This is a genomic window from Salinivibrio sp. MA607 (assembly GCF_001996245.1).
Classification (GTDB): Bacteria; Pseudomonadota; Gammaproteobacteria; order Enterobacterales; family Vibrionaceae; genus Salinivibrio; species Salinivibrio costicola.
On sequence record NZ_MUFJ01000007.1, the window covers coordinates 1 to 57,671 of the forward strand.

A 57,671-nucleotide genomic window follows, 5' to 3' on the forward strand; every position below is an offset into this window, starting at 1 on the left:
GATATAACTGGATATAACTGTGTCCGCGCCTGTTCTTTTCAGCTCTTGAAGGAGAAAGAAGGTATTACCACCAGTAACATAGATATAGTCATTCTTTTTGAGCGTACTATCTATTTTTTCTTTGGTTGCCGTTGAAATTTCAAGTTCGTCAACAATTAGCCCGCGTTCTTCAAGGGCCTTTTTGCCAGCATCCACATAAAATGTAACATCTTCGACAAGACTCGCCGTAGGTATGAATGTAACAGTTTTTCCTGCGCATTTTTCCTCGGCGAACTCCACGAATAAATCTGCCACATCCACGAAAGATGAAGTTAAAAAAATCTTTTTCATTACATCTCCTTTCTTCCCGAACACTTTTCTAGAAACTTAACGCCACGCTCTGCGGCAATTTCGGAGCGCAGCGGAAAAATTGTCCGCCAGCAGCGCTTTGTTAGCTTACATGGTACGAAGCTAAAATTCCTTGGCGATATCCTTCAGCAAAAGCGGCCTGCACACTTTTATGCCTTCCTGCTCCTGCTTGACTGTCAGGTAAAGTTGAGTAATCGATGCTCAATGTTTGCGCTCTAGCGAGTCCTAATTCATACCCTCGATCATAAGCGCAACCAACACACTTATGACGTCCATTAAATTTACTCTGGTCATTTGGAAGCAATTCAAATTCTTGGTTATACCTATGTTGTTCATTACAAATCATAACAATATTCCCTCAATAAATATTTTAAGATACAGAGCTTATTACGAAATCAAGGATATTGAAGTAATACTTACACCAGCAATCCCTTTTTGATGATATTTCGTAGAGTCTTTCAGTGCCGCGCTAATTAAATTGGAGTCCATTATATTAGGCTCATAATCCAACTCGATCTCAAATTTTTCATTCGAAACACCATTTCCATCTCTACATTCATAATTAATCAAAAATTTCATACACTGGACCTCATTATGTAAGCTAACGCCTGTAGCTGCGGCAAATTAGGAGCCCAGCGAGTAATTTGTCCGACAGCCTACACTTGTTACGTGTTACTAGGTGCCGAATGTCCATATGATATTGCAAGCTTTCGCTGGCTACTTGATAGCGCCGGCCAGATCATATGAACACGATCCAGAGGCATTTGTGCTAGATCCCTCTTATATTTATCTTTTTTCAAGCTTACCTTGAAGAAAGAGGGGCTGTGGTCAATTTTGTTGCTGTTCAAACGCCAAAATACAACAAATGCAAACTTCGGAGTCAGGCACTTGTTTTTCACATAAAAATCTAGAGCGTTTGAGAGTATGTCGTTGTCTTCTGAGGCGGCCAGCTTTCTAAGTGCTTTAATGCAAGACTCAAGCCTCATCTGCTTTTTAAGCTCTTCAAGCTTTTTAGCTGAACCTTTTGCATCTAGCAAAGCGCCATTGTCAAAGACCTGAACCTGGAACTTCAAAATGCAACTCGAGCCGACCCACAAACGTTGGTTGGTATGCCTATTTTTTATTTCAAAGTGGTACCTAAGCTGCTCCTGATCACATAGCTCGCAGTCCTCTTCTGCTATTTCGTGATCTTCCATATTTTCGGTGAAATACCACTCTTTAAATGCTTCAGGAAGTTTTCCTGCCAACGATAGAGGCAACATGTTGTCTGCAACACGTTGAGGATATGAACTCATATTTTCCTCCGATTGGACACGTAACGCCCGCATTTGCGGCTGGTTTGTAGCGCAGCGGAAAACCAGTCCGACAACATGCATTTGTTATATTTCACTGAGAAAATCCGGGACATTAACTGGCTCAATGTCAAAGATGTATTTGATAATGCCTGCTTTTAGGTTCTGCTCAATCCCGCTTCTGAAATCTAAGACACTTGAGATTGCAGCATCATGTTGCAGATGGCGCCTCCAATGAATCTCGTCTTCCCGACCGTGAAAAGAAAGCAACCTAGTTAAAGCCATATGTGCAAACATCCCCGATTCCTCCTCAATTGTATTATGCATCACCACATGAGAATCAGAGTGCGATTGTGTTGTGGTAAGGTCCCATGAATGGAATAGTTGCTGAGCAATCGGAGACAGATCTCTTAACTGCTCTCTTTCCCCGTTAGTGAAGTACACATCATCTATGACCATGTGCCAACTTTCTTGTAGCTCTTCATCTGTTTCGATAGTTTCAATAAGCTTTTCTTTCTTGAAGCTGATATGTACACCCGAATTAACTTGCGGAGTGTATGAGAAGTCGCCAAGAAGTTTACTCATTAAGCTATTTTGCATAGCGTCATTAAAATTGAGATTGAAATTTTTATTGACTTTTGAAAAAACGCCTAAATCTACCAGACTCCAAATACCATACTTTCGCCAAGCAATTAAAACGGGCAGTCCTAATAATTGACCATAAGCCTTTAACTTAGATACGTAATCAGGCTTGAGAGACAATACATTTTTCTCACAAGACTTAACTTCAATTAAAACAGAAATACTTCCTGCGCCACGCACGTTAAAGTTTGCCAGTAAATCCGGAACCTGAAAAGTATATTTAGAAGTGGTTGGATACTGCTGCTGATCTAATTTATGGACTAAATCACATTGCCCTAGCCAGCCGCAGATAATCGAAAACTCGTCTTCTAATGGAAGACCTATATTAAGTCTATGTACTCTATCAGCGATACTGGTAGCGTCAGCCGACCAGCCTAGCTGCTCTAGTGATTCATGAATAAGTCTCTCTAAGTCTGATGGTTTATCTTTCAAACTGGCTCCCTATGTGCATGAAATATAACGCTTGGCTTTGCGGCGTGCCGGAGCGCAGCGTAGGTTCGTCCGCCAACAGCCACTGGTTATGTGATGGTAGCTCACTCTGGCAGCCCCTCAAACTTTGGCACGTCCCCTAACCCCTCGTCCCAAACAGCTTTGCTGGATGAAAAGATATGCGCGGTTGGCGCCATAGAGATTTCAGTATCCAAGCATCCTGCCGGAACGACGAGCAATCCTGGGATCTGAGTACTTGGCAATGCTGAGCCACACAACTTACAAAAGCTTTTGTTATGACGAGTGCCTGGAAGCGTAAAGGACGTCACAGCATCTGCACCCGACCGCCAGGCCAATTTAGCTGACTGTGAGAATAGATTTGCCGCATGAGCCGACCCCGTATCTTTTTGGCAATGCTGACAATGGCACAGGTAAAAGCTATCGAAATCACCTGTTAACTCAAAGCTCACGGTACCACACCGNGCCGGAACGACTAGCAATCCTGGGATCTTAGTACTTGGCAAGGCTGATCCACACAACTTACAAAAGCTTTTTTTATGACGAGTTATGACGAGTGCCTGGAAGCGTAAAGGACGTCACAGCATCTGCACCCGACCGCCAGGCCAATTTAGCTGACTGTGAGAATAGATTTGCCGCATGAGCCGACCCCGTATCTTTTTGGCAATGCTGACAATGGCACAGGTAAAAGCTATCGAAATCACCTGTTAACTCAAAGCTCACGGTACCACACAGACAAGAACCGAAATGATCAGTCATCAGAACTCCTTCTATGGCCTATGGATGAAATACACATAACATTGTATTAGCGCGCACGCTCACTTTCCCAAAACCGTTACATGCGTCTTTTCTTTCTTAACTGCCTGTTATTAAATAATTTTTCACTTTTAATGTCTGTCTCTTCCCGAGAAAGTGTGCATGCCGTCTATCACTGGTAAGGCGTGCACATTATCACTGCACTTATATTTATAATGCATTGATTATATTGTATTTATAGTTTCTTGTACTGAGAAAGCGTGAATGCATGATGACAAAACGTGCATGCCATTGCGGTGCTCGAGGCGATAAGCTGGTTATCTATCCAGTATTTCTCCACGCTACCGCCCGCCGGTTTGCGGCATCCAACAGGCCTTAAAAATGTCGATTGTGGCAGTAGCCTATCAAATACCTTGTTAGCTTTTCATGTCTTAATGTCCAAAATGTTAGCGAGCGCTTATTCTGTGGGTCTGGTAAGGGGGCGTTGGCTTGAGTCTAGGGGCTTGTATAGGGGCGCCTTAAAAATCAGTCGATGGGGCTTTTTGTTGTTTACGTTGAAAAAATCAGCCAAGCGGTCTTTTTTTACCCAACTTTTCTGTGTATTTCACTAAATTTGTCCAACAAAATGTGATTAAGGTTGGTATAATTTTCACCACATTAACCCTCTGCACGCGCTGTCGGACATTTGTGCTGTGAATATAGACGTCAATAACCTCCTGCTTCAAAACGATATTTTACTCCTTTTTGTGGTGCTCGCGCTCGGCCTGGCCGTCGGAAAGATCAAAATTGGTAGTGTGCAACTCGGTGGATCCATCGGCGTGTTGTTCACCGCAATCATTTTTGGTAATGCCGGGTTTACCTTTTCGCCCGACGCACTCAGCATCGGCTTTATGTTGTTTATCTACTGTGTCGGTATCGAGGCAGGGCCGAACTTTTTTGGCGTGTTTTTCCGTGACGGAAAATCTTACCTATTGCTCGCGCTCACCGTGTTGTTAAGCGCTATTGGGTTGACGTTGTTTTTTCAAGATCAGTTGGGGCTGGATACCAGCATTGCCACTGGCATGATGGCAGGCGCACTCACCGCTACTCCGGTGCTCGTGGGCGCGAAAGATGCGCTTAACTCTGGCTTAACCGGCACCGATGGCGAGCAGCTGGGGATGATGATCGATAACCTCAGTGTCGGCTATGCCATGGCCTACCTTACCGGTTTGGTGAGTTTGATTGTGCTTGCCAAGTTAATGCCTAAGCTGCAACGCCATAACCTGGAGCACTCTGCTCAGCAAATTGCAATTGAGCGCGGGTTAGGCAGTGAGTCACAGCGTAAAGTGTATCTGCCTATTATTCGCGCCTATCGGGTTGGCCCAGAGCTGATTGATTGGATTGATGGCCGTAATCTGCGTGAGCTGGGTATTTATCGCCAAACCGGCTGTTATATCGAGCGGATTCGCCGTAATGGCATTTTGGCTAACCCCGATGGCGATGCCATTTTGCAGCAAGGGGACGAGATTGCCTTAGTGGGCTACCCAGACAGCCATGCGCGTCTCGACCCCAGTTTTAGAAACGGTAAAGAAGTGTTTGATCGTGACTTGCTTGATTTGCGCATCGTCGAAGAAGAAATCGTGGTGAAAAACGACAGTGTGGCGCAAAAGAAGCTGTCCGATCTTAGCTTGTCGGAATATGGCTGCTTTTTAAACCGCGTGGTACGCGCGCAAGTCGAGATGCCGATGGACCAAGGCATTATTCTGAATAAAGGCGATGTGTTGCAAATCAGTGGCGAGAAAAGCCGCGTAAAAGGGCTGGCGGATCGGATTGGTTTTATCTCGATTCATAGCCAGATGTCGGATTTGCTCGCGTTTTGTTGCTTCTTTATTCTGGGGCTTGGGTTGGGGATGATCACCCTCACTTTTGGCCAAGTGACCTTTGGGCTGGGTAATGCCGCCGGCTTGCTGCTGGCAGGGATCAGCCTTGGCTTTTTACGCGCCAACCACCCTACCTTCGGCTATGTGCCACAAGGGGCGCTGAATATGGTCAAAGATTTAGGCCTGATGACCTTTATGGCCGGGATTGGTCTGAGTGCCGGTAGCCGGCTATTTGATTACATCGCGGATATGGGCTTTTCGGTGATTTTGGCCAGCATTGTGATTAGCGTGATCCCCGTAATTATTGCTTATCTGGTGGGGGCCTATGTGCTTAAAATGAACCGCGCCTTATTGTTTGGTGCGATTATTGGCGCACGCACCTGTGCCCCGGCGATGGATATGATCAATGAGCACGCGCGCAGTACCATTCCAGCACTGGGCTACGCGGGCACCTATGCGATTGCCAACGTGATCCTGACACTCGCCGGCACCTTAATGATTATTTTGGTGTAAGCCGTCGAAGAGAACGACGTCACGTCAGGCACAATTCAGCCAACAAAACTTATAATCAATGCGTCCAACCATGGGCGCTTTTTTGTTTTAAAGAGGCTTTTATGCAGGTATTGATTATTGAAGATGATTCGATTTTAAGTCATCACCTAAACACCGAGCTCACCGAGCTTGGGCACCATGTTCGCTGTGCCAAGACGGCGAGCGAGGGGCTGTATTTTGCCGATCAATACCCCAACGATATTGCCGTTGTTGATTTGGGCCTACCCGATCAAGATGGGATCAGCTTGATTCGGGACATTCGCGCCAAAGGCTTGCGCCTGCCTATTTTGGTGTTGACCGCACGGGCGAACTGGCAAGACAAAGTCACGGGTCTAGATGCTGGCGCTGATGATTACTTGGTTAAGCCGTTTCAAAAGCCGGAGCTGGTTGCCCGCCTCAATGCCTTGGTGCGCCGAAGTGCTGGCTTTGTCAAACCCACGATTACCGCCGGTGATATTGAGCTCGATTTGTTAGCCAAAGCGGTGACGGTGAACGGCCAGCCACTTGAGTTAACCGCGTTTGAGTATGATTTGTTTGAGTATTTGATGCGTCATAGCCGTGAGGTGATTTCCAAGCAGCGCTTGCTCGATGTGCTATATCACGATCAAGATGGCGATCCGAACACCATTGAGGTGATGATCAGTCGCCTGCGCAAAAAGCTGCTCCAAAGCGGCCATAGCAACCCGATCTCGACCGTGCGAGGTCAAGGATATCTTTTTGAAATTCAAGCTGAGTGAATCATGAAACTAGGCCAATTTACCTTGTGTCGTTGTCGACCAAGATTGCGCACTCGAGTGCTTGCGACGTCTATCGGTATCATACTGGTTTTTTCTATCGCCCTAGCCGCTTTAATTAATAAGCTCTATCAACAAAGCTCGATGGCCGCTTATTCTCGCGATCTGGCCTCACAAGTTCCCATGGTCATGGCGCAACTGAGTAAAGATGGATTGATTCGCGCCGATGAGCTCACGGCGTGGATCCAATCGCTGGATCCCTCTAGCAGCGACTATATGTCCGTTCTTTGTACGCGAGATAAACATACGCTTTGGACCTCCCGCGATGTTCGCGCCTTTGATATCGACGATATTTGCGCGCTGTTGCCTGATCTGACCAAAAAACCGCAGTACCTTTCTATTGCGGGCTTTAACGTGGTTGCTCAACGGCTGTCTTCCGAGAAGCAACCTGGCGACAGTGATAACCGGCTGTTTGTGCTGCGTAACGTGGATACGCAAAAACAACAGTTAGCTGATTTAGAGACAGAGACCTGGTTTTATATCAGTTTGCTGTTTCTTTCGGCCTCTGCCATGGTAATCGCCGCCTGCCATTGGAGTTTTTCTCCGCTGCGCCGATTGGCACGAGAGCTGATTGCGATTACCGAATCACGGCAAAAAACCTTGGACGATGATTATCCTGATGAGCTGCAAGATGTTACCCAAGCGCTTAACCGGATGATCACCCAACGCGAGAAGCAAAAAACGCGCTATCGTCACGCGATGGATGATTTGGCTCACAGTTTAAAAACGCGCTTGTCGGCCACCAACGCCTTGTTAGACGACAATCGCTTATCGCGTGAAGCACTGAACAAACGGATCCTAGAGCAAGTCAGCCAAATGGATGACATGGTGCAGTATCAACTAAAACGTGCGTTGGTGGGGCAATGTGGGTTAWAACGCGAAGATAGCCCACTGTCTGCGCCTATCGATAGCTTGGCCGGGATGTTAGATAAAGCGTATCGCGATAAACCGGTTAAAGTGATCCGCGCATTTGATCAACACGCCTCTTTGCCGATACACCACAGTGATTTGATGGAGTTACTCGGTAACTTGTTAGAAAACGCCTATCGATTCTGCCTTGAGCAAGTGAAAGTGCGCGTAGAGGATCAAGGTGAGGTGTTTCAGCTTATCATTGAAGATGACGGCCCTGGGGTGCCGGAGTGCTATCGAGAGAGCATTTTTCAACGCGGCGTGCGCGCCGATCAACTGAACCCGGGCACCGGAATTGGCTTGGCCGTGTGCGATGAAATTATCGCTAGTTACGATGGTAATATCCACGTCACGGACTCGGTATTACAAGGCGCGGCATTTGTGTTGACTATTCCTAAGCGCTAAACGACAAAACGCAGCCTTAACGGGGCTGCGTTTTTTGTTGCGCGCTATCGCGCGTTTTTGTCGCTGGTGCGTTGGCGATATGGGTCGTTAGGGCTTAGTCGCCATCAGGATCGGCCAGCAAATCGTCTTTGGCTGCCATCATATATTGATACATCGACCAGTACGTTAGGCCTGCTGCGACATACAAAGCAATATACCCTAACCACTCAATCCAAGGGGCGCCATGCCACAACAGCATGGTCAGCGCGAACATTTGCGAGCCGGTTTTAAATTTACCTACCCAAGACACCGCGACACTGGCACGTTTGCCGATTTCGGCCATCCACTCTCGCAATGCAGAAATAATCACTTCGCGCGCAATCATGGTGGCAGCGGGAATCGTGACCCAAATAGACGCGTAGTGCTCGACAATCAACACCATGGCAATCGCCACCATCACTTTATCGGCAACGGGATCGAGAAATGCGCCAAATCGAGTCGATTGTTTTAAACGGCGTGCTAAATAGCCATCTAACCAATCCGTCGCCCCCGCAATGATAAAAATCAGTGCCGCCACAAACGGCGCCCACGCGTAGGGAAGATAATAAGCAACAACAAAGACCGGGATCAGCGCAATGCGCAAAAAGGTCAGAATGGTAGGTATATTTAGACGCATGCTCAGCTTTTTATTTTAGGAGTAACTAGGTTATGGTGCCCCATTGCCGCTAACCTTGCAATGAGGAATGAATTTTCTCTGCCAATGTTGCACTGATGCCTGGCACTTTGGCGATTTCTTCGACACTGGCGTTTTTTAGCTCTTGGAGCCCGCCGAGGTATTTGAGTAGTGCTTGGCGGCGTTTCGGGCCAATCCCGTCGATTTGTGTGAGTACACTCTGTTTGCGTGCTTTGCCTCGCGCGGCGCGGTGTCCGGCAATCGCATGGTCGTGGCTTTCGTCACGAATATGTTGAATCAGGTGCAAGGCTGGCGAGTCGGACGGCAGCGAAAATTCTTCGCCTGAGATCTTAATTAAGGTTTCTAGCCCAGGTCGACGGCTGGTGCCTTTTGCCACACCTAATATCAGCGGGTTAATCGGCCAGTCAGCGATTAGGGGTTCAAGCACTTCCCAGGCGCGGTTAAGCTGCCCTTTGCCGCCGTCAATCACGATAATGTCGGGGATTTTTTCCGGCTCAACTTGCTTACTATACCGACGCGTCAGCACTTGCGCCATCGCCGCATAATCATCACCGCCGGTGATCCCTTCAATATTATAACGGCGGTACTCTTTTTTCAGGGGGCCATCTTGATTGAACACCACACAAGAGGCGACCGTTTTTTCTCCCATGGTGTGGCTAATATCAAAACACTCCATCCGTTTAACCGGCTCCAAGCCCAAGGTTTGTTGTAGCGCCTGATAACGGTGTTGGATGGTCATCCGATGATTGATTTTACTGGTCAAGGCGGTGCGCGCATTGGTGTTGGCCAACTTTAAGAATCGCGCTCTAGCGCCCCTTGGTCGACTTTGTAGCTGGACGTTGCGCCCGGCGATTTCACTCAGGGTCGTCGATAGCCAGCCAAGATCATCGCCAATATCGTCTGAAATCAGAATATGGCTTGGAATGGTGCGCCCTTCTGCTTGCGCCAAATAAAACTGGCTGACAAAGCTTGAAACCACTTCACCTGGCTCGGTCTCGGCAGGCATCTTGGGGAAATGGCTGCGGCTGCCCAGCACTTTGCCTTGGCGCAAAAAGAGCACATGGATACAGGCGACACCATTTTCGACTGCAAAGCCAATCACATCCAGATCATCGTCACTGTCTTGCGAGACAAATTGCTGCTCTTGCACGCGCCGCAACGCTTGAATTTGATCGCGGTACTCGGCGGCCTTTTCAAACTGCAGCTGTTGGCTGGCAGTTTCCATCTTGGCGACCAAGCTGTCGATCACTTCGCGATCTTTGCCTTGTAAAAACATGCGGGCAAAATTAACTTGCTCGGCATACTCTTCATCACTGATCAGCCCAGACACACACGGTCCGGCACAGCGGCCAATTTGATACATTAAACACGGACGGCTGCGGTTGGCATACACCGAGTCTTCACACTGGCGAACAGGAAAGATTTTCTGCAATAAGTGCAGGCTTTTACGCACCGCGTTGGCATCGGGAAACGGGCCAAAATATTCGCCCTTTTTCTTTTTCGCGCCACGATGGATCGCCAGCCGTGGGTGCTCATGGCCACTGAGGTAAATGTACGGGTAGGTTTTATCATCACGCAGCAAGACGTTGTATTTTGGACGATGCTGCTTGATCAGGTTGTGCTCAAGAATTAACGCTTCGGTTTCAGTGTGGGTGACGGTGACTTCCACATCAGCAATGTGACGGACGAGTGCTTTAGTTTTCTCACTCGACACCTGAAGCCGGAAGTAACTGGCTAATCGCTTGCTGAGATCTTTCGCTTTACCCACATAAATGATCTCACCGGTGGCGTTCATCATTCGATAAACGCCTGGCTGGTGAGGCACGGTTTTAAGAAAACTCTTGGCATCAAAGGTGTTTGGCACTGCGCGATCTCGTACTGCTTAACTTCGCTTTAAAGGCTTTCGGTATCTAACATGCCGTGACGAATAGCAAGGTGGGTTAGCTCCACATCACCATTGATATCTAGCTTGCTAAATAAGCGATAGCGATAACTGTTCACCGTCTTTGGACTAAGGTTTAACTGCTCTGAAATATCGGTCACTTTTTGCCCTTTGGTGATCATTAACATGATCTGCAGTTCGCGCTCTGACAGCTCTTTGAAAGGATTATCAGAAGAGGTAGAAAACTGACTCAGCGCCATTTGCTGGGCAATATCAGGTGAAATGTAGCGTTGGCCACTGTTCACCATGCGGATCGCATTCACTACTTCATCAGCCCCTGCGCCCTTGGTGAGATACCCTGCCGCACCGGCTTGCATCACCTTGGTTGGGAACGGATTTTCAGTGTGAATTGTGAGCACAATAATTTTGGCGTCTGGCGAGTAGCGAAGCAACTTACGTGTGGCCTCCAACCCGCCGATACCTGGCATATTCATGTCCATCAGGACAATATCGGCGTGATTTTGCCGGCACCACTTGAGTGCGGCTTCACCGCTGTCGGCTTCCCCTACCACTTTTATGCCACGAACGTCTTCTAAAAGACGTCGAATCCCTGTGCGAACCAGCTCGTGATCATCTACAAGAAAAACATTGATCAAACTTGTATCTCCACTTGGTTTGGTTCGCCAACATGCTGCGTGAACGCAACGGTTGGACTTGTCTTACGCATCTCTTAAGTTTTACCACGGATGAAAAGGCAACAACAGAGCAGATGTGCCGAATCACAAATATTCATACATTAAGCTGATAAAAAACAATCCAAGTGACGAGATCGTCGCCAATACGGCGACAATCTCACCAGTCTCGCGGCTATAACCCAGGTAGCGTGTTGATGATGTGTCAGTAATTTTCCACACCAGATTGACRCGCTTTCCGTGTGTCGTTATGCCAGCACATGGTTACAGCGCCAAACACAGGTACTTCATTTCGAGGTATTCATCCAAGCCCCATTGCGATCCTTCGCGTCCTAACCCAGATTGTTTGACCCCTCCGAACGGTGCTACCGCCGTTGAGATCAAACCGGTATTAATCCCCACCATGCCATATTCCAGCGCCTCGGCAACGCGGTGTACACGGCTGATGTCACGGGCATAAAAATACGACGCTAAACCAAATTCGGTATCGTTGGCCATGGCGATGGCTTCCGCTTCATCGTCGAAAGCGAACAGCGGTGCGACAGGACCAAAGGTCTCTTCTTTCGCAATCCGCATCGCCGAGGTCGCGTGTTTAATCACCGCCGGTTGGATGAAGTTGTCGCCTAAATCGGGGCAGTCACCCCCCAATAAAATCTCACCACCGTGTTGCTGGGCATCGTCCAGGTGTGCTTTCACTTTGTCGATGGCGCCACGATTAATCAACGGACCAATGTCAACGTTGCTGTCAGTACCCTGCCCAACGCGTAATTGGCTCACTGCCTGGGTGAATTTTTCAGCAAATGCGTCATAAATACGCGATTGCACGTAAATGCGATTCACGCACACGCATGTTTGTCCCGCGTTGCGGAATTTAGCGGCAATCGCCCCTTCTACGGCGGCATCAATATCGGCGTCATCAAAGACGATGAATGGAGCGTTACCGCCAAGCTCCAACGACAGCTTTTTAATGCTTGGCGCACATTTTTCCATTAGCTGCGCGCCAATGTCGGTCGAGCCGGTAAAAGAGAGTTTACGCACACGTACATCGGCACATAAGGTATCTGCAATCGGACCCGCCGTCCCGGTGATAATGCTTAGCACGCCAGCAGGTACGCCGGCACGCTGCGCTAATTCACCCAACGCCAACGCTGATAGAGGGGTGTCGCTGGCCGGTTTGACCACCATGGTACAACCGGCAGCAAGCGCGGCCGCTGCTTTACGGGTGATCATGGCGGCGGGGAAATTCCAAGGCGTGATGGCTGCTGTCACACCTATGGGCTGCTTGATCACGGAGATGCGTTTATCGGCCTGCTCGGCAGGAATAGTTGCGCCATTCACACGTTTGGCTTCTTCAGCAAACCATTGCAAAAACGACGCGGCGTATTGGATCTCACCGGCAGATTCTTTCAGCGGTTTGCCCTGCTCCGCGGTCATGATCGCGGCTAAGTCCTCGGTATGCTCGAGCATGAGCTCATACCAGCGATAGAGGATCTCAGCTCGAGCTTTGGCGGTGAGTGCTCGCCACTCGGGCAAGGCGGCGTCGGCAGCATCAATCGCGCGACGTGTTTCCTCCGCCCCCATATTGGGCACCGTTGCCAAGCACTCACCGTTAGCAGGGTTCGTGACTGAACGTGTGGTTTGATGATTGGCATCAACCCATTGGCCATTGATTAAGGCCTGAGATTTGAGTAGCGCCTGATCGTGAAGCTGCATAATGGCTCCTTTTTTGTGTTAAAAGGCTGGAGAGTTCGCTTGAATCTTGATAGCACCTTGCCAGCTCACCTTTGGCACGGCAAGATAATCACTGAGATTAATCAGCATAAGCCTGTAAACGCCCAATGTCTGCTCAAATAGGCAACAGACGAAGCGAAAATAATAATAAGGCTTATCCTTCCGGCGCAAACACAGCTGGCCCTTCAACAGAAAAAGGATGCTCTATGCGTATTTTTAGTCAGTTCGATAGCGGGAATATTCGCGTTCTGAATGATAGCGACATCAATAATATCCAGCTTGCCATTCATCATGACAGTCAATCTGAATTTTATCAGTGGTTCCATTTTCGCTTAGAAGCGGACGTGGATCAGGCTCATACACTCCACATTCAACAGCTCGCTGGGTCGGCCTATCCTGAAGGCTGGAAAGATTACCAAGCCGTTGCCTCATATGACCGCGATACCTGGTTCCGCGTGCCAACCGAGTTTGATGGCGACACCTTGACGATTAAGGTCACGCCGCAACATGGTTCGATGTACTTTGCCTACTTCGCGCCTTATAGCTATGAACGCCATTTGGATCTCATTCATCAGGCGCAGACCTATCCACAGTGCCAGCTCGAAACGCTAGGACAAACCTTGGATGGTCGTGATATTAGTTTGTTGAAAATCCGCGCGGATTTAAGCGAGTCTGCTCAACCGAAAACGCCCATTTGGCTAATTGCGCGCCAGCATCCCGGCGAAAGCATGGCGGAGTGGTTTATGGAAGGTTTACTCGACCGATTGCTTGACGACACCGATACCACTGCACAGGCATTACTAGAAAAAGCTGATTTTTATGTGGTGCCGAACATGAATCCTGATGGCAGTGTGCGCGGCCATCTACGCACTAATGCGGTGGGCGCAAACTTGAACCGCGAGTGGCAGTCGCCCACCCTTGAACGCAGTCCCGAGGTGTATCATGTTCGTGCCCGTATGGAGCAAACTGGGGTAAAAATGTGTTTGGATATCCACGGTGACGAGGCCATCCCATATAACTTTGTCGCCGGCTGTGAGGGCATCCCCTCTTATGATGCGCGCATGGCAGACTTGGAAGACAGATTTAAGCGTACGCTGCTTACCGTGACGCCGGAGTTTCAAGACGAGCACGGCTATGAAAAAGATGCACCAGGCAAAGCGAACTTAACCGTTGGCTCAAATTGGATTGGTGAGCGCTTTAAGTGTTTGTCGTACACGGTCGAAATGCCGTTTAAAGATCATAACAATCATCCCGATCCTGACTTTGGCTGGTCACCCGCGCGCAGCCAAGCATTTGGCCGAGACATGCTCAGCGCAATCCTTGGCGTGGTTGATGGCCTTTAACAAGGCTAGTTAGCAAGCGGTAAGGCAAAAGAAAACGAGCCGGTGACACTGTCATCGGCTTTTTCTATTTAAGTGATTGATTATTTCGACTTGGGCTATCACACAAAGGCGCTTACATTAGGGGTAAATCATTCAACGAGGACGCACAATGACAACTCTTACCTCGCGCTGCCCCCACTGCCAAGCAACCAACCGTATTCCTGAAGCGCGCATTAATGACGCACCTAACTGTGGTAAGTGTCAATCGGCACTGCTCGATGGCAAGCCTATCGAAGGCACTACAGATAACTTTGCCGCTTTATTAAATAGCGACAAGCCGGTTGTCGTCGATTTCTGGGCTACCTGGTGCGGCCCCTGTCAAAGCTTTGCACCCGCTTTTGAAGCAGTGGCAGAGCAGGAATCAGGTCGTGCCCGTTTTGTGAAAATTGATACCGAGGCCCAACAAGCCCTCGCGGCGCAATATCGCATTCGTAGCATTCCGACCCTGATGGTGTTTAAAAACGGCGAACGGGTTGATGTCTTAAATGGTGCTTTGCCACAAAATGCGTTCAGCGACTGGGTCAACCAGCACCTTAGCTAATCACGCGCTATCGGTTTATCGCCGTTTTTCCATCGTGTGATTCTGGCGCAGCGCTAGACTTTAAGCGCTGCGCTATACCTTGAGTGCTGCGCCTTGTTTTACCGCGCGGATCGCCACATTGGTATTGATGTCTTTCACCATGGCGAGCGTTTGCAGCTGACGCATAAAGGCTTCGTAGTGCGGCAGATCGCGACTGACTACTTCCAGTAAATAATCATACGTGCCCGATATCACATGGCCGTTAATCACTTCATCCATTTCCACTAGCGCATGCTCAAAGGTAACAATTGCCTCTTCTCGGTGGTTACTCAGGCTGACATTGACAAAAAATGTCATGTTTAGCCCAATCCGCTGGCGGTTGAGTGTGACCTGGTATGAGGCAATGATCCCATCAGCCTCAAGCTTTTTAATCCGTCTTGCGCACGGCGAAAACGAGAGCCCAACCGCATCGGCTATCTCGGCAACAGTACGGCGCGCATCATCCTGCAATAACGCAAGAATCGCTTTGTCTTTATTGTCCAAACCGCCTCCTTGATGGTTTTTATTAATTTATATCCATAAAAAGATGATAATCGCTAATCCTGGCTTAAATCATCCTTTATTTTGCCACCAATCTCTTCTTTGACGCTGTCACACTTAAATAACGAATCGACAAGGAAGTGATTAATGATGCCTGCACCTTCACAACGTTTATTGGGCATGCTTGCCATGGGCTTGACCGTGACCATCTGGGCAAGCTTATTTATTTCATTACGTCAGGCCAGCCAATCGGTATTAACCAGTGGCGATATTGCCTTATTGCGCTTCTTACCCGCCGCGTTGTTATTTGGTTGGTTGAGTCGTCATCGAGTACGCCATATTGTCACTACCCCCAAACGTTATCTGTTTGCGATTGCATTTGGCGCAGGGTTACCGTTTTATCTGCTGGCTGCCACGGGGATGCAGTTTGCGCCTGTGGCTGACGGAGCCTCATTAATACCTGGGATCTTACCGCTGTTTGTTTCCACCATTGCTTGGACTGTTTATGGCGAATCGCTCTCCATGGGACGACGATTAGGCATTAGTCTGATTGTGCTCGGTATTGGCGCATTTTTATGGCACTCCTTGTTCTTTTCACCTTGGCCTGTCACCCAAGGCCATCTGATTTTGCTCGCAGCCAGTATCAGTTGGGCCTGGTTTACCATTGGCGTACGCGTGACAGGATTAAGTGCTGCGGAAGCCGGTGCGGTATTAGCGATATCGGCTGTATTACTGCTGCCGGTGGGCGCATTGAGTGGGCTTATTTCGTTTAACCTACTCCAAGCGCCATTCGATGAACTTGGTTATCACATTCTTGCTCAAGGCTTGGGCGTGGGGATTATTGCCAACTACAGCTACGCCTTTGCCATTCGCCGGTTAGGAGCTGAAATGAGTGCCGCGATGGGGGCATTTACGCCTGTGGTGGCCGCGTTAATGGCCATACCGGTTTTCGGTGAAACGGTTAGCATACTCACGCTGGCGGCGATGGCGTTGATCGTGCTTGGCGCTGTGTTAGCCAGTGATGTGATCAAATGGCGTCGTGCACAAACAAAAAGCGACCCGCAGGCCGCTTAAACATGTTATCTATCATTCGCCAGCATGATTTGATGCTGGCTTTGGTCGAGCATGAAAAAGCGCCCGTTATAAGTGATCACCACGACGCAAGGCATCAATGCGTTTTTCTAGCGGCGGGTGCGTCATAAACAACTCGCTCAGTGTTTTCTTGCCGTTGATACCGAACGCCATCATCGATCCTTCTAGCTTTGGCTCTTGGCTCACTTTTAAGCGCTCAAGTGCTGCAATCATTTTCTGCTTGCCCACCAGCTGCGCAGATCCGGCATCGGCACGGAATTCACGATGACGGCTAAACCACATGGTGAGGATGCTGGCAAGAATACCAAAGACGATTTCCAACACGGAAGAGATCAGGAAATACATCATCCAGTTGCCGCCGCCTTCGCCTTCTTCGTCACTATTCATGCCACTGACTGCCCCTGCGATCACACGTGAAATAAAGATCACGAAGGTGTTCACGACGCCTTGCATTAAGGTCATGGTGATCATGTCACCATTAGCAATGTGACTGATTTCATGCGCCAGTACCGCTTCGGCTTCATCGCGTGTCATGTTTTGCATTAACCCGGTCGAGACCGCCACGACAGAATCGTTACGCTTAGCACCGGTGGCAAAGGCGTTGATATCGGGTGAGTTATAAATCGCGACCGTTGGCATGCCAATCCCAGCACGTTGTGCTTGTTGGCTCACGGTGTTCATTAGCCAGTGCTCGGTTTCGTTACGTGGATGCTCAATCACTTGCGCGCCGACAGAACGAAGCGCCATCGATTTAGACATCAGTAGCGAAATGATCGAACCACCAAAACCGAAGACGGCCGCCAGCACTAGCAGTCCGGACAAGCTCCCCGGCTGCATGCCAGTCACGGCATAAATAATATTTAGCACAATGCTAAATACAATCAGTACCGCAAAGTTGGTAGCAAGAAATAATCCTATGCGTTTCATTATGTCTCTCCGTCGCTTAAACCCAGTGTTCAGCGCTTGCTTGTTGTATTGGTAAAAATTGTATTGGTGGACGTTGTATTAGTAAAAATTGTAAAAATTGTATTGGTGAAAGCTGTATTGGTGAAAATAGTATGGGCATTCAAGATAAAAACAATCCTTTGATGCATTTTGTTACCAATAAAGTGATGTCGTCATCAAGCTCCGACCAGTTAGTGTGGCACGTTATTCCCATCTAATCTAAACAAAATGTGACCTCACGCCAAGCTATATATTTGTCTTATTTTTCATTGATTTAAAAATAAACAATACAGAAAAAGCCAATAAAAAAGACAAAAAGCCACGACTATAGACTTTGGTCGAGTTGTCTTCGCGCTCGAGTCAGGCTAATTTATACCCAGCTGTTTAAAACTACGATACTCACGAGGCTGTTTCGCAACGCGCAGACACCCTCATCAGACAGTATAAATCACAAACTGTTGCATACTTCATCCTTGCAACGCGTTATCAATGGAGTGAGACCATGGCAGAGCAAGAAAATTACCGCGTCGCGATCGACATCTTAACCTGTCATCTCGGCATGAGCTTCGATGAAGCCTGTTCAGAGCTTGGATTAGCGTCAGATGACGCGTCGGCGGCACGTCAAATGGCAGAGATACAGCAAAGCTTAATGGGCGTGCGAGGCGACCAAAAGTAACGGTCTATCTGCATCAGCTACTGAATAGACAAAGCCAGCATAGTGCTGGCTTTTTTGATCGCTACATTTCCATAAATTGTTTACAACCGCGAAACATCTAAGTGACTCGCGCATTGTGTTGGCGAAGCATCGGCAGCAAACGGCAAGTGCCCGAGATAAGGCGCATCTAAATGGGCGTTTAAATAGCGCACCATCTCGTCACTGTGCTGGGCCTTAGGATCAACCGTGTTTGCGACCCATCCGGCTAATTCAAGCCCGCGGGCACGAATGGCCTCTGCAGTGAGCAAAGCATGGTTTAAACAGCCAAGTTTAATCCCCACCACCATGATCACTGGCAGCTGATGGGCAACTACCCAATCGGCCAGCGTTTCCGTCTCACTCAGTGGCACTTGCCAGCCGCCGGCGCCTTCTACCAATACCGGGCGTGCCTGCTGTTTTAAATGTACTAGCCCATCGCTCAGCATCTGGGTATCAATGGGCGTATTGGCTAACGCGGCCGCCCAATGCGGCGAACATGGCGTTTCTAATAACACTGGGTTGATCGCGGCATACGGCAATGCAATCGCACTGGCGCGCTGCAAAGTGACAGCGTCACTATTTAGTTGGTAATCAGGCGCTAAATCGGCACCAGCGGCAACAGGCTTGTAGCCCACCGCTTGATAGCCCTTTGCGATAAAAGCGTGCAACAGCGCCGCCGTGGTATAGGTTTTTCCCACTTCGGTATCGGTGCCGGTAATAAAGTAACTGTCATGCATGATGGTGAATCACTATGTAGCCAATTTGATAGGTCGCCGGTAAGGTGCCGGCGGCAAGTGCAAAACGCTGATACGCCTTTTCTACCGCGCTAAACTGCGCTCTTGTAGCCAGACCTTGCTGCCCCGCCCCTTGCGGACGATAGGTGGCACCAATGCCTTTTAAGCTTTTCATCACCGTATGGGCATTGGCAAAAGTCAGCTGTTCGCTTTCTTGCAACACGGTCGCGTTCATCAGCCCGGCGCGTTGGGTCGCCTGCTGTAACCCTGATAAAGAGATAAAGCGGTTCACTCGTGACGTGCCGCATGCTTGTTGCCACGCGCTATCGAGTTCACACAAGGATCCGGTGAGCAGTGTCGAAACAAGAATTTTCCCGCCGGGTTTGACGACCCGACTCAGCTCCGCCAATGGCACGTGTAAATCATCACACCATTGCAGCGCTAACGAGCTAAATGCTAGATCGACACTGTTATCAGCCAGCGGCAAATGCTCCGCATCTGCTTGTACGGCTAGCATGGCATCGTCACAGCGCGCTTTTGCCGTCGCAAGCATGGCGGCGCTGAGATCCAGTCCAATCACTGTCTTGGCATGAGTCATCCACTGCTGAGTGAAATAACCGGTGCCACAGCCGACATCTAAGACGGTACCGAGACGGACAGCCTTTTGCTTTTGCTCTGACTCAGCCAATGCTATTAACCGATGACCGACACGGCGCTGCAGCGTCGCACTGTCGTCATAATGGGGCGCGGCTCGGCCAAACGCTTGAGCAATCGCTTGTTTATCGACGACGGTCATGCTGTCACCCCACACGCTTTGTCGCTCGCTAATACCGGCTTAAGCGACTCAATCAATGCGGTGATATCTGTTTTTTGATGCTGCGCAGACAGGCTGATCCGCAGACGTGCGGTGTTAGCAGGCACAGTCGGTGGCCGAATCGCTGCTACTCGGATATGGGCCTTCATCAGAGCGTGATTCACCTGCTGTAATGCTGCCAAATCGCCGATAATCAGCGGCTTGATCGGGCTAGACGTTGCAAGCAGTTGCGGGAAGGGCTGCTTATCTAAAGAATGAGTACTGAAGGAATGCGGTTCGAAAGCAGAGTCGGTTTCTAACCAGTCCTGGAGGCCTTGCGCTAGCTGTTCAGCATGGGCGCTGAGTATTTCTCGCCGCCAGTGCTCTGTTCGTGCCAGCCTAATCGCATCTTCAATGAGTGCCGCTTGCGTGGGTGGCATAGCCGTCGAGTACACATAATGGCGAGCGAACTGGCGTAAATAGTCAATGATGGTGGAAGAAGCCAGCACTGCCGCCCCCGCCACGCCCAGGGCTTTTCCAAACGTCACGATTAAAATATCCGGCCGCGCGCCACGACTGATGCTGCCCTCGCCTTCTTGCCCTAACACGCCAATCCCATGCGCATCATCCAGCGCCCAGAGCGCCCCCGATTGGTTGGCAATCGCGGCAAGACTCTCGGCTGGCGACACATCACCATCCATGCTAAATACCCCTTCCGAGACAATCAGCGATGCGGAAGGCTGGATTTGCTTTGCGAGCAGTTGGCGAAGATGTGCCATGTCGTTATGACGAAAACGCCGCTGCGTGGCAGGGCTCAATAAACCCGCCTCAATCAAGGAGGCATGGTTGAGCTTGTCTTGAAACAAGGCATCGTCTTTGCCTAACAGCGTAAACAGCAACGCCTGATTGGCGGCAAAACCACTATTAAACAGTATCGCTTGCGGGTAACCCAGCCAGTCACACAGCTGATCACAAAGGGATTGATGCGCTGCGGTAAAACCAGATACTACCGGCGAAGCCGTCGCGCCCACGCCCCAGCGTTCAAAGTGCTGCTGCGCCTTTTTGACCAATCGCGGATCTTGCGCGAGGCCTAAGTAATCATTACCGGCAAAGTTGCGCCATGACTCGGCGACGGCATTGTCACCACTTTGCCGCCACAGGCCTTGTTGCTGGCGTACGGTCAGCTCGTCCTGATAACGACGGGTCAGCGCTGATCTTGTATCAGTCATCGTGCTTAGACACTGGCATCGTAGAACAAATCGCCCTCTTGCGGGCGCGATGCCACTCGCTCGGCCACTTGCTCAAGTAAGTCGTGCTCAGTGACTTGATCGGGCTTTTGGCTGACCGCTTCACGATTAATACCCAGCTTTTTAAATAGCTGCATATCCGCGTCTTCGTCAGGGTTTGGTGTGGTCAACAGCTTGCAGCCATAGAATATCGAGTTGGCGCCAGCCATAAAGCACAAGGTTTGCATTTGCTCGTTCATGTCTTCGCGTCCGGCAGACAGCCGTACCGCCGATTTGGGCATCATGATCCGCGCCACCGCGATAATGCGGACAAAATCGAACGGGTCGACGTCATCGACGTTCTCAAGCGGTGTGCCTTTTACTTTGACCAGCATGTTGATTGGCACGCTTTCTGGGTGAGCAGGCATATTGGCCAACTCCATCAGCAAGCCGGCGCGATCGCGGGTACTTTCGCCCAGTCCGATAATCCCGCCTGAGCAGACTTTCATCCCCGCCTCTCGCACGTTGGATAAGGTATCAAGGCGCTCTTGATAGGTCCGCGTGGTAATGACGTTGCCGTAAAACTCAGGCGACGTATCTAAATTATGGTTGTAGTAATCTAAGCCCGCTTCAGAGAGCGTTTGGGCCTGCTCGTTATCCAACATGCCCAGTGTCATACAGGTTTCTAATCCTAGGCTTTTCACTCCTTGGATCATATCGAGCAGGTATGGCATGTCGCGTTGCTTGGGGTTTTTCCAGGCCGCCCCCATGCAAAAACGCGTCGCACCCGAGGCTTTGGCTTTGTGTGCCGCTTCTAGCACCTGTTCGACTTCCATCAGGCGTTCTTTTTCAACATCGGTGCGATACCGCGCACTTTGCGGACAATATTTGCAATCTTCTGGACACGCGCCAGTTTTGATCGATAACAGCGTGCTGACTTGCACTTGATTGGCAGGATGATATTCACGATGCACTTGCTGCGCGTCAAACAGCAAATCCATAAAGGGTTTATCGAACAATGCTTGCACGTCCTGTGCGGTCCAGTTGTGTCTTATTTCCACGCGGTTTTCCCCGTTGTTGTCGTTTTAATGCTTGGCTAGTCTACCCACAGACGCTAACCTGTCAACACAACGATATCACACTAGTTTACATCTGATTTATTTATGAGCATTAACACCCATTTTGACCGTGAACATATCTGGCATCCCTACACCTCAACGCTCGATCCTTTGCCTTGCTTGCCCGTCTCACACGCAAGCGGCGCGGAACTGCATCTTGAAGATGGCACCGTTCTGATTGATGGCATGTCATCATGGTGGGCAGCCATTCACGGCTATAACCACCCTGCTTTAAACGCCGCAGCGCATCAGCAAATCGATAACATGTCGCATGTGATGTTTGGCGGTCTCACCCACCAGCCCGCGGTATCGCTTTGCGAGCGCTTGGTCGCACATTCACCCGCCCCGCTCACGCAAGTGTTTTTGGCCGATTCTGGCTCTGTGTCAGTAGAAGTGGCACTTAAAATGGCGATGCAATATTGGCAGGGGCGCGGCGAGTCACGCGCACAGTTTTTGACCTTGCGTCATGGCTATCATGGCGACACGTTCGCCGCCATGTCGGTGACGGATCCTGATAATTCGATGCACAAACTCTACAAAGGGTTTCTGCCTCAGCATCATTTTGTGCCCTCCCCACAAAGCCGCTTTGACGGTGAATGGAACCCTAACGACATGCAGCCTATGCGCGACGCACTCGCCACCCATCACGGTCAACTGGCCGCGGTGATCTTAGAGCCCATCGTGCAAGGCGCAGGTGGTATGCGCTTTTATCACCCCGAATACCTGCGTCAAGTGCGCGCCTTGTGCGACGAATTTGATGTGCTGCTGATTGTGGATGAAATTGCCACCGGATTTGGCCGAACAGGGAAACTATTTGCCTGCGACCATGCGGGGATCAGCCCAGATATACTCTGCGTCGGTAAAGCACTGACCGGCGGCTACATGACCTTGGCCGCCACGCTAACCACCCGCCATGTGGCCGATACTGTCTGTGGCGGTGATGCAGGCTGTTTTATGCACGGTCCTACCTTTATGGGTAATCCACTCGCCTGTGCCGTGGCCTGCGCCAGCATTGATACCTTGCTAGAAAGTAACTGGCCGCAGACGGTTGCGCACATCGAGCAACAGCTGAAAACTGGCTTAGCCCCCGCTCGCGCATTGGAATGTGTGGCAGACGTGCGTGTGCTTGGCGCAATTGGCGTGATAGAGCTGACCGACCCGGTAAATCTGGCCGATATCCAGCCCTTAATGACCGCCCAAGGCATTTGGGTTCGCCCGTTCGGCAAACTGGTGTATATGATGCCACCCTATTGCATCCGCGACGACCAACTCCACCAACTCACCCAAGGGATGATCACCGCAATTACGCAGTTTTTTGGTGAGTAGATAGGGCGTCAGTCACGATCGGTGCCAAATTTAACCCCGATGTCGGAGGCGCCGTGCAACGGGCGCGCCACTTACATCGAGTCACGAGGGTCACATCGCACTGGCGCTTTTCCGACCTACGCGTACTTTAACGCCGATGGTGACATTGGCGTCGGTGACACAAGCCCCAAGCACAGTGTTGGGTATGTAAATTGCCAACGGGCGCCTGTCAAGATCTAGTTTAATCTTTGCTCTCGATATCAGATATCGTTGAAAGGGGTTCTTCCTGTTATCCGTTCTTGTACGCACTTCACACTTTAGCCAGTGCTAACCTAACGATGACAACAAATCTATCCAAAAATCTGGTCTGTTCAGTAAAATACATCGCCATGGTTCTTGGCTGGCGGACAATGCGGTGGGATATAAACTCGTTAGACTGACCGAGCTCATGGCGTATGAGTTTGGGCAAGTAGAGGGCGATATTGAGGCGCTGAATGAGCGAGACCTTGGTAATGTAATGCCTGATGGGGTGAGCTTTTCACAATTTAAAGAAAAGCTTGATAGCGGTGAATTTGCACTGTTGACTGATATCCCAGTGCGGCCCGCGATGGTACATGACAGCGTGAATAAGCTCTGGTCCCTCTCGTTAGATACTGAAACGACTCTCTCACCACAAACCCGTTCAGCACTTATGGCCAGAGCTAATCAATCTGGCAGTGTGGCCGGCGGCGCTGGTGGTAGCAGTCACAGTGCGCATGCCGTAACCAATATCGAAGAAACATATGTGCCTGAGCCGGTAAAACCTGACCGCTCAAATGAGCCGCCGCCACTTAAATACGAGTACTGTTTTGAGATTGCTAGCTCGGATAAGGTATTTAGCAAAACGGTGGGGTGCAAGTTTCAATTAGCCAAAACACAACAAGAAGGCAACATAGGTGATTGGCAAACCGCACCCACTGAGCATGGTACCAAGTACACCACATATAGTGCATTTGATGAGCCCAAAAAGCTCGTTGCCAAAATAGCATCAGCGTCAATGGGCATCAGCGTGCCTGAGCCCGTACAAGTCAAGCCGATTGGTTCAGGTATCATCCGAGAAGCCTTTATTCCTGTGACACCTTCTGTTCAACTCGGCGAGCGACTCGGTTTACCGACCGAGGGATATTATTACCACTTCAACCAAAAGCGCCTTGTTCAAGAATATAAGCTGTTAGGCAATGGCAAGTGGCAGTTTTATGCCACGCGTTCTACCCATGAAAAACTCAATCATGACCAAGGCCTTAACAAGCACCAGAGTGCTATTTTGGTTTACTGGAAGTTAGGAGGTAAAGACGTCGAGGACCAACACCTCGTCTATCTTAAAGAAGCGATTACCCGTGACGAGCTCGATAATTTAGATGATGAATGGCTAGCAGAAAACGGCGTAAAGCTATCTATCAGCGATTTACTCGCCGCCCCTAAGCAAGCCGTTGCGAATCGAGACGACTCACCGGCAGATACGAATAGCGATAAAACTCGGGACTCAGCGCAACCATTAACCCATACCGTTAAGTTTGATCCGACTACCCGCCAACGTGAATCATGGCCTGCTATTGCCGAACAATACGGCCTGTCCGCTAAGCAGCTGTTGGACTTGAACCCGCAGTATGACGCTGAACCAATGGCATTGGCGGTAGGTGATTTGCTAACTGTGAAGGAGTCGCAACCACAAAACATTGAAAAGAAATCTATTTATGAGCTACCACCTGAGAGCCCTAAGCCATTTAATCACCCTCTGAACACTTACTATGACTATACAGAGCGCTGTTTAGTTGATACTTCAACAGTTGCTATTAATCATAAAAGATTAGTCCAAAAAGAGGTGACCGTTGTTAATATCAAAAAGGTGTCTGATGTTGCAACTGAATTTGAGCTTGGCTTCACTCAAGTAGAAAAAACGCAGCCTCTCGACGACTATTGGCAAAAGCTTTTTTCCTCAGATACAAGTGACGACACCCAAAAGCTTTTGACGAAATACAATACACATTTGAACAATCCTGTCCGTCAAGGGGAAATTGTAGTTGTACTAACCAAAGAGCCATCCACTGAAGCACAGAGAAGTAAGCTGTCGGCTCTTATTGAAGAAGCAACAGCAGCAAGTACAGAGTTAGCAAAATTAACTGAAGAGCAAGTTTCCACCGTTAATCGTCACTTTGAATTGCTAGATTTTCACGCTGACGAAGCCATGAAAAAAGTAGGCAAAGATGGCTTACCAAGTGATTTATATGCTTATGCTTCTATGGGAGTTGGTGCTGTAGCTGTAGGAGTTGAGCAACATTTAAAAAATATCAATAACATACTTTTGGAAATTAACCACCTATACGTCTCTCAGGTGGCGATGGCGAGCCGTGTTGGTGGTATTAACTATGGTTCTTTTGTCGCTGAGCGATCCTCACTATTTCAAAAACTAGATGGAAGCTTTGCTGCATTATCTCGACGTAGCGTTAAAATCCCTGTCTATACACAAATTAAGCGCAATCTCAAACTATCCACGCGCTCTGTCGTTCATCATGCCGATGAAATTATCGCAAAAGGCTTCGTACCTAATTTAGGTAAACGTATAGCAAATGTCGCAATCGGTATTGGAGCTTCCCGTGGCGTCGGCTATGTCGGGCTGTTGCTTGGAGGCGCAAGTGGCGTGAAGAATATTTATGAAGCCTGTTCCGTCGATGGATCAGGGGAATGTGGCAAAGTCACTACTCGTGAAGTAGCCGGGTTTGTAGGTAGTGTCGGTGGAGGAACTGTTGGTGGCAGTATAGCAGGTGCAGGCACTATGTTGGTACTGGGTATTGTTGGAGTAACGTCTGCACCTATATTAGCAATTGCATCTATCGGTTCTTTTGTTGTAGGTGGCTCTGTGGGTGGAATCGCTGGTGCGACTTTAGGCAAGGCTATCGGTGATGGAGTATATTTCTTATATGAGAAAACTATTGAGCTTTCTGAGTATATTGAAGGGGATATAACATGAGTTGGTATGAGATAATTACGATTGTTATAGGAATGGCTTTCGGTGGTTATTTGGTTTTGTGGTCTATCCCTGGAGTAATTATGAGTGCGATGGTTTCATTGGGTAGTATTGAAAGAATTTTATTTATTGACAAGCAATTGGCAAAGAATTTAAGTAAGTATTATGATGATAGAGGGTATATGCGTTGGAAATATCAAATGTCATATGCAATTGGCACTCGACTTTTTGGATACTGGCTTCTTTACCCATTTATAAAGCATAGAGCAACCACCACCTCGAAGAAGTTCAAATTGTTCATGTGGGTTAATTGTATTGGTGTCTGGAGTTTTTTTATCTCACCATGCTTTTCTTTATTAGTAAAATGGCTAGGAGTTATTAGTTGATTCTTAGAGCAATGAAAGGCCATTTATACAATTCACTTTAGACTAGATAATAAATATTAAAGCATCTAATTGATGTTCCATAGAAGATTGGCTTTGATTAACATTTTTGAGGACGCTTATACTACTATTACAGGCATATTTGCTGCATATGTGATCATATGGTCTGTTCCTGCAGTAATTATGAGCGCAATGGTCTCGCTAGGAAGCATTGAAAGAATTGTTTTCATCGATAAGCAGTTAGCCAAGAATCTAGATAAATACTATGATGAAAAAGGCTATATGAGATGGAACTATCAAATGTCCTATTCTATTGGGACTAGATTATTTGGCTACTGGCTAGCCTACCCGTTCATAAGACATCGAGTGACAACTAAATCTAAAAAGTTTAGGTTGTTTATTTGGGTCAACTGCATCGGAATCTGGGGATGGTTTCTTGTTCCTAGCCTATCTCTTATAGAAAAAGCTATGATGTAATAAAGCTAGGATAAACACACACCACCCCGTTGTATATGGGGCGGTATGTTTCTATCTGGGAAAGCGAGCAGTGCGACTTTGTGCGTTACTCGTAGAGGTATCTTTCTTCGGTTTTGTCGGATGAGTAAGCGACCAATTCCCACTCAAAACCGGCTTTGTCATAGAAATACATCCGCTTGCGGTGGGTTTCGTGCGCCATAGAACCATTGGGCTGATACCCTTTTTCAAGTAAGCGTTCGCGGATGGTATCGATGTCATCAATGATCAGGCCAATATGGTTCACGCCTTGAGATTTATAGGTGCTACGTGGCTGTATGCTGGGCTCTGAGCTTGGGTTGGGCTCTTGCAGTGCAAAGTAGCAGTGTTCATTGCCCACGTGTACCCAACGATATCCTTTTGGAGACTGGAGTAGTCTGGGGAAACATTTAAATCATGCTGCGGTGTAGGTGTAGATCCAGTCGTCGTAACAAACACCGCCAATTGCAAAAGCATCAGGATCAATACGGCTAAGTTGAAACCCTACCTTTTCTAGCACGCGCGCCGAAGCAAGGTTACCCGCGGTCACTGTCGCATTGATGGTTCGCGCACCACCACGGTGTATAGCAAAATCGGTGACAGCCTGCAAAGACTCAGTCCCATAACCACGTCCATGATAAGGCGGCAACAGTAAATAGCCGACTTCCGCGACATCCTGCTCAAGCAAAAAGCCGGTGACGCCGATTGGCGTTTGTGTCTCCGTCTCTACGATTACCAAACACAACCAGTGCTTAGTGTCAGGGGACCACGGCGTGAGCCGTTGCTCAAAACGAGTTTCAATCTCATCCAATGGCATAGGGTCAAAACATTGTGCAATGACGGCGTTGTCGGTGTGTAGGCGGTGGAACAACGGCCAGTCCGCTTTGATCATTGGCCGCATGCCCAGGCGTGGAGTTGTCAGCGGAAACAGGCCTTTTTCGAATTGTGACTTTGTCATGATGCCTCACTCGGGGTACTGGCGACGTTGACTTTCGGTGCTGCGAAGCCACGGAAGATATTATGAACGGAGAGCAGCGCAAAGACGCCAACCACCACACCAAGATGCCATGCTTCGCTAACGCCCAAACTCAATAGCGCCATACTGATTAACGCAGAAATGATCATCTGTCCACCACCGGAGAGCGCGGCGACGGTGCCGGCTTGGTTAGAGTAAGGCTGCATCACCTGCGACTGGGAGCACGGCAGCGCAATCCCGTTGCCAAACACCATAAAGAACTGCCCTATCATCAGCAGCAAGGGATCCATGGGGGTAAACCATAGCCATATCGCTGAGATGAGCTGCATCACCGGTGCCATCAACAGCATACGCTTGGTACCCAAACGCGGCCGAATGCGCGACACCAGCGTGCTGCCCAGCAGTAACCCGCAAGTAGGAATAAGCGCCCACAGCGCATATTGATCCGAGGTCATCCCGATGCGCTCTTGCATTAAAAACGGCATCAGCGACACCGTGGTGATCACCAAGGTGAAGTTCAACCAGCTGATACTGGCGAAATAAAGAAAGTATGGCGTTTTTAACAGTGCGCCATAACGACCAAGGATCACTTTTATCTTAGGTAATGGCGATCGCGTATGCATACTCTCTTTAAATAAGAAAAAGAGCACGCACCACACCAAGCTGGTATAAACCATCAATAAAATAAAGATCGCTAACCAACCAAGATTGTGATTCACGAACCCACCGATCACGGGCGCGACAATCGGGGTAAAAGACGCCACCATGATCAAATACGACATCGCCTGTGGCAGTTGGTCGCCGGAATACGAGTCACGGGTAAAGGCTCGCGAGAGGACGGCACAACACCCCGTGCCCATCCCTTGAATACAACGGCCAATCACCAACCCGGTAAAACTGGCGCTAAAGCTCACCATCACGGTTAACCCAACCAGTGAAAGCAAGACACCGGCTAATAGCACGCGGCGGCGTCCGAGTGCATCCGAAATGGGGCCATAGATAAATTGTGACGGGCCAAACCCGAGCAGGTAAGCGGAAATAAGCAGTTGGACATCGTCCATGCTGAGATTGAAGTCACGAGCGATCCAAGGTAATGATGGAAAAACCAATCCCATGCTGAATTGCCCGATACTGACCGTTAAGCATGCCAGCAATACGGGCGACCAATTAAATGGACGAGTAGCCGATTGCATCTCAATTCCTATGCGTTCTGTGTGTTAGGCGAGCGAGGAAACTGTGACTCTAGCGAATGCTACAACCACAAGCTGAGAGGCATGTTAACGCAATAACTCCCTGAATGGTAAACAATGATTAAGAATGTACATCAATGGCCAGCTATCGCTGGCCGGTTTAAAAAACTAGAAAGCCGGTTCGATCGTGCCATCAAAGGTTTTTTGTAGAAACGCACGTGTTGCCTCTGATTGAAATAGCGCCAACAAACGCTGATAGGTCGGATTATCTTTATCCTCTGCCCGCGCTGCCACGACCATCACCGCGAGCGGTGCGTCTTTCGATTCTAAGAAAATACCTTGATCACTTGGATTAAGCCCTGATGACATCACATAGTTCATGGTAATTGCAGCAGCATCGACATCTTGTAGGCTGCGAGGCAATTGTGCCGCTTCTACTTCGACAAAATCGAGCTGCTTGGGATTAGCGGTAACATCTTGTAGCGTCGCTTGAAAGCCAACGTTATCGGCCAAGGTGATCAGCCCTGCGTCTTGCAGTAATAGCAAAGCGCGCCCGGCGTTGGTCGGATCGTTAGGGATCGCAATTTGTGCGCCTTGGGGTAAATCGTCCACGCGCTGTACTTTGTCTGAGTAAATCCCCATCCGCATAAGGATGGAACGCCCAATCGAGACCAATTCACTATCATGGTTTTGATTAAAGTTATCGAGAAACGGCTGATGTTGGTAACTATTTAAATCAAGACTGCCATCTGCCAGACCGGCATTCGGAGAGATGTAATCCGAAAATTCCACCACGTCGACATGAATTCCTTCGGTTTTAGCCTGTTTCGCAACCGCTTCTACGACTTGCGCATGGGGACCGACAGTCGCACCAATCTTTATCGTTTCTGGCTGATCTGAGCAGCCGCTGATAATCAACGCCAGTAACACTGACGCAATCCAAAATCCTGGTCGCTTTAACGTCATTCCGATTCCCTTAGAAAAGTAGATGTTTAGACGTCCAGAATGCCACAGCTTATAATGATGTCAACCTGATTGTGGTAATGCAGTCTCTGTCTTGATCGTATCCAACCCTAGTCGCGTAGTGGCAGGCATGTTGAATCAATAAGGAGGCGTAGATATGACGAAGCTGTTTCCTCTACCCTTGTTCTTACTACCCGGGGGCAGAGCTAATCTGCGCATTTTTGAACCTCGCTATTTGCGCTTGGTCCGCGAATGCTCGGCGAATCAACAGGGATTCGTACTGGCGATGATGCAAGGTAAACGTTTATATCGATATGGCACACTGGTGGACATTGTCGATTTTGAAACACTACCCGATGGTTTATTAGGCATTACCATTGCAGGTCGTCAACGGGTAAAAATTCAATCGACAGAGCAAGAAGCCGACAAGCTCTGGGTGGGCGAGATACAGGCACTGAATGACTGGCCACATGACGAGTTTATTGACCAAGAAGAAAATGAAGAAAAAATGCGTATCGCCGCAGGACTTAAAAATGTCTTCGCCGCCCACCCGGATCATGCTGAGCAATATGAGGCGCCGTATTTCGAAGACTTAACCTGGAGTTGCCAACGCTGGTTAGAAATTTTGCCGCTTTCTAACGCGCAAAAACAATGGTTTATCGCGCAAGAATCGGCAGAAGAGGCGAAGCAATTTATCAGTCAGCTTCTCGAGCAAGAAGTCGAGTGATCCAATTGTTTTAAGCCTCGTATTGGAAGCGAGATGGACGGCTACGACAGATAGGACTCAACTATGACTGCGCCACAAACCATGTATACTGAGACCACCATTTCCAGACGGGACACGCGTGCCAACATGACTGACGTGACGAAGGAAGAGTTGTCTGAATTATTAGCAAAAGTTGCAGAAGACCGCGACCGCATAGCGTTCGAACGTTTGTTCCGATTTTTTGGCCCTAAGATACGCGCTTATGGTTCAAAACATTTAAGAGCCGACGGCCAAGCAATGGAATTAGTACAAGAAACCATGCTAGTGGTATGGCGCAAAGCCCACTTGTATAATTCTGACAAAGGCGCGGCGACGACATGGGTATTCACTATCATGCGCAACTTAAGCTTCGATATGCTCCGCAAGGTGCAATCGAATCGCGAAGACAACTTTAGCGATGATATCTGGCCCATTCTCGAGTCAGGGCAACAGGACAATGAAACAGATTCCGGTGCTCAGTACATGATGGACCAAGAGCTTCTCAGTTTTATTGACGAGTTACCCGCGGTCCAGCAGCAGGTGGTTAGAGGGGTTTATCTCAAGCAACTGACTCATCAAGAGTTGTCAGAACAATTAAATGTGCCATTGGGCACCGTCAAGTCCCGATTGCGTTTAGGTCTAGAAAAGCTTCGCAATCACCTGGAGGTAAAACAATGATTAAGTATCATCCATCGACCGATTTACTGGATGCTTTTGCTGCTGGCAAATTGCCGACTTCGATGGCGATTGCGTTGTCTGCTCATGTTGAACTTTGCCAGGAGTGCCAAGCTTACGTGGCCACTGCAGAAGAAAAGCTTGCATCAGTGGCGTTTGATCAAGAAACAGTCGGCGACGAAGCGTTGATGGTAAATGAGTGGGATCACAATGCTGAAGATGAAATGCTATCCGCCATTTTTGAACAAGCGGCTGCCAACGATGCCGATGCGCTGACGCAATCTGGCGCGGAACAACCTGAAGCGCGCGCAACACAAATTACTGTCGGTGAAAAAACATATGCCTTACCCCGGGCGCTGCAACGATTCGGCGATTCAAATTGGGCATCCTTTGGTAAAGTTCAACGTGCGCGACTTAATCTCGACGAAGGGGCAACGCGAGCCAGTTTTCTTCATATCGATGAAGGCGGTTCAGTGCCTGCGCACACTCATAAGGGCTATGAGTTAACCCTTTTGTTGGACGGTACCTTTGAAGATGAAAGTGGTCAGTATGTGCCAGGTGACTTTATCTTACTCGATAGCCGTCACCATCATACGCCATACACAAAAGAAGGTTGCCTTTGCTATACCATTGCAGATGCCCCTCTCTACTTCACAAAAGGTGTGAGTAAGTTGCTCAATACCGTGGGACATGCGATTTACTAAAAATTTCTGTGCTAGTTGTTATCCTTCGGCGACCGCTATGGTCGCCTTTTTTTATGCTAGATGGCCGCCTAAATCCACGTATTTGCTCGGCTAGACCTAGAATTATCACCATTTATTCTGCAGCGATAACAGAATAATTACACTAAATAAACCTCTCATTAATCATAACTCGCCACTTCAGTCCTACCTAACTAGTTCAAAGTAACAATTTTCCCTTTACATAGGGTGAATTTAACTGGTTTAATTCGTCACTTCTAACGATTCATTAACAGCCATTGATAATAAACACAGTGAAGTGAGAGTCACATGAGTCAAACACAACTCGCCAGTGTCAGTCGAGGTAACTCGCTGGTACTTCAAATACTCATCGGTATTCTTGCCGGTGGTGTTTTAGCCTATCTATCCCCCGAGCTTGCTGGCACAGCCGGATTGCTCGGACAACTTTTTGTCAGCGCATTGAAGGCCGTCGCACCCATTTTGGTTTTCGTTTTAGTGGCAGCGTCCATTGCTAAYCAGAAACAAGGCCAACGGGCCAACATGCGCCCCATTATTGGGCTTTATCTTATCGGCACCCTTGCGGCTTCATTGACCGCGGTGACCATGAGTTTTTTGTTCCCGACTACCCTCGAGTTTGCTGCGACGGATGCTAGCATTACGCCGCCAGAGGGTATTAGCCAGGTATTAAGTACGCTACTTTTCAATATCGTTGACAACCCTGTTAACGCGTTGATGAGTGGTAACTATATTGGTATTTTGGCTTGGGCGATTGGCTTAGGTATTGCTCTTCATCATGCGTCGAACGAAACCAAACGTGTCTTCTCGGATGTATCCGAGGGGGTATCGATGATCGTCCGCTTTGTGATCCGGTTTGCGCCTTTGGGTATTTTTGGCTTAGTGGCAAGCACGTTAGCGAAAAGTGGCTTTGATGCTTTGATGGGGTATTTACACCTTTTGGGGGTGCTACTCGGCAGTATGGCAACCATCGCCTTGGTGGTAAATCCGCTGATTGTGTATATCAAAACGCGTCAAAACCCCTATCCCCTTGTTTTTCGCTGCCTGCGTGAAAGCGGTCTCACCGCTTTCTTCACCCGTAGCTCTGCAGCCAACATTCCAGTGAATATGCAGCTATGCCGCCGCCTTGATTTGGATGAAGATACTTATTCTGTCTCTATCCCACTCGGTGCCACCATCAATATGGGAGGCGCGGCGATCACCATTACCGTATTAACCCTGGCTGCTGTTCATACACTCGGTATCCAAGTGGATATCGCCACGGCTGTGCTGTTGAGTGTGGTGGCCGCGGTATCCGCGTGCGGCGCGTCGGGGGTTGCTGGCGGCTCCCTATTGTTGATCCCACTCGCGTGTAATTTGTTTGGTATTCCACAAGAGATTGCCATGCAAGTGGTTGGGATTGGCTTTACTATCGGTGTTTTACAAGACTCTGCCGAAACAGGCCTGAATAGCTCAACCGACGTAGTATTTACCGCGGCGGCATGCTTGGGTGAAGAGCGTAAAAACAGCTAACCAACGCCCTTAGCCAAGATCAAAAAAAGCAGGTGCACAACACCTGCTTTTTATCATCTTTTAACTGTGAACCAAGATAACGATTAACCCTCCAGCACTTTCATCAGCAAATTACCATCGTACATCGCCTGCTTTACCATCGCCGCTCCAGGCATCGTCGCTTGGGTATAGAAATAGCTTTCTTCCAAGACTAGGTACTTGCTATACAGCGGAATCGTCTGCGTTTTTAAACATTCCATGATCGCAGGATACAACACCGATTTAGCGCGATTGAATTCGCCACCAAATAATATTTTTTCTGGGTTAAATAAATTCACCACAATCGCTATGGCGGTTCCCAAGTGATGCCCCAGCTCGGTGATCACTTGGTGGGCCAAACCATCGCCTGACACCGCTGCATCGCATATAGCCTCTATCGTGAGGGGTTGGTCGTGCAAGCAACTCGGATGCCCTTCATTGAGCAATGTCTCCACCTGCTCATAGATCGCGGACAGGCTTGCGACCGTTTCCAAACAGCCATAATTACCGCAAAAACACCGCTTACCAAAGGGCTTAATTTGAATATGACCTAACTCGCCAACGTTACCGATCCGCCCTTGAAGCACTTTACCCTCGAGCACAATACCGGCCCCAACGCCGCTATGAACCGCGACCAGAACGGCGCTGTCTGCTTCTTTCGCGTTACCAAACAACTTTTCCGCTAGTGCCCAAGAACGGGTGTCGTTCCCCACAAATACCGGTAAACCGGTCTCACGATGTAATACAGGCCCTAGAGGCATATGGTCGACCTCGAAGTGCGGCATTTGAATCACGGTGCCTTGGGCACTATTTACCAAGCCCGGTAGCGAAATCGCAATACTGGTGACACGATCCACCGTTTGTTGGTGCCGAGAGAAAAACGCATTGACATGATCGACCACGGTGGTGAGTAATGCACTTTGCGCCACCACCGTTAATTCATGCCGTTCTTGAATCAAAATTTCACTGCTTAGCGAATGCAGCGCCAGAGTGAGATAACCTCTTCCTAGACGCATGGACAAAAATTGCCAGCCTTCGTTATCCAGCATCAGCCCTACAGCTGGACGCCCGCGCATGCTCGTTTCTTGGATCGGCGCCTCTTTTACAAGGTGAGCGTCCATCAGTTCGCGCACAATTTTGGTGATACTGGCAGGCGCCAGTTGGCTGCGTTTCGAGAGTTCGATCCGCGAAATAGGCTCAAAACGGTCGATTAAATTATAAATCGTGCCCGCATTTTTGCGCTTAATATGATCGATATGTCCCGGCTGCCCAATAATCATGCCCTTTCCTATTACTACGTGGCTGTGGCGATAAACCCTGACACCGCCTATTTAGGTGAATTTTTTTACTTCGCGAACTAATTGTGAAGCAATTGGCCGCTAGCACGTGACATTTGTCACTTTATATCTTTGAAATCGCGTACAAACTCACAAAACCTGTCTAAACAGTAACGCTGTTCATCCTCTAATCGCGGGCTAAAAAACAAGATCTCAAACTTATTCGTTGGCATAATGCGGGGCTCATATTCTATCGCTATTAATCACCATGTACCGAGTCAACGAGATATTTGAAACGATCCAGGGCGAAGGCACCTTCACAGGGGTTCCGTCGGTTTTTGTCCGCTTGCAAGGATGTCCAGTAGGATGTGCCTGGTGCGATACTAAGCAAACCTGGGAAACGGATGATAAGGATCAACAAGATAAGATCTTTATTATTGATAAGTCAGAGGATTCACCGACTTGGTGCTGGCTAGGAGCCGAAGATATCGTCACTGAAATCACGCAACGCTATCACGCTAAGCATATCGTGATTACCGGGGGCGAACCCTGTCTTTATGATTTGGTACCTTTAACGGAAGCCTTGGAAGAGGCTGGATGCCAATGCCAAATTGAAACCAGTGGCACCTATACGGTCTATGCGAGCCAAGCCACCTGGGTAACGGTGTCGCCCAAAATCAATATGCGCGGTAAATTGCCCGTTCTCGCCAGTGCGATGGCGCGAGCCAATGAGATAAAACATCCGGTGGGGACAGAAAAGGACATTACACAATTAGAGACTCTGCTTGAGACCTGCCCAGCCTCTCCTGGTGCAACCATTGCGCTGCAGCCGGTAAGCCAAAAGCCACGTGCAACCAAACTTTGCATCGACACCTGCATTGCGCGCGGCTGGCGTTTATCCGTGCAAACACACAAGTATTTGAATATCGCCTAAGTGACGATGACGAGGACGGTGGCAAGATAAATCGCGCCGTCATGGAGCAAAGCACACGTCGAAAAGCGACAAAAAACGCCGAGTACTGAAGTGACCTCATAAAGCTGGACACTGCTACTCGGCGTTTTTTTATTTCTCTCGACTGCTTCTTATTTACCTCGAGTATTGTTACTCACGTCGAGTTTCGTTACTCACCTCGATAAGTGCAACCTGCGGTACAAGTTTCTTTCACCATGACCTGGCTTAACAGAGGCAGATTCGGTTTTACCTGTTGCCAAATCCAGTGTGCTAGCACTTCACTGGTTGGATTTTCTAGCCCTTCAATGTCATTGAGATAGTAGTGATCCAGGCGCTGATAAATCGGTTTGAAAGCCGCTTTTATTTCGGCAAAGTCGATCACCCACCCCGTATACGGATCAACGTCGCCTTCTACATACAAACGCACCGTAAATGAATGCCCATGTAAACGCCCACATTTATGGCCTTCTGGCACATTCGGTAAATGGTGTGCCGCCTCAAAGGTAAATTCTTTAAACAACTCAGTGGTCATTTTACTTCATTCCAACAACAACAAGAGGCCGCATGCTACTTAAATTCGCTGGCCGACTCAAACGCATTCATCCGACCACACCCGTTAGTCTGTGCGGCCAGAATGCCTCGCAATACGGGTTTCCATCTCATTATTGGGACGATTTACGTCGATGAAATCACACATTTTATATGAGGATACCGCCACAAGTGCGCTCTCGGTTTAACATAGTCGCTACAGGCTATAACTGATAACTCTATAAATTAATAACAAATGGTTGACTCATGCGTATGACCCTTGCGAGCAAAATTCTTCTTGCTCTTTTTCTTGTTTTCGCTCTTGCGCTCGCCACCTCGCTGGCCTATCAGTCGCATCAACAAAAAGCCTTGATGACATCGATTGTCAGCGAGCAAACCTTAGATAAAGCGTCCAACTACTTTGATAGCCTTAATATGCTGATGCTCACCGGCACCATCAGCCAGCGTAATACGTTGCGAGAGAAAATGCTGTCACACAAAGGCATCGACGACGCTCGCGTGATCCGTGGAGAGGCAATAACCCGCTTTTTTGGCCCAGGAAACCCTGAGCAATCTGCCCAGGATGCCATTGACCAACGCGCCCTCAAAGGTGAAACCATTGTCGAAACCTTTGATGCTGATGCGGGAAAAGGATTGGTGGTCGCCCTGCCGATGAAAGCGAGCAGCGATTATCGCGGTACCAATTGTCTGCAATGCCACGTAGCAGAGGAAGGCACCGTACTCGGTGTTATCCGGCTCGAGTATGATCTTGAGCCTTTGTATAGCACTATCGATAGAGAAATGTTAATTACCGCTGGGATCATGGGCAGCATCGCTGTGATTGGATTTTTAATCTCACTCACTGTGATTCGCCGCTGGGTGGTCTCCCCGCTTAAGCGCGTCTCTGCCTTTATGAAACGCACCAGCCATGACAAAAATCTTTCCGAGCGCCTCAACAATACCCGTGACGACGAGATTGGTGAACTGTGCAATAGTTGCGACCAGTTGCTTGATAACTTTGCTGCCAGCCTGCAACAAGTTCAGCGCACCTCAGAAACCCTGTCTGCTGAGGCCATGAATCTGATCCGTGTCTCAAGCCATACCGATCAATTAGCTGATAGCCAACGTCACGAAACCAATGACATGTCTTCAGCCATCGATGATGTGCAGCAGCATCAACACGACATTCAAAATCGTACTCAAGAAGCGGCGCAATTGAGTGAATCTGCCGCAGGCAGTGCCAATCAGGGCAGTGATCTGGCGAATGTCGCGGCCAATGACATTCGTAAGTTGGTGGCTGATATTGGCCAAGTACGCACACAAATATTGGATGTTAATCAACAAAGCCAGCAAGTAACGACGATCCTCAGCGTGATCCGGGAAATTGCCGAGCAAACTAACTTATTGGCGTTGAATGCCGCCATTGAAGCTGCTCGAGCCGGAGAGCAAGGCCGAGGATTTGCGGTGGTTGCCGACGAAGTACGCAACCTTGCCAGTCGTAGCCATGATGCCACTGGTGAAATCCAAACCATCATTGAAAACTTGTGTGCAGGCAGTGAAGCCTCTGCGCAGGCGGTTGAAGCGACCAGTGAAAGTGCTAATCAACGTGCAGAAACCGTGATGGAACTTTCTACCGCTTTGGGTAATATCGCCGACCAAGTTAGAACGGTCAATGACAACGCCAATGACATCAGCAAACAAAGTGATCACCAGGCGCAAATGACCGATGCCTTGCTCGCTCAAGTGGGTCGTATTCAAAGTCACGCCAACGATACCGCAACCAATGCTAATGAGGTGAAAGCGATTAGTGCAAATCTCGAGCAGCTGGTTGAACAACTTGAAGGGTTAATTGGCCAATTTCAGCTCTCAGACACGCTCAAACCTTGAAGCTATACAGGATACAGGTAAACTTGCTAGTCTAACTTGCAAAATCACTGATGCGGTCACACCCCGTTGGCCGCATTACCTAAACGGAGATAGAAGCGAATTATGACATACGCGCCTGTAGTAGACGTCCTGCGCGGCAAGGCGGCAGTCGACACTGAAGTGACTGTGCGTGGATGGGTCCGGTCACGCCGAGATTCCAAAGCCGGTATTTCTTTTCTTGCCATTTACGATGGTTCTTGTTTTGACCCTATTCAGGCCGTGGTCCCTAATGAGCTGGATAATTATCAGCAAGACGTTCTGCGCCTGACCGCAGGCTGCTCCGTTGAGGTCACGGGTAAGGTTGTTGAATCGCCCGGAAAAGGTCAAGCCTATGAGCTTCAGGCAACGGCAGTGAAGGTCGTTGGCTGGGTTGACGATCCAGACACGTATCCAATGGCGAAAACGCGCCATTCGATTGAGTACTTGCGTGAAGTGGCGCATCTCCGCCCACGTTCAAACGTAATTGGTGCCGTTGCACGTGTACGTCATACGCTCTCACAAGCCATTCATCGCTTTTTCCATGAGCAAGGCTATTACTGGATGTCTGCACCGCTGATCACAGCGTCGGATTGTGAAGGTGCGGGGGAAATGTTCCGGGTGTCTACCCTAGACATGGCCAACGTGCCAAAAACCGAACAAGGCGAAGTCGATTACGATCAAGACTTTTTTGGCAAAGAAGCGTTCTTGACCGTATCGGGTCAGTTAAATGCCGAAACTTACGCCTGTGCACTCAGTAAAGTGTATACGTTTGGTCCCACCTTCCGTGCAGAAAACTCCAATACTAGCCGTCACTTGGCTGAGTTCTGGATGGTTGAGCCAGAAGTGGCGTTTGCCGATCTTGATGACTCTGCCGAGCTTGCAGAAGCCATGTTGAAATATGTCTTCAAGGCCGTGTTGGATGAGCGCAAAGATGACATGCAGTTCTTTGAACAGCGGATCAATAAAGATGTCCTGACTCGTTTGGAGAAATTCGTCAACGCCGACTTTGCGCAAGTGGATTACACCGATGCGGTCACTATTTTGCAAAACAGCGGCCAAACTTTTGAATTCCCCGTTGAGTGGGGCATTGATTTAGCCTCTGAGCATGAGCGTTACCTGGCAGAAGAGCACTTTAATGCACCGGTTGTGGTAAAAAACTACCCGAAAGACATTAAAGCGTTCTATATGCGTATGAACGATGACGGTAAGACCGTTGCTGCGATGGACGTACTCGCACCGGGTATCGGCGAAATCATCGGCGGCTCTCAGCGTGAAGAGCGCCTAGATGTGCTCGACCAACGCCTTGAAGAAATGGGGCTAGAAAAAGAAGATTTCTGGTGGTACCGCGATCTTCGCCGTTATGGCACTGTCCCTCACTCTGGTTTCGGTCTGGGCTTCGAACGTCTGGTTTCATACGTGACGGGAATGAGCAACATTCGTGACGTGATCCCATTCCCTCGCTCACCACGCAATGCCAGTTTCTAAATAGATACACTTATCCAAAGGCTGCAGGTTGCAGCCTTTTATTTGCATTTAGCTTTCATTCATCATAACCATGGACGACACCAATGTTTGAGAAAATCTCTGCGGCACCTGCTGATCCTATCCTAGGGCTAACTGAAGAATTTAAAGCGGATCCACGTGAAGATAAGATTAACCTCGGGGTCGGGGTCTATAAAAACGAGCACGGCGAAACGCCCGTTTTAACCTCAGTAAAAAAAGCCGAGGCACTACTACTCGATAAAGAAACCAGCAAATCTTATTTGAGCATTCCAGGCACCGCCGAATATGGCCTTGCCGTTCAGCAATTACTTTTTGGTGAGCATGCGGATGTCATTAAAGACAAACGCGCACAAACCGCACATTCTCCCGGCGGCACCGGCGCCCTTCGCTTAGCAGGTGAATTTATTAAACGCCACCTAGGCGATGTCACCATTTGGATCAGTAACCCAACTTGGGCTAACCATAAAGGCGTGTTTACCGCGGCAGGTTTAACTCTCGCGGAATACAGCTATTATGATCCGGCCAAAAATGACAAAGATTTTTCAGCGATGGTCGCTGATCTCGAGAAAGCGGCAGCGGGCGATGTCGTGCTACTCCACGGCTGCTGTCATAACCCAACCGGTATCGATCCGACCGAGCAAGAATGGCAAACCTTGGCAGATCTCTGCCAACGTAAAGGCTTACTGCCTATGTTTGACTTTGCATATCAAGGCTTTGCCAAAGGCGTAGAAGAAGACGCAGTCGGTCTGCGTATTTTCGCTAACGTCTGCCCAGAGCTGCTGATCGCAAGCTCATTCTCGAAAAACTTTGGCTTATATAACGAACGCGTTGGTGCCTTTACACTGGTCGGCCGTCAAGAGCAAGAAGCGGTCACCGCCTTTAGCCAAGTTAAAAGTATCGCCCGAGTGATTTACTCTAACCCACCTGCCCATGGCGCAGCGGTGGTGACGACGATTCTTAATGACCCAACGCTCAAGGCGGAATGGTTACAAGAATTGGCCACGATGCGAGACCGCATTAAAGCCATGCGCACGGAATTTGTCAAAACACTCAAAGCGCAAGGCGTCTCACGTGATTTTAGCTTTATTGAGCAACAAAACGGTATGTTCTCGTTCTCAGGGCTGAATAAGGATCAAGTGAATGCATTAAAGGCTGATCATGGTGTCTACATTGTCGGTTCCGGTCGGCTTAATGTTGCGGGTATGACGCACACTAACATGGTGCCACTTTGCACTGCGATCGCAAAGGTTTTAGACTAAGCGTCGCTGTCTTAAAAATGAAACAAAGGGCCGCTAGGCCCTTTTTTTGTTAGTGGCATTTATATTTAAACAATTTATTAACAAAACAATTAATAACAAGCCATAGCCGCTACACTAAAACCAACCAGGTTTTTTATGAACTGTGACCAAAAAGATAAACCCTATGAGTAATAATGAAGTTGTATTTGGTGACGATGAACGCCTCGTCTCGACCACTGATAAGCGCGGCGTCATTACTTATTGTAATCCGGAATTCATTCGTATTGCGGGTTATGAAGACAATGAGCTGACCGGGGCACCCCATAATATTATTCGTCATGCCGATATGCCGAAAGCAGCGTTCGCGGATATGTGGCGTAACCTTAAGGCCAATCAACCGTGGCGGGGAATTGTCAAAAACCGCTGTAAAAATGGTGATTATTATTGGGTCGATGCATATGTCACGCCGATTTATGATCGGGGCCAAGTCATGGGCTATCAGTCCGTACGTGTTAAGCCTGATCCCGCCGTGAAGCATCGCGCGGCACAGGTTTACCAAAAGCTCTGTGCGGCAGAAAAAGCAGGGAAATCGCTTAAACACTTTTCGATTGCAGACCTGCCCACAGGTGTAAAACGGGGTTTAATGGCAATCGGTTTAGCCGCCGCGCCCATTTCCCTGATCTTTGATCGCGTGATTTCCGGATGGGATATTGCCGGCGCCATTGCGATGCCATTGATACTGGGGACGATTTTTCGCGATGAGCTTTTTACCCTGCCTACGCTTAGCCGCCGCTTTCAAACGGACTACGACAGTATTAGTCGCTATATTTATTCGGGCACAGGGCTAAGTTCGGTCGTTGATTATAAGGTTAAGCTACTTAATGCCCGAATTCGCACCATTCTGGGTCGTATGCTCGATGCTTCCCTGTCGTTGAACCAGTTTTCGGACGAATTAAGCGCCTTGTCGAAACGCGTCTCCGATGCGATTAACAAGCAAAGCGATCAGATTTCGTCGATTGCTAGCAATATTGACCATGCCTCGGAATCGGCGAATAAGGTATCTGACAATGCGCAACAAAGCGTTGAACTGCTTCAGTCTGTGCAGCAGCAGAGCCAAGAAACTGAATCCTGGTTACAACAGACCGGGGAACAATTAAAAGCGCTTTCCCAGCAATCTGAACACTCGCTCACGGCAACCCAACAGCTATCGGCTACTGCTGAGCGTGTGACCGAATCGATGAGTGAAATCAGTGGCATTGCTGAACAAACCAATTTGCTCGCGTTAAACGCGGCCATTGAAGCAGCACGAGCCGGTGAGCAGGGTCGCGGGTTCGCCGTTGTCGCCGATGAAGTGCGTGCACTTTCCAGCCGCACTCAAAGTGCAACCGAACAAATTCAAGCGTCAATACAAGAGATGCACAACACGATTGCACATTGGCAAACTCAGATCCATGAAAGCCATGAACAAACACAGCAGTGTGTTGATACCACGTCTAACAGTATTTCAAGCTTACATGCTGTCGCGACGGCCATCGAAGATGTGGTGGGAAGAACGAATGAGACGCATCATTCCGCGCAAGCGCAACTAGAGACATTTACTGACATTAGTCGCGACATACATAGCATTGAGTCCGTTTCTCAGCAGAACCTCAATGAAGTAAACGATGTCTCAGAGGCAAGCAGCCAACTTCGCGATAAAGTACGCCAGTTCCATGACATCGCTAGGCAGTTCGAATAATCGCTGAGCGCTTCAAATACTAGCTAAGCAGCGCGAATAAAAGCGCCATCTGGCGCTTTTATTATTGGATGCCGTGCAAGAACTCAGCGCGTGTCGCTGCATTTTTCTTAAACTGGCCCCCTAACGCCGTTGTGGTCGTTTCACTGTTCGCGTCCATCACCCCGCGTGATTTGACGCAATAGTGTGTCGCTTCGATACGTACCGCGACATTGTCGGTCTCTAGCAGCGTTTGTAACGCGACTAAAATTTGACGAGTCAACCGCTCCTGGACCTGCGGACGCTGGGCAAAAAATCGTACAATGCGATTAATCTTAGACAAGCCAACCACTTTATTGTCGGGCAGATACGCCACAGTCGCACGACCGTCAATGGTTACAAGGTGATGCTCACAGGTGCTAGTCACAGAAATATCTTTTACCCGAACCATCTCATCACATCCCATTTTATTATCAATCATGGTTACTTTGGGAAACTGTGAGTAATCGAGTCCGGAAAAAATCTCATCGACATACATTTTGGCAATACGCGCTGGTGTTTCTGCCAAACTATCATCGGTAAGATCCAAGTCGATCGACTGCAGAATTTCACGCATGTGAAACTCGATTTTTTCTTTTCGTTCTTCAGAAGACATCTTTGATGCTGTTGTCATTGGGGTTTCGATCCCACGCGCGAGCAGAGCTTCCTGAACTTTTTTTGCAGCATCGCTTAATGCCATGATGGATTCCTTTTTAGGTATGCCTTAAGCCGTTCTTTTACTTACACACTGTCGTCACTATCAGATCAGTGTTGTCATTAAATAGAAGCATAACGTTAATATGCCAAAAATACACCTCGCGGAGACTGTGGATTTATCCGCTGGCGTCGGATTGCCTAATCTCAGCAGTTCATTTTTGTCAAGCATCGTGAACATCCATTCGATTTACCTTACGCCAGATGCAAACTTGCTTAAGATCACACCCCTTTCTCTATCTCAAACACCATCATATCAATGAAATCAAACTGTCATTTTTGTTTGATATCGTTTGCAGATTGTATCGTATCGTTGACGCATTCGAATCACAGTCGAAAGTTGATATCCAAATCGACCGCAGCACTCTCCTGCTTAGCAATTATGCTGGCAAAAGACACCTCCCTAGTGAGGTTATTTCAATAATAATAAACACGCGATGGTATATCTTGTCCCCTCTACCGGGGACTTTTTTTATCTCCCACCAAAAAAGACATTATCTTGACATAAAGCCAATTTTTTATTGGCATATTTGTTATTAAGTTAACTACGCTTGAATTAACACCCACCGTTAGTGACTAAGGAGTCATTATGAAGAGACACGTATTGATGGCGGTCATGCTTGCTGCTGGCGTCACCGCCTGTAGCAGTAGCAATGATGCGAACAATGCTAAAAACGAGGTCACAACCTCTGGCGTTGCTCAGCAATGGCAACTGACCATGATTGATCAACAGGCTATCAGTGCGGAAGGATCCCCAACGTTAAACGTCAATAAGGATATGGAAGTCAACGGCTATACCGGCTGTAACCGTTACTTTGGTAAGGCGGAACTCGACAACAATCGCTTCAAGATTGATCGTATGGCCAGTACGAGAATGGCTTGCGCGGAAAACGCAATGGCGTTAGAACAAACCATGAGCCAAGTGTTGGGTCAATGGAGCGACGCTAGCGTGCGCAATAACACATTGTTACTCAGTAATGATGCGCACACCTTAGTCTTTACCCCAGTTAACTCATCCAAGGCGACAGATGATCCGTTACTTAAGAGCCCAGCGGTAAATTCACGCTTCAACAAGGGCGAGAAATATTAACTCTATATCTCAAAGATCGATTCCTGATCTTAAAGACCGGCTCGTGAACGTAAAAGCCGATGAGTTATCCTAGAGGGCGGTACTTGTTACCGCTCGCTTTTTCACGACACCACCATCCAATGCCAACCTTTATCGACATCAGCCTTCGCTCGCGTCAAGCCTATTTCGCCATAAGCGCATAGTCTTGAAGCCGTCATTTCTTTTTGCTCAGTCACGGTGACGCCGCCTACAAACACAGCAACCCGACTCTCCGGTTCGTCCTCAAAAGGTATCTGAAGCCGTTTAACCGCGGTGACGCATTCTTCACCTAATCGCGAGGCACCCTCAGTGCGAGGCAATATTGCAATAAATTGACTTCCCGTGTAACGACAGACGAGATCGCCTGGTCGTTTAAGCATCTCATCAATGGCTTGTGCCACTTGGCGGATCAACTGATCACCCGCAACCCGACCGTATTGGCTGTTGTAATTAGATAGGTGCTGGATTTCGACCAGCATTAAGCTCAGGGGTGTTTCATCACGGACCGCGCGCTGGATTTCGCGCTCTAATGCTTGTTCAAATTGGGTTCGGTTATATAACCCCGTCAACCCATCACATTTGGTCATTGATTCTAATCGGCTATTCGCATCTTTGAGCGCATGTGTTTTTTGCTCGACTTGGACTTGAACACTGTACGCCCGTGCCTGCAGGCGATAGAGCAGATAACAAATCACAAAAAAGATGCCACTACCGATCAAAAACGTCCACATTGGCACCCAGCTTTGTCTTTGTTGCATGTAACTGACTGTGGGATAGCCCACCAACTCCCACTCTCGTCCGGCAAATAAAATGGGTTCAGCGGGCTGTTGTGCCAGCGAATCCTTCATTTGTGCCAGTTCAACACGATGGGTATGCAACACTTGGCGATGATTAGGATCGGTGGTATCAATTAGGGTGTAATTGATACCGTCATTGATCACGGTTTTTATCGCAAGATTGACCAGGGTTTCTACATCGATCACTGCCACTAAAAATCCACGCAAATCCTGGGTATCATCCCCTGCTAGTTGTTCGGGATCGACGAGAATCGGCATAATGAGCAAAAAGCCACGCACATCACCATACGCCCGTTCAATGGTCGTAGCAGGCGTAGCCACTGGTACACCAGTATTAAAGCTGGTTTTAAGTGCCTGGCGTGTGATGGATGTTGAGCCCAAATCATAACCCATCACAGCGTCTGATTGATTGTTACCTGAGGTAAATCTAAGGGGAAAATACATATCACGGCGAGAGGCGGGTACTAACTGGCTCTGATCGTTGAGTTCAACAATATTGAAGCTTGTTCGATCAGGCTGAGCCGCTGTCATACCTTGTGTGTAATGCCGGCGTTGATGATGCATGACAATATCGGCCCACTCGATCGATTTGAAACTAGGATGACGCTTTAATACCCCAGAGGTTAGAGGCTGAAAATTGCGGGCGTTTAAGCGATGCCCAGCATCGAAGTGATTCTTAACCGCATAAAGCAGTTCAAGACCCAGGTTGACCTCGCGCGCCAGCGCCATTGCCGCATTATTAACATCCTTGTGCAGCTCTTTACGAATGGCTTCTTGCTCTTTTTGATAGAGTAGATGCGCCGTGAATGCCGCAAACCCTACGCCAATAAGCGCCGTTATGATGATGATACTCCATGCACGCCGAGGCATTATTACTATCCTTACCCTATATTACCTACGCAATAAATATGTTAGCTGCGCGATAAATATGCTAGCTGCGCGATAAACATGTTACCTACGCGATAAACGAGGGGGCGTTATAACCCACTTATCTTGTAAGCGTAGTGGGCAAGACTATAAACGATCAATTTTTTAACACTATCTTGGCATGCAGGCTACATTTACCCCATGACAACTGAGTTGAGACAAGTAACGGCTGCAAACATAAACAAGACACCTGCATTTATACGCCACAATGTGGGCTTAATTCGCTTTATTAAGTGCCAAATTTGCGCAGCGAGAGCCAACAAGCCAAACCCAGCCCCGGCAACAAACGCATTAATCTGGCTAGGTGCGATATCTGAATGACTTAACGCCGCCACGCTTGCGACAAACACCATCAGTCCCATAAACGCCATCACACTTGCCAGTGGTAATAACGTGTCAAAAGCCTGCAAACGTGAACGCGCACGCACTAATAGACCATGCCCCAAGCTTGCACCAAGTAACACCAGCTGTAATACCCCGGCGACAACCAGTAGCCCACCCTCAGCCATCAGTATGGTAATCCATGTAACAACGCCCAATAAATTTGCGACATACAACAAAGGAATGGGACCTGACCGACGTGTTTTGCCCGTTTTTGATCGAAACGCAAATATCCCTAACGTTAAGAAGGGTAAGATGGCGAAAAAACTAGATGGAACCAAGATCAACCAAGCAAAAGTCGGCACCCAAAAAGCATGATGAAAACGCCCTCGCTGGCCGGGGCAAATATCGCCCTTCAAAAGAGCTAACGACAACACGAGTTGTGCCCCCAAAACAGCAGACACGATCGCGGGAACAAGTAACACGTACATAACAAAAATTACCTTACATAAAGCATTAAAAAAGAGTCAACTATTGAACTGATTACATTAAAAAGCGCCATCGATCACATTGAATGCACGAAACAGACTCAAAACCGCCAATAAACTGGCATGTTTGTACACTTATACCAACCTTTATGACAGATAAAAACAACATGACCGCACGACGCGATAATAACAAAGTGGCGCGAGCAGCGGGAACCTTTGCACAAACGGAAAGGACAATGGGTGCAATGATGAGTGAGACCTTAGGGCACATTATTTATAAGCTCCAAATATCATTTTTTGAACTTTGGAGTGCAAAAAAACACGCCAACAGTTTTAATAACACGCGTAGTACCTATCTGCGCAGTCGCTTATGTGTACTGTGTTACGTTTGGGCTGGGCTCACGATCGCTTGGTCTGTCGCTGATTTTCTATTCCTATCGGACACTACCGCCGCCGCCCAACTATCATTGCAACGCTTGCTATTAGGTGGGATGCTAATAACGATTGGTTACGCAGTGAGTCGAGCTAACAATCTAAAATCGGCTAAACTCGGTCTCGTCGCGATGGTGATTGCCACCAACGCCTTTTATTTCTCTGCCAGCCACACCCTTCATTTCCCTACGGAGAACACCGCGTTTTCCTATAGCTACACGCTATTGCCGATCATTCAGATAGTCATGCTCACTATCTTTCCGCTCACCATGCGCGAAAGTTTATCGTTAATGACAATTACTTTAGCTTGCCATCTCTGGGTGGATTCGTTCGGTGGCACCATGACCAGTCCCGACAATATTGCCTCATACTGGTTACAGACAGTGATTGCCTTCATGGTGGTCTGGTCACAGCTTTCGCAATTACATATGATTTTGCGCCTTTATCGCCAGGCGACACTCGATCCGCTCACTGGGATCTATAACCGCCGAATGCTGCTTCAACTGGCAATGCGCGCACTCGCCGTGAGCGAGGAACGACATTCTCCCTTTTCTGTGTTGTTGCTTGATTTGGATAAATTTAAACGCATTAATGACAAATGGGGCCATTACGCTGGCGACGTTGTTTTACAGTCGTTTACACGTACAGTGCAAGAGCGACTAAGAAAATCTGACATCTTTGGTCGTTTTGGTGGCGAAGAGTTTATCGTATTCTTACCTAAATGCAGTGGTGAGGTCACGGCACAAATCGCTAACCGATTACTCGAAGAAGTCGAAAGTATGGATGTGCCAATTGATGAAAGCCGAACGCCGCTCAAGGTGACCGCGTCGATTGGTATCTCCACCTTTCAACCCGGTGACACACTCTCATCATTGATTGAACGAGCGGACAGTGCGCTTTACCAAGCCAAAGCCGAAGGACGAAATTGTGTCCGTGCCTACCAACCGGGTCATCAAACCAGTGTTGATGCACGACATTCAGTGAGCCGCGACAACATTGATATGCCGACCGAAGCATCACTTTGAAGCAGCCGCACGGTGAGTCGACGGCGTTCATGCCATAAGCCCAGCGTACGGCAAGCTCATGGCTCAGTATGATACGAGGCCGTGCTCATGGGGCCGCCGTTTGCTGGTGTATTTTGCGAGCGCGGCTTCGACTCACCACCCGGGATAACCCAAACACCAAACCTAATAAAACCAGTCCCAACGCTAATGCGGCAATGACCACGCCGGACCATGCATAATGCTGCCAAGCCGCGATGAGATAAAAGCCGCCAAGACTGCCACCGACATAATAATGTACCAAATACAAAGCCGTTGCGGTTGCTTTGCCTTGTGCAGCTTGGCGGCTCACCCACCCATAAGCTAAAGAGTGAGTGAAAAAAGCCCCACCGCTAACCACCAACAACCCAATAACTATCCAAGGTATATCATGACTTAATGTCACTAATACGCCTAGCATCGCCACCAAGGTGCCAAAGGCCATGCCTCTGATTGCACCATATTTGAGCACCCACCGGCCACTGAGCCGTGATGTCACCGTACCGGCGAGATAACAAACAAATACCGATGACACCAAGCTTACTGGTAACTGATAAGGAGGCGCTACAAGTCGAAAGGCGGTGACCGAAAATAAGTTAACAAACAATGCAAAATTCACCCCACCAATAAGCATGGCTATCCACAAACTTGGCGTACGTAAATGCGACAAGACCCCACATGAATGGGTGAGCAACGATGTTCTACCTGGGGAGAAATAGCGTTGACGAGGCAGCAATTTTGTCACGATCATCACTCCCGCCAGTGTGAAGGCCGCCATGGCGAGGACCGCACCATGCCAGCCCCACCAATCGGTCATTATACCACCAGCAACGCGACCAGAAATGCCACCCAGTGAATTAGCACTGATGTAACTGCCCACGGCGATCGCTAACGCCTTGGGAGAAAACTCTTCGGCCATGTAAGCGACCGCCACCGCCGCAAATCCACCAAGAGACAAGCCCATCAACGCGCGCAGCAGAACAATCATCCAAAATGATGAGGTACTCGCCATCGCAAGCCCAACAAGCGGCAGCATCCATAAGCTGGTCAGCATCACAGGCCGACGCCCAATACGTTCAGAGAGCACCGCCCAAGGCACTAAGGAAAAGGATAACCCTAGCGTTGCCGCCGCAAGCAACCAGTTCGCACGCGTTTCACTGATCCCATCACTGGCTGCAAACACAGGCAACATCGGTTGGAACAAGTAAAGGTTACAAAAAATCAGAAAAGAGCCGAACGCAAGTGCAAATGCCGTCAGCCGATAACGTGATGAGCCAAGCTCAATCATGACAACCTCACCGTTTAGTCAGATGACCCTATACTAGCAACGGCAATGTGCGTAATAAAATAGATTCACGTTAAGTTAGTTTCATTGTCAGCTATTAGTGCGTCACAATGCCGAACATCACATATTGCCCCTATACTCTATGCAGGAATATCGCTAAAATCGCCGGCCAATTAATCGCCCGCTTTGGCGCATGACTGCAAATCATTTGCTCACACGCGCGGCAGACCAAGAGACAAAGACGTGACACCGACTGCTATATACGACTATACCCCCTACTGGGCCGCTTGCTTCGGGCCTGCGCCTTTTTTGCCAACCAGCCGAGAAGAGATGGATATTCTTGGTTGGGACAGCTGTGACATCATCATTGTCACGGGCGATGCCTATGTCGATCACCCCAGTTTTGGTATGGCCGTGATTGGACGCACCTTAGAAGCACAAGGCTTTCGAGTCGGGATCATTTCGCAACCCAATTGGCAAACTAAAGAAGACTTTATGGCACTCGGTGAGCCTAACCTGTTTTTTGGTGTCACCGCGGGTAACATGGACTCGATGATCAATCGCTACACAGCGGATCGTAAACTGCGCCATGATGATGCTTACACCCCGAATAATGAGGGGGGTAAAAGACCTGATCGTGCTGTCTTGGTGTATTCTCAACGTTGTCGAGAAGCTTACAAACAGACACCCATCGTGCTCGGAGGCATTGAAGCAAGTTTACGCCGCCTGGCTCACTACGATTATTGGTCAGACAAAGTTCGTCGCTCTGTGTTGTGTGATGCAAAAGCCGATATCTTATTATTTGGTAACGCGGAACGTGCATTGATTGACGTTGCACACCGCTTGTCACGCGGAGATTCATTGGCCAATATGACGCGTATCGCGGACACAGCCGTAATGATGAAGTCACCGCCTGAGGGAATGGCAGAAGTAGACTCAACCCGCATCGATAAGCCGGGTAAAGCAATGACGATGCCTAACCCTTATGCCACTGAGACCCAGTGCGAGACCAGCAAAAAAACGGAACCTGACGCGGCGAAACCGATTAGTATTCGCCCTTCTCGCCACGATGCCAAAAACACCTTTGTTCGCTTACCCTCGTTTGAAAAACTCAAAAACGACCGGATTTTATATGCGCATGCCAGTCGAGTGATGCATTTAGAGGCGAATCCCTACTCTGCACGTGCGCTCGCGCAACAGCATGGTGACCAACTGCTTTGGATTAATCCCCCTCCGGTGCCGCTGACCACAGAAGAAATGGATTACGTTTTTGGCTTACCTTACGCCCGCGTGCCACATCCGCAATACGGCCAAGCTAAGATCCCGGCTTACGATATGATTAAAACGTCGGTGAATATCATGCGCGGCTGTTTTGGTGGCTGTTCGTTCTGTTCAATTACCGAGCATGAAGGCCGGATTATTCAAAATCGCTCGCAAGCGTCGATCATTGAAGAGCTTAATGATATCCGCGATAAAGTGCCCGGCTTTACAGGTACCATTTCAGATTTAGGTGGACCGACAGCCAACATGTATCGCTTAGGCTGTGCCGATCCGAAAGCTGAGCGAAACTGTCGTCGCCCGTCCTGCGTTTTCCCAAAAATTTGTGACAAGCTCAATACCGATCACCGTCATACCATCGATCTCTATCGTAAAGCCCGTCAAGTCGAAGGGATTAAGAAGGTGCTGATCGCATCAGGCGTGCGTTACGACCTCGCGATCGAATCTCCAGAATATGTCAAAGAGCTGGTCACGCATCATGTCGGTGGATACCTCAAAATCGCGCCCGAGCACACCGAGAAAAACACCCTCGATCTGATGATGAAGCCTGGCATGGGGGCGTACGATCGATTTAAAGCCTTGTTTGAGAAATACAGTAAAGAAGCGGGGAAAAAGCAGTATTTAATCCCCTACTTTATTGCCGCTCATCCTGGCTGTACCGACGAGGATATGGTGCATCTGGCGTGCTGGCTGAAAGAGAATGACTTTGAGTGCGACCAAGTGCAAAACTTTTACCCATCGCCAATGTGTAACGCCACAGCGATGTATCACTCAGAGACCAATCCACTCAAAAAGGTACGTTATAAAAAACGCGAAGCACTGACCGTCGCTAAAGGAGAGCGCCAACGTCGCTTACATAAAGCCTTATTGCGTTATCACGATCCGGCGAACTGGCCACTGATCCGTGAGGCGTTGGTCTCGATGGGTAAAAAACATTTAATTGGTAACGGCCCGAAATGCTTAGTCCCCACAGAAGATAGCGCAGCGACAACAGGTCGCCAGCGTCGCTCAGGGCGTCACGGCACTCAGCGCTTTGCCACTAAGCATCCAAAGCAGCCCGATATCCGCCAGCCTAACAGGCACAAACCGAAGACACATAAACAAGCGGGTTCCAACGCCAAGCGTAGATAAACGGACTTAAGATTTGTAGTCAAACGTCACTATACGGCTCAAGGCTCAAGGACAAAAGACAAAGAACAGAAAATAGAAAGCAAAACGCCCCAACAATGGGGCGTTTACGATAACGTGTCGGCGTTAGGCCAATATAAGCGATGGTGATTACGGCCTTGGCTAACGGATAAGCTCCATAACGATGACGCCCAATGCCAGCACGCATGCAATGGCCCCAATGACCCAAGCAATTTTTTTCTGCGTGCTCTCTTCCAAGTATTGCGCAGCGGTAATACCGAGTAAAACTAGCAAGATAATAACAACTGTTTTAAGCATTTGTTTGCCTTAGCTTTTAGCTCTTTATTTTACTGTACGCGAAATAACCACAGGTGCAATCCTTTAATTTATACGTTGCCAGAGCACGCAAGATCAGTGCGCGTATGCGCAAGTCGCAATAATACCTGCAGTGGATGCAACAGCGGTGTCTCACTAAATCGCTTCACTTGGCTACGGCACGAATACCCAGTTGCGACAACCCGCTCTTTGGGTAAGTCAGCCAGTTTAGGTGACCAACTTAAATCATAGATGGCTTCTGAGGTATCGCGCTTATCGGCTTCATGGCCATAGGTACCCGCCATGCCACAGCATCCTACAGAGACGGGTTTAAGCTCTGCGCCAAAATGGGCGAATAAATCAACCCACTGTTGCTCTGCATGAGGTAACTGCGTTTTTTCTGTGCAATGACCAAATAAGTACCAAGGCTCGGACGTATGCTCAGCCTTTGCTGGTAGGCTAGGCACCACATTCGTTAACCACTCATGGCTCAGTAGGACGTTAAAATCACCACGATAACGGCCCAGCGCCTCTTGATATTCATCGCGGTAACACAGCACTAAAGCAGGATCGACACCCACCATCGGAATATTCAGCGCCGCTAGCTGATTTAAAAAGCCAGCGGTATTACGCGCGGTTTGGGCAAAACGTCGTAGAAAACCTTTTACGTGTTGTGCTTTACCGTTGGGCTTAAAGGGAATCAGCATCGGCACTTTTCCCAGTCGACGGACCAACTTGATCAAGTCGTGAATCAGTGGCGCTTCATAAAAACTGGTAAACGGGTCTTGCACGATCAACACATAGTTTTCACGCTCTTGCGTGGACAAGGCTTGTAGCCACTCGAGATCAAATTTGAGGGCATGATCGCCTGCCAATGCCTGGGCCAATGTCGGCACCGATAAAGCGGGTGTATCGGTGTAACCAATGAGTTTGGCTGTTAACCCTTGTGCCCACTGGGGTTGGGTTGCGGCATTGACTAACCTAGGCGCTTTAGCCATTAATGGCAGCAAGCTTTCAATATTTGCGACCAGATGATCTTTAATCGGACGCGGATAACGGCTGTAGTACAACTGCATAAACCGGGAACGAAAGCTGGGAACATCGACTTTAATCGGACACTGACTGGCGCACGCTTTACACGCCAGGCAGCCACTCATCGCTTCCATGACCTCATGGCTAAAGTCATCCGCCTCTTTTTGGCGGGTAAAGTAACGCCCGAATTTCGCCATCATTTCACGGACTGAGGGAGATTGCGTCATGAGTGCTTGCTCGACATCCAACGGATCAACGCCCTGCTCCGCGAGCAAACGTAACCACTCGCGCACAATCCCTGCCCGGCCTTTAGGTGAGTGTCGACGGTCATAACTGACTTTCATCGACGGACACATGGGTGACGACGTATCATAGTTAAAGCACAACCCGTTGCCATTGCATTCCATCGCGCCTTTAAAGCTATCTCTGACCTCAACCGGGATCTGGCGGTCATAAAAACCGCGCTTGGTATCATCGACCTGCACCAAAGCATCGTCGCTGTGAATCGGGGTACAAATTTTTCCAGGATTCATCCGGTTTTGCGGATCAAAGGCCGCTTTTACCCGACGCAATTGCCTGAACAGAGTCTCACCAAAAAAGGCAGGACCGTACTCAGAGCGATAGCCTTTACCATGTTCGCCCCACATCAATCCGCCGTATTTCGCCACCAGTGCTACGACCTGATCAGAAATGGTTTTCATCACCCGCTCTTGTTCGGGATCGCACAAGTCAAGCGCGGGGCGCACATGCAATACCCCTGCATCAACATGGCCAAACATGCCATAGTGCAGATGATGGCTATCGAGTAATGCGCGGAACTCACTGATAAAGTCCGCCAAGTTTTCTGGTGGCACACAGGTGTCTTCGGTGAAGGCAACAGGTTTGGCCTTGCCTTTCGTCGCGCCCAGTAATCCAACCGATTTTTTGCGCATGGCATAGATTTTATTAATCGACGCCAGATCACGGCAGATCTGATAACCAATCACGCCTTTTTGCTGTTTCGCTATCAAGCGATCGAGTTGCTCACACAGGGTCGTAATTTGTGCCTCAATATCATCGGCATCATTGCCAGCAAACTCGACCATATTAATGCCGTGCATGACCTTTCCCGGCACATCCTCCAGCAGATCACTGACGGTATGCCACACAATATCATTACGCGCTAAATCAAGGACTTTAGCATCAATGGTTTCAACTGAAAGCGCCTTAGCTTCTACCATCATGGGCGCATTACGCAACGCTGAATCGAAGCTGTCATATTTAATATTTACCAAGGTGCGTACACTTGGAATGGGCGTAATATTGAGCTTGGCTTCGGCGATGAAGGCTAAAGACCCCTCGGCGCCACAGAGCACACGGCCAATATCGAACTCCGTTACGGTTTGATCGTAAACATGTTTAAGATCATACCCAGTCAAAAATCGGTTGAGTGGCGGAAAGGTGTCAGTGATCAGATCACGATGTTCGCGACATACGGACGACACGGTTTCCAGAGCACGTCCGGCTAAATCACCTCGCGCCATCGCTTGCTTGAGCGGCTCCGGCTTAAGCGGTTGGGTCTCCAACACACTGCCATCAATCAATACAGCTTTTAAGCCCAGCACATGATCCGATGTTTTGCCGTAACGTAACGACCCCTGCCCCGATGCATCGGTATTGATCATCCCACCGATCGTGGCGCGATTACTGGTCGATAAATCCGGCGAGAAAAAGTAGCCATACGGACGCAACACATCATTGAGCTGATCTTTGATCACCCCGGCTTGAACACGCACCCACCCTTGTTCAGGGTTGACCTCTAAAACCTGGTTCATATGACGGGAGATATCCACCACCACATGTTGGGTCAGTGACTGACCATTTGTTCCTGTGCCGCCGCCGCGTGGCGAAAACTTAATGTCACTGAAAGGTGGGGCTTGAACGGTCTCACCAATGATGCGCAGATCATCAACCGACGATGGGAAAAGAACGGCTTGAGGCAGTGCTTGGTACACACTGTTATCCGTCGCTACCGCCAGACGGCTTGCGTAGGTCGATTCGATATCGCCCTGAAAACCCGCGTCTTGCAAAGCGGTAAGAAAATCAACGACGGCGGACGACAAGCCCGCCTGTGGGTGTATTGCCGGTATCATTGCGGTTCCTGTGCGAGTATCACCATGCCTGGTGCAATTTTAGTTATGCGCCTACTTTACCTTAACTCTTGGCACAGCCAAAGCGATCACAGGGTAAATCCTTCGCGAGTCAATCCTTAAACCCTTATCACCATTCCTGCCAACCGAGCCGAGTGCTTGACCATCTCGCAAGCTCTGGGCTCGCAATCAAAACCCAAGGCCCTAAACTCCACGCTGCCATGGATACAACGATCAATACAATCCAACTCATTCCCGTCACCTGCACCACGCCCCAAGCGGCCAGAAGCAGCCCAGCGACCCCCAAGAAAATCCAGGCCAAGGTCAATAGTTTTCCCATCATGCTCGCAGCCGGTTTATGACTGGGGAAAAGCTTGTGCCAGACCTGACCGGTATATATCCCAGCGCTTAATGCGGCTAAGTAGAGCAGATCGGGTAACTTTAATGCTAACGCCAATAATGCTAACAACACACAGACCAATAGCCACAGCCGGCCGGTGGTCAGTAGCGGCCGATCTTTCCCTATGGTCACTGCATCTATTTTCACGGTTATCCAGGCTAGGCTGCTTCCCACTAAGGCGCCAATCACCACATCACTAGCAAAGTGAACGCCCAAATACATGCGGTTGAGCCCCATCAAAATCATCACCGCCAAAGCAAGCACTAACGACCCATATGCCTGTCCATGCGTATCACGACGCTTTAGGTACCAGGCGGTGACAACGGCTGCCGCTAATAAGGTGTGACCGCTTGGCACCGTAAAGCCACTTGCCTTACCGATTTGCAAGTCAGGCCATAGGTAAAACGGTCTTGGCATCGCAAATCCTGTTTTTAACGTGATAGAGACAGTCGCCGCACTGATCAAAAGAAAAAGCAGCGACAGCGCCGATTTATGGCCACGAAAAATAAGAAATAGTGGTACCAAGGCAACGTAAAATGCAATTTCTCCTAAGATGTTGATCAGTCTGAATAAGTATTTAGTCATCGCGCTCGCGACATCGCCCAAGTGCGCGACCACCGTTTGTAGGCCAGAGACGAGGCCATACTGACTTACGTAAAAGGCAGGCGCTAGGGCACTAAAATCCGCTAAAGCAGCGACATCACTGCTAGGCGTTTTTGCCGCCAGAGACCATAGCAACTCACCGCGATCTTTAAATCGATAGCGATAGTCGCCTGCCTGTGCAGGCGGTATTAACAAGGCTTTATCGATTTCAGATCCAAAGTGCAGCGCCTGCCAAACCGGCAACACGCCTGTGCCATTGGCGTTCGAGACAACCGGTAGCGGCGTTTGGCTTTGGCAAGCAAACAATACCCCACGTTTATCTTTGTGAGCGACCTTCCCCACATTGACGCGAAGAGCCGTTTCTTCAAACACTTCACGCGCCAGGGCTCGGGTCGGTGATTCAGCCAAATTCACTCGTCCACCGGGTAAACCATATCGCCCGGTGACTCTATCTTTTATCAACAGTAGTCGCCCAGCAGGATCGGTAATCACACAGGCGACCCCTGCGATCCC

Annotated in this window: 50 protein-coding genes and 1 pseudogene (1 of these 51 running past the window's edge); 22 read left to right on the forward strand and 29 right to left on the reverse strand. The window is 48.9% G+C overall.

Annotation, left to right across the window (positions count from 1 at the left end):
• The 6 genes from BZG81_RS04905 to BZG81_RS15915 all read right to left on the reverse strand — a co-directional run.
• A partial coding sequence (locus tag BZG81_RS04905; RefSeq protein WP_198533626.1) for a Type 1 glutamine amidotransferase-like domain-containing protein occupies window positions 1-330 on the reverse strand: 330 nt, incomplete at its 3' end.
• Window positions 331-430: 100 nt separating this feature from the next.
• The gene (locus tag BZG81_RS04910; RefSeq protein WP_077676866.1) at window positions 431-694 is read right to left on the reverse strand and encodes a hypothetical protein; all 264 of its coding nucleotides are present in this window, start codon (window positions 692-694) and stop codon (window positions 431-433) included.
• Between the two features lie 319 nt (window positions 695-1,013).
• The gene (locus BZG81_RS04920; RefSeq protein ID WP_077676909.1) at window positions 1,014-1,643 is read right to left on the reverse strand and encodes a hypothetical protein; all 630 of its coding nucleotides are present in this window, start codon (window positions 1,641-1,643) and stop codon (window positions 1,014-1,016) included.
• 84 nt (window positions 1,644-1,727) lie between these two features.
• A complete protein-coding gene (locus tag BZG81_RS04925) occupies window positions 1,728-2,714 on the reverse strand; it encodes a hypothetical protein (RefSeq protein ID WP_077676868.1) in 987 nt (328 codons plus the stop codon).
• 101 nt (window positions 2,715-2,815) lie between these two features.
• On the reverse strand, window positions 2,816-3,181 hold the full coding sequence (locus tag BZG81_RS04930; RefSeq protein ID WP_077676869.1) for a GFA family protein: 366 nt from the start codon (window positions 3,179-3,181) through the stop codon (window positions 2,816-2,818).
• 85 nt (window positions 3,182-3,266) lie between these two features.
• Complete coding sequence (locus BZG81_RS15915; protein WP_198533627.1) at window positions 3,267-3,488, reverse strand: GFA family protein; 222 nt, start codon at window positions 3,486-3,488, stop codon at window positions 3,267-3,269.
• 689 nt (window positions 3,489-4,177) lie between these two features.
• Here BZG81_RS15915 and BZG81_RS04940 point away from each other — a divergent pair.
• From BZG81_RS04940 to BZG81_RS04950, 3 genes are all read left to right on the forward strand, one after another.
• A complete protein-coding gene (locus BZG81_RS04940; protein WP_021024413.1) occupies window positions 4,178-5,857 on the forward strand; it encodes an aspartate:alanine antiporter in 1,680 nt (559 codons plus the stop codon).
• Window positions 5,858-5,958: 101 nt separating this feature from the next.
• On the forward strand, window positions 5,959-6,633 hold the full coding sequence (locus BZG81_RS04945; RefSeq protein WP_021024412.1) for a response regulator: 675 nt from the start codon (window positions 5,959-5,961) through the stop codon (window positions 6,631-6,633).
• A gap of 3 nt (window positions 6,634-6,636) precedes the next feature.
• Window positions 6,637-8,004 (forward strand): ATP-binding protein, encoded by a 1,368-nt coding sequence (locus tag BZG81_RS04950; RefSeq protein ID WP_077676870.1) that lies wholly within the window; start codon window positions 6,637-6,639, stop codon window positions 8,002-8,004.
• A 94-nt stretch (window positions 8,005-8,098) separates the two neighbouring features.
• Here the strand turns inward: BZG81_RS04950 and pgsA are convergent, their stop codons facing one another.
• The 4 genes from pgsA to BZG81_RS04970 form a co-directional block, all read right to left on the reverse strand.
• Entirely contained in the window at window positions 8,099-8,659 is a 561-nt protein-coding gene (pgsA, locus tag BZG81_RS04955) for a CDP-diacylglycerol--glycerol-3-phosphate 3-phosphatidyltransferase (RefSeq protein ID WP_077461317.1), read from the reverse strand.
• A gap of 49 nt (window positions 8,660-8,708) precedes the next feature.
• Window positions 8,709-10,541: an excinuclease ABC subunit UvrC gene (gene uvrC, locus BZG81_RS04960; protein ID WP_077461316.1), complete on the reverse strand. Its 1,833-nt coding sequence runs from the start codon at window positions 10,539-10,541 to the stop codon at window positions 8,709-8,711.
• 29 nt (window positions 10,542-10,570) lie between these two features.
• Complete coding sequence (gene uvrY / locus BZG81_RS04965) at window positions 10,571-11,215, reverse strand: UvrY/SirA/GacA family response regulator transcription factor (RefSeq protein WP_077461315.1); 645 nt, start codon at window positions 11,213-11,215, stop codon at window positions 10,571-10,573.
• Window positions 11,216-11,515: 300 nt separating this feature from the next.
• Window positions 11,516-12,964, reverse strand: coding sequence for an NAD-dependent succinate-semialdehyde dehydrogenase (locus BZG81_RS04970; RefSeq protein ID WP_077676871.1), 1,449 nt, complete (start codon window positions 12,962-12,964; stop codon window positions 11,516-11,518).
• Window positions 12,965-13,188: 224 nt separating this feature from the next.
• Between BZG81_RS04970 and BZG81_RS04975 the strand changes: the two genes are divergently transcribed.
• A complete protein-coding gene (locus tag BZG81_RS04975) occupies window positions 13,189-14,325 on the forward strand; it encodes a M14 family metallopeptidase (RefSeq protein WP_077676872.1) in 1,137 nt (378 codons plus the stop codon).
• 148 nt (window positions 14,326-14,473) lie between these two features.
• Window positions 14,474-14,905, forward strand: a complete 432-nt coding sequence (trxC, locus tag BZG81_RS04980; protein ID WP_021024404.1) for a thioredoxin TrxC — start codon at window positions 14,474-14,476, stop codon at window positions 14,903-14,905.
• A 72-nt stretch (window positions 14,906-14,977) separates the two neighbouring features.
• Here the strand turns inward: trxC and BZG81_RS04985 are convergent, their stop codons facing one another.
• On the reverse strand, window positions 14,978-15,427 hold the full coding sequence (locus tag BZG81_RS04985; RefSeq protein WP_077461312.1) for an Lrp/AsnC family transcriptional regulator: 450 nt from the start codon (window positions 15,425-15,427) through the stop codon (window positions 14,978-14,980).
• A gap of 144 nt (window positions 15,428-15,571) precedes the next feature.
• On the opposite strand from BZG81_RS04985, the gene BZG81_RS04990 reads away from it, so the two are divergent.
• On the forward strand, window positions 15,572-16,498 hold the full coding sequence (locus tag BZG81_RS04990; protein WP_077576551.1) for a DMT family transporter: 927 nt from the start codon (window positions 15,572-15,574) through the stop codon (window positions 16,496-16,498).
• Between the two features lie 66 nt (window positions 16,499-16,564).
• Here BZG81_RS04990 and htpX read toward each other — a convergent pair whose 3' ends face one another.
• Entirely contained in the window at window positions 16,565-17,443 is an 879-nt protein-coding gene (gene htpX, locus BZG81_RS04995) for a protease HtpX (protein WP_025673171.1), read from the reverse strand.
• A gap of 520 nt (window positions 17,444-17,963) precedes the next feature.
• On the opposite strand from htpX, the gene BZG81_RS15685 reads away from it, so the two are divergent.
• On the forward strand, window positions 17,964-18,137 hold the full coding sequence (locus BZG81_RS15685) for a hypothetical protein (protein WP_021024399.1): 174 nt from the start codon (window positions 17,964-17,966) through the stop codon (window positions 18,135-18,137).
• An 80-nt stretch (window positions 18,138-18,217) separates the two neighbouring features.
• On the opposite strand, the gene bioD is transcribed toward BZG81_RS15685, so the two are convergent.
• From bioD to bioB, 4 genes are read right to left on the reverse strand one after another with little or no spacing between them, the layout of a single operon-like run.
• Window positions 18,218-18,892 (reverse strand): dethiobiotin synthase, encoded by a 675-nt coding sequence (bioD, locus tag BZG81_RS05000; RefSeq protein ID WP_077676873.1) that lies wholly within the window; start codon window positions 18,890-18,892, stop codon window positions 18,218-18,220.
• A complete protein-coding gene (gene bioC / locus BZG81_RS05005; RefSeq protein ID WP_077676874.1) occupies window positions 18,885-19,685 on the reverse strand; it encodes a malonyl-ACP O-methyltransferase BioC in 801 nt (266 codons plus the stop codon). The genes bioD and bioC overlap by 8 nt, the downstream gene beginning before the upstream one ends.
• The gene (locus tag BZG81_RS05010) at window positions 19,682-20,911 is read right to left on the reverse strand and encodes an 8-amino-7-oxononanoate synthase (protein ID WP_077660179.1); all 1,230 of its coding nucleotides are present in this window, start codon (window positions 20,909-20,911) and stop codon (window positions 19,682-19,684) included. The genes bioC and BZG81_RS05010 overlap by 4 nt, the downstream gene beginning before the upstream one ends.
• A gap of 5 nt (window positions 20,912-20,916) precedes the next feature.
• Window positions 20,917-21,969 carry a biotin synthase BioB gene (bioB, locus tag BZG81_RS05015; RefSeq protein ID WP_021024395.1) on the reverse strand — a complete coding sequence of 351 codons (1,053 nt, stop codon included), beginning with the start codon at window positions 21,967-21,969 and terminating at the stop codon, window positions 20,917-20,919.
• Window positions 21,970-22,077: 108 nt separating this feature from the next.
• On the opposite strand from bioB, the gene bioA reads away from it, so the two are divergent.
• From bioA to BZG81_RS05030, 3 genes are all read left to right on the forward strand, one after another.
• Window positions 22,078-23,352: an adenosylmethionine--8-amino-7-oxononanoate transaminase gene (bioA, locus tag BZG81_RS05020; protein WP_198533632.1), complete on the forward strand. Its 1,275-nt coding sequence runs from the start codon at window positions 22,078-22,080 to the stop codon at window positions 23,350-23,352.
• Between the two features lie 427 nt (window positions 23,353-23,779).
• Window positions 23,780-26,338 carry a LysM peptidoglycan-binding domain-containing protein gene (locus tag BZG81_RS05025; protein ID WP_077676875.1) on the forward strand — a complete coding sequence of 853 codons (2,559 nt, stop codon included), beginning with the start codon at window positions 23,780-23,782 and terminating at the stop codon, window positions 26,336-26,338.
• The gene (locus BZG81_RS05030; RefSeq protein WP_077660182.1) at window positions 26,335-26,721 is read left to right on the forward strand and encodes a hypothetical protein; all 387 of its coding nucleotides are present in this window, start codon (window positions 26,335-26,337) and stop codon (window positions 26,719-26,721) included. Before BZG81_RS05025 ends, BZG81_RS05030 begins: the two co-directional genes overlap by 4 nt.
• A gap of 559 nt (window positions 26,722-27,280) precedes the next feature.
• Here BZG81_RS05030 and BZG81_RS05040 read toward each other — a convergent pair.
• The 4 genes and pseudogenes from BZG81_RS05040 to BZG81_RS05055 form a co-directional block, all read right to left on the reverse strand.
• Window positions 27,281-27,580, reverse strand: a pseudogene (locus tag BZG81_RS05040) (VOC family protein); the annotation flags it as partial.
• A 45-nt stretch (window positions 27,581-27,625) separates the two neighbouring features.
• Window positions 27,626-28,168: a GNAT family N-acetyltransferase gene (locus BZG81_RS05045; RefSeq protein ID WP_077676877.1), complete on the reverse strand. Its 543-nt coding sequence runs from the start codon at window positions 28,166-28,168 to the stop codon at window positions 27,626-27,628.
• The gene (locus BZG81_RS05050; RefSeq protein WP_077676878.1) at window positions 28,165-29,379 is read right to left on the reverse strand and encodes a multidrug effflux MFS transporter; all 1,215 of its coding nucleotides are present in this window, start codon (window positions 29,377-29,379) and stop codon (window positions 28,165-28,167) included. Before BZG81_RS05050 ends, BZG81_RS05045 begins: the two co-directional genes overlap by 4 nt.
• A gap of 165 nt (window positions 29,380-29,544) precedes the next feature.
• Window positions 29,545-30,342 carry a MetQ/NlpA family ABC transporter substrate-binding protein gene (locus BZG81_RS05055; protein WP_077676879.1) on the reverse strand — a complete coding sequence of 266 codons (798 nt, stop codon included), beginning with the start codon at window positions 30,340-30,342 and terminating at the stop codon, window positions 29,545-29,547.
• A gap of 154 nt (window positions 30,343-30,496) precedes the next feature.
• Between BZG81_RS05055 and BZG81_RS05060 the strand changes: the two genes are divergently transcribed.
• The 4 genes from BZG81_RS05060 to sstT all read left to right on the forward strand — a co-directional run bounded on the left by BZG81_RS05060 (window position 30,497) and on the right by sstT (window position 33,987).
• The gene (locus BZG81_RS05060; RefSeq protein WP_077676880.1) at window positions 30,497-31,066 is read left to right on the forward strand and encodes an LON peptidase substrate-binding domain-containing protein; all 570 of its coding nucleotides are present in this window, start codon (window positions 30,497-30,499) and stop codon (window positions 31,064-31,066) included.
• 126 nt (window positions 31,067-31,192) lie between these two features.
• Window positions 31,193-31,762 carry a sigma-70 family RNA polymerase sigma factor gene (locus BZG81_RS05065; protein ID WP_101494590.1) on the forward strand — a complete coding sequence of 190 codons (570 nt, stop codon included), beginning with the start codon at window positions 31,193-31,195 and terminating at the stop codon, window positions 31,760-31,762.
• Window positions 31,759-32,463, forward strand: a complete 705-nt coding sequence (locus BZG81_RS05070; protein WP_077461302.1) for a ChrR family anti-sigma-E factor — start codon at window positions 31,759-31,761, stop codon at window positions 32,461-32,463. Before BZG81_RS05065 ends, BZG81_RS05070 begins: the two co-directional genes overlap by 4 nt.
• A 306-nt stretch (window positions 32,464-32,769) precedes the next feature.
• Window positions 32,770-33,987, forward strand: coding sequence for a serine/threonine transporter SstT (sstT, locus tag BZG81_RS05075; RefSeq protein WP_028569616.1), 1,218 nt, complete (start codon window positions 32,770-32,772; stop codon window positions 33,985-33,987).
• 83 nt (window positions 33,988-34,070) lie between these two features.
• Here the strand turns inward: sstT and mlc are convergent, their stop codons facing one another.
• The gene (gene mlc / locus BZG81_RS05080; protein ID WP_021022794.1) at window positions 34,071-35,285 is read right to left on the reverse strand and encodes a sugar metabolism global transcriptional regulator Mlc; all 1,215 of its coding nucleotides are present in this window, start codon (window positions 35,283-35,285) and stop codon (window positions 34,071-34,073) included.
• Window positions 35,286-35,550: 265 nt separating this feature from the next.
• On the opposite strand from mlc, the gene queE reads away from it, so the two are divergent.
• Window positions 35,551-36,216 (forward strand): 7-carboxy-7-deazaguanine synthase QueE, encoded by a 666-nt coding sequence (queE, locus tag BZG81_RS05085; RefSeq protein ID WP_077646847.1) that lies wholly within the window; start codon window positions 35,551-35,553, stop codon window positions 36,214-36,216.
• A 187-nt stretch (window positions 36,217-36,403) separates the two neighbouring features.
• Here queE and queD read toward each other — a convergent pair whose 3' ends face one another.
• Window positions 36,404-36,766, reverse strand: a complete 363-nt coding sequence (gene queD / locus BZG81_RS05090; RefSeq protein ID WP_021022792.1) for a 6-carboxytetrahydropterin synthase QueD — start codon at window positions 36,764-36,766, stop codon at window positions 36,404-36,406.
• A 263-nt stretch (window positions 36,767-37,029) separates the two neighbouring features.
• Between queD and BZG81_RS05095 the strand changes: the two genes are divergently transcribed.
• The 4 genes from BZG81_RS05095 to BZG81_RS05110 all read left to right on the forward strand — a co-directional run bounded on the left by BZG81_RS05095 (window position 37,030) and on the right by BZG81_RS05110 (window position 43,146).
• Window positions 37,030-38,649 (forward strand): methyl-accepting chemotaxis protein, encoded by a 1,620-nt coding sequence (locus BZG81_RS05095; RefSeq protein WP_077676881.1) that lies wholly within the window; start codon window positions 37,030-37,032, stop codon window positions 38,647-38,649.
• A 102-nt stretch (window positions 38,650-38,751) separates the two neighbouring features.
• Complete coding sequence (gene asnS, locus BZG81_RS05100; protein WP_021022790.1) at window positions 38,752-40,152, forward strand: asparagine--tRNA ligase; 1,401 nt, start codon at window positions 38,752-38,754, stop codon at window positions 40,150-40,152.
• 83 nt (window positions 40,153-40,235) lie between these two features.
• Complete coding sequence (locus BZG81_RS05105) at window positions 40,236-41,429, forward strand: amino acid aminotransferase (protein ID WP_077669897.1); 1,194 nt, start codon at window positions 40,236-40,238, stop codon at window positions 41,427-41,429.
• 163 nt (window positions 41,430-41,592) lie between these two features.
• Window positions 41,593-43,146: a methyl-accepting chemotaxis protein gene (locus BZG81_RS05110; RefSeq protein ID WP_021022788.1), complete on the forward strand. Its 1,554-nt coding sequence runs from the start codon at window positions 41,593-41,595 to the stop codon at window positions 43,144-43,146.
• Between the two features lie 61 nt (window positions 43,147-43,207).
• On the opposite strand, the gene folE is transcribed toward BZG81_RS05110, so the two are convergent.
• Window positions 43,208-43,864, reverse strand: a complete 657-nt coding sequence (folE, locus tag BZG81_RS05115; protein WP_033379171.1) for a GTP cyclohydrolase I FolE — start codon at window positions 43,862-43,864, stop codon at window positions 43,208-43,210.
• A 600-nt stretch (window positions 43,865-44,464) separates the two neighbouring features.
• Between folE and BZG81_RS05120 the strand changes: the two genes are divergently transcribed.
• Window positions 44,465-44,965, forward strand: coding sequence for an META domain-containing protein (locus BZG81_RS05120; protein ID WP_021022786.1), 501 nt, complete (start codon window positions 44,465-44,467; stop codon window positions 44,963-44,965).
• Between the two features lie 101 nt (window positions 44,966-45,066).
• On the opposite strand, the gene BZG81_RS05125 is transcribed toward BZG81_RS05120, so the two are convergent.
• A complete protein-coding gene (locus tag BZG81_RS05125) occupies window positions 45,067-46,650 on the reverse strand; it encodes a CHASE domain-containing protein (protein ID WP_077676882.1) in 1,584 nt (527 codons plus the stop codon).
• Window positions 46,651-46,841: 191 nt separating this feature from the next.
• Window positions 46,842-47,519: a hypothetical protein gene (locus tag BZG81_RS05130; protein WP_077461294.1), complete on the reverse strand. Its 678-nt coding sequence runs from the start codon at window positions 47,517-47,519 to the stop codon at window positions 46,842-46,844.
• Between the two features lie 146 nt (window positions 47,520-47,665).
• On the opposite strand from BZG81_RS05130, the gene BZG81_RS05135 reads away from it, so the two are divergent.
• A complete protein-coding gene (locus BZG81_RS05135) occupies window positions 47,666-48,973 on the forward strand; it encodes a GGDEF domain-containing protein (protein ID WP_021022783.1) in 1,308 nt (435 codons plus the stop codon).
• A gap of 85 nt (window positions 48,974-49,058) precedes the next feature.
• Here the strand turns inward: BZG81_RS05135 and BZG81_RS05140 are convergent, their stop codons facing one another.
• Window positions 49,059-50,276: an MFS transporter gene (locus tag BZG81_RS05140; protein ID WP_077676883.1), complete on the reverse strand. Its 1,218-nt coding sequence runs from the start codon at window positions 50,274-50,276 to the stop codon at window positions 49,059-49,061.
• A 240-nt stretch (window positions 50,277-50,516) separates the two neighbouring features.
• Here BZG81_RS05140 and BZG81_RS05145 point away from each other — a divergent pair, with 240 nt between their 5' ends.
• The gene (locus tag BZG81_RS05145; RefSeq protein WP_077676884.1) at window positions 50,517-52,682 is read left to right on the forward strand and encodes a YgiQ family radical SAM protein; all 2,166 of its coding nucleotides are present in this window, start codon (window positions 50,517-50,519) and stop codon (window positions 52,680-52,682) included.
• Between the two features lie 159 nt (window positions 52,683-52,841).
• Here BZG81_RS05145 and BZG81_RS15585 read toward each other — a convergent pair whose 3' ends face one another.
• From BZG81_RS15585 to BZG81_RS15540, 3 genes are all read right to left on the reverse strand, one after another.
• Window positions 52,842-52,997, reverse strand: coding sequence for a hypothetical protein (locus tag BZG81_RS15585; RefSeq protein WP_021022780.1), 156 nt, complete (start codon window positions 52,995-52,997; stop codon window positions 52,842-52,844).
• Window positions 52,998-53,065: 68 nt separating this feature from the next.
• Window positions 53,066-56,158 carry a D-2-hydroxyglutarate dehydrogenase YdiJ gene (gene ydiJ, locus BZG81_RS05150; RefSeq protein ID WP_077576537.1) on the reverse strand — a complete coding sequence of 1,031 codons (3,093 nt, stop codon included), beginning with the start codon at window positions 56,156-56,158 and terminating at the stop codon, window positions 53,066-53,068.
• Between the two features lie 127 nt (window positions 56,159-56,285).
• Window positions 56,286-57,671, reverse strand: partial view of a bifunctional NUDIX hydrolase/phosphatase PAP2 family protein gene (locus BZG81_RS15540; protein WP_158075530.1) — the 3' portion only. Its footprint extends 96 nt past the window's final position; only the last 1,386 of its 1,482 coding nucleotides appear in the window; its start codon lies beyond the right edge, outside the window — the gene reads right to left on this strand; its stop codon occupies window positions 56,286-56,288.

What these genes read in the sequence shown, in the direction of transcription:
- BZG81_RS04910 (WP_077676866.1), bottom strand. Translation starts at nt 694, where the DNA reads ATGATTTGTAATGAACAACATAGGTATAACCAAGAATTTGAATTGCTT.
- BZG81_RS04920 (WP_077676909.1), bottom strand. Translation starts at nt 1,643, where the DNA reads ATGAGTTCATATCCTCAACGTGTTGCAGACAACATGTTGCCTCTATCG.
- BZG81_RS15915 (WP_198533627.1), bottom strand. Translation starts at nt 3,488, where the DNA reads ATGACTGATCATTTCGGTTCTTGTCTGTGTGGTACCGTGAGCTTTGAG.
- BZG81_RS04945 (WP_021024412.1), top strand. Translation starts at nt 5,959, where the DNA reads ATGCAGGTATTGATTATTGAAGATGATTCGATTTTAAGTCATCACCTA.
- pgsA (WP_077461317.1), bottom strand. Translation starts at nt 8,659, where the DNA reads ATGCGTCTAAATATACCTACCATTCTGACCTTTTTGCGCATTGCGCTG.
- BZG81_RS04970 (WP_077676871.1), bottom strand. Translation starts at nt 12,964, where the DNA reads ATGCAGCTTCACGATCAGGCGCTACTCAAATCTCAGGCCTTAATCAAT.
- BZG81_RS04975 (WP_077676872.1), top strand. Translation starts at nt 13,189, where the DNA reads ATGCGTATTTTTAGTCAGTTCGATAGCGGGAATATTCGCGTTCTGAAT.
- trxC (WP_021024404.1), top strand. Translation starts at nt 14,474, where the DNA reads ATGACAACTCTTACCTCGCGCTGCCCCCACTGCCAAGCAACCAACCGT.
- BZG81_RS04990 (WP_077576551.1), top strand. Translation starts at nt 15,572, where the DNA reads ATGATGCCTGCACCTTCACAACGTTTATTGGGCATGCTTGCCATGGGC.
- htpX (WP_025673171.1), bottom strand. Translation starts at nt 17,443, where the DNA reads ATGAAACGCATAGGATTATTTCTTGCTACCAACTTTGCGGTACTGATT.
- BZG81_RS15685 (WP_021024399.1), top strand. Translation starts at nt 17,964, where the DNA reads ATGGCAGAGCAAGAAAATTACCGCGTCGCGATCGACATCTTAACCTGT.
- bioD (WP_077676873.1), bottom strand. Translation starts at nt 18,892, where the DNA reads ATGCATGACAGTTACTTTATTACCGGCACCGATACCGAAGTGGGAAAA.
- bioC (WP_077676874.1), bottom strand. Translation starts at nt 19,685, where the DNA reads ATGACCGTCGTCGATAAACAAGCGATTGCTCAAGCGTTTGGCCGAGCC.
- BZG81_RS05010 (WP_077660179.1), bottom strand. Translation starts at nt 20,911, where the DNA reads ATGACTGATACAAGATCAGCGCTGACCCGTCGTTATCAGGACGAGCTG.
- BZG81_RS05025 (WP_077676875.1), top strand. Translation starts at nt 23,780, where the DNA reads ATGGCGTATGAGTTTGGGCAAGTAGAGGGCGATATTGAGGCGCTGAAT.
- BZG81_RS05030 (WP_077660182.1), top strand. Translation starts at nt 26,335, where the DNA reads ATGAGTTGGTATGAGATAATTACGATTGTTATAGGAATGGCTTTCGGT.
- BZG81_RS05045 (WP_077676877.1), bottom strand. Translation starts at nt 28,168, where the DNA reads ATGACAAAGTCACAATTCGAAAAAGGCCTGTTTCCGCTGACAACTCCA.
- BZG81_RS05050 (WP_077676878.1), bottom strand. Translation starts at nt 29,379, where the DNA reads ATGCAATCGGCTACTCGTCCATTTAATTGGTCGCCCGTATTGCTGGCA.
- BZG81_RS05055 (WP_077676879.1), bottom strand. Translation starts at nt 30,342, where the DNA reads ATGACGTTAAAGCGACCAGGATTTTGGATTGCGTCAGTGTTACTGGCG.
- BZG81_RS05060 (WP_077676880.1), top strand. Translation starts at nt 30,497, where the DNA reads ATGACGAAGCTGTTTCCTCTACCCTTGTTCTTACTACCCGGGGGCAGA.
- BZG81_RS05065 (WP_101494590.1), top strand. Translation starts at nt 31,193, where the DNA reads ATGACTGACGTGACGAAGGAAGAGTTGTCTGAATTATTAGCAAAAGTT.
- BZG81_RS05070 (WP_077461302.1), top strand. Translation starts at nt 31,759, where the DNA reads ATGATTAAGTATCATCCATCGACCGATTTACTGGATGCTTTTGCTGCT.
- mlc (WP_021022794.1), bottom strand. Translation starts at nt 35,285, where the DNA reads ATGATTATTGGGCAGCCGGGACATATCGATCATATTAAGCGCAAAAAT.
- queE (WP_077646847.1), top strand. Translation starts at nt 35,551, where the DNA reads ATGTACCGAGTCAACGAGATATTTGAAACGATCCAGGGCGAAGGCACC.
- queD (WP_021022792.1), bottom strand. Translation starts at nt 36,766, where the DNA reads ATGACCACTGAGTTGTTTAAAGAATTTACCTTTGAGGCGGCACACCAT.
- BZG81_RS05095 (WP_077676881.1), top strand. Translation starts at nt 37,030, where the DNA reads ATGCGTATGACCCTTGCGAGCAAAATTCTTCTTGCTCTTTTTCTTGTT.
- asnS (WP_021022790.1), top strand. Translation starts at nt 38,752, where the DNA reads ATGACATACGCGCCTGTAGTAGACGTCCTGCGCGGCAAGGCGGCAGTC.
- BZG81_RS05105 (WP_077669897.1), top strand. Translation starts at nt 40,236, where the DNA reads ATGTTTGAGAAAATCTCTGCGGCACCTGCTGATCCTATCCTAGGGCTA.
- BZG81_RS05110 (WP_021022788.1), top strand. Translation starts at nt 41,593, where the DNA reads ATGAGTAATAATGAAGTTGTATTTGGTGACGATGAACGCCTCGTCTCG.
- BZG81_RS05120 (WP_021022786.1), top strand. Translation starts at nt 44,465, where the DNA reads ATGAAGAGACACGTATTGATGGCGGTCATGCTTGCTGCTGGCGTCACC.
- BZG81_RS05125 (WP_077676882.1), bottom strand. Translation starts at nt 46,650, where the DNA reads ATGCCTCGGCGTGCATGGAGTATCATCATCATAACGGCGCTTATTGGC.
- BZG81_RS05130 (WP_077461294.1), bottom strand. Translation starts at nt 47,519, where the DNA reads ATGTACGTGTTACTTGTTCCCGCGATCGTGTCTGCTGTTTTGGGGGCA.
- BZG81_RS05135 (WP_021022783.1), top strand. Translation starts at nt 47,666, where the DNA reads ATGACAGATAAAAACAACATGACCGCACGACGCGATAATAACAAAGTG.
- BZG81_RS05140 (WP_077676883.1), bottom strand. Translation starts at nt 50,276, where the DNA reads ATGATTGAGCTTGGCTCATCACGTTATCGGCTGACGGCATTTGCACTT.
- BZG81_RS15585 (WP_021022780.1), bottom strand. Translation starts at nt 52,997, where the DNA reads ATGCTTAAAACAGTTGTTATTATCTTGCTAGTTTTACTCGGTATTACC.
- ydiJ (WP_077576537.1), bottom strand. Translation starts at nt 56,158, where the DNA reads ATGATACCGGCAATACACCCACAGGCGGGCTTGTCGTCCGCCGTCGTT.